We start from the raw sequence: 44,128 nt of genomic DNA, 5'->3' as shown, positions 1-44,128 counted from the left end.
GGCCGTCTGAAAATTTTCAGACGGCCTTTTATTATGTGTTTAGATGGGTTTAAGCCAACAATTCACGCCAGCGTTTAACTTGGAAACGGACTTGTTCAGGCGCAGTGCCGCCCAAGTGGTTGCGCGCGTTTAAGCTGCCTTCGGGTGTCAGTAGGCCGTAAACATCGTTGGCAATCAAACCGCTGAAACCTTGCAGGACTTCAAGCGGCAATTCGCTTAAATCAACGCCAGCTTCATCGGCATGGCGCACGGCTTGGGCAACGACTTCATGGCTGTCGCGGAAAGGCATGCCTTTTTTCACCAAGTAATCCGCCAAGTCGGTAGCCGTTGCAAAACCCTGCATTACGGCGGCGCGCATATTGTCGGGTTTGACGGTCACGCCGCGCATCATGTCGGCGTAAATGCGCAGGGTGTCGATAAGCGTGTCGGCAGTATCAAACAGAGGCTCTTTGTCTTCCTGATTGTCTTTGTTGTATGCCAAAGGTTGCGATTTCATCAGGGTAACCAGGCCGATCAGGTGGCCAATCACGCGACCGGATTTGCCGCGCACCAGTTCGGGTACGTCGGGATTTTTCTTTTGCGGCATGATGGACGAGCCGGTGCAGAAACGGTCGGCAATATCGATAAAGCCGAAACGCGGACTCATCCACAAAATCAATTCTTCGGAAAGACGGCTCAGGTGAACCATAATCAGGGAAGCGGCGGCTGTGAACTCAATGGCAAAATCGCGGTCAGACACGGCATCGAGCGAGTTTTGGCAGATTTGTTCAAAGCCCAATAGTTCGGCGGTGATTTCGCGCTGAATCGGGTAGGTGGTACCGGCCAGTGCGGCGGCGCCGAGCGGCATACGGTTGACGCGTTTGCGGCAGTCGGCCATGCGCTCGAAATCGCGGCCGAGCATTTCGACGTAGGCGAGCATGTGGTGTCCGAAGCTGACCGGCTGGGCAACTTGCAGGTGGGTAAAGCCGGGCATGACGGTTTCCACATTTTGCTCCGCCAAATCAACCAAGGCCGTCTGAAGGTTTTGAATCAGGCTTTGGATAACGGTAATTTGATCACGCAGCCACAGGCGGATGTCGGTAGCGACTTGGTCGTTGCGGCTGCGGCCGGTGTGCAGGCGTTTGCCGGCGTCGCCGATTTTGTCGGTGAGGCGGCGTTCGATGTTCATGTGGACATCTTCCAAATCCAGCGACCAGGAAATAGTTCCTTCCTTGATTTCTGCTATAATCTCGGCCATGCCTTGACGGATGACGGAGAGGTCGTCTTCGCTCAAAACGCCCGACTGTGTCAGCATTTGCGCGTGTGCCAGCGAGCCTTGGATGTCCCATTCTGCCAGTCGTTTGTCAAAATCAATCGAGCCGGTATATTTTTTGACCAGCTCGGAAACAGGTTCGTTAAAACGGCCTGACCAGGTTTTGTCCTTGCTCATATCAGCATCCTTAAAATATAAATAAAAAAACAGGGTCTACGTCTTCAATATAGCAGACCCGTCTATACATTATGAAAGAAAACGGTTGAAATCATGTCTATTATACGTCAAATAAACCAGAATTTCGCAGTGCCGGATTTGCGCAATTCCGCAACTTTGGTGCGCCTGCTCATTGTTTTGTTAATCAGTTTGTTTATCTTTCCGTTGATGACGGTATCGGGCGTGCCTTATCCGGAACAGATTTTCCAACATTTTTCATGGGCTTGCCCCGTCATCCTTTTAATTTTACTCAAGGTCTATTTCTTACAGGCATTTGCGCCGTCCCTGCTTCGCTCGCAGTACAGCGTCGTGGTTTCCTACGTCTCCAACCTGCTGATTTTCTTGTTTGTCGATCTAGTGATTTTGAAGACGGAAATTTGGCCGCTGATTCAACACTTCTTCTTGCTGACCTTTTTTTGTTTCAGTTTCATGTACATCGAAGCAGCCCGCCGCAACAGCCTTGCGCCTTCCATTTCCGAAGCCAGACTGAGCGCGTTGACAGCGCGTATCCGTCCGCATTTCTTGTTTAACAGCTTGAATGCCGCCATCAGCTTAATCCGTCTGCGTCCGTATGACGCGGAAACTTTGCTGGAAAATTTGGCCAACTTGTTCCGCGCACAACTGCGCGACGGTAGTCAAAACAGCACCTTAGGACAGGAAATCGAGTGGGCGCAGGAATATATTGCCATCGAGCAAATCCGCATGGGACATATGCGCGTACAGGTTATGTGGCAACACCATGCACCCGACGATGCAGAAACGCCGCATTTGCTGTTGCAACCGCTTTTGGAAAATGCTGTATTCCATGGTGTCGAATCTATCCACCGTCCAGGGATAATTACGGTATTAACAAAATTGGAGAAATCATCTATTTTCATCAGTATCGAAAATCCGTGCGGAACGGAACCTAACGAAAATACCAAGCCGCATAAAGGCAATTCTATGGCTCTGCGCAATCTGAAAGAGCGCCTGACTTTGATGTATGACACCGATGCGAAAATCAGAAGCATCCAATCAGACGGCCTGTTCCGCGTTGAAATCATATTGCCGTACCGTAAAAAATCAGCCGAAGTTTCCCGTCTGTTTGGCTAAAACGCTTAGAAGAGGGCGGCTTTGGATAGGTTGGACTATTAATACATTAAACAAAATAGTTTAAATTTATTACGTTCAGTAACATAACTGTTCCCATTTTTTGAAAACTGGTCTATGATACTTAAAAGGATTGTTTACAATCCTTAATTGCAAATCATTTGCAATTGTCCAGAAGAAAAAACAGAAAAAGGAACAAAGAGATGTTAGAAGCCTATCGTAAAGCCGCCGCCGAGCGCGCCACCCTTGGTATTCCCCCCCTTCCTCTGACTGCTCAGCAGACTGCTGATTTGGTTGAGCTGCTGAAAAATCCACCTGCCGGTGAAGGTGAGTTCTTGGTTGAGCTGTTGGCTCACCGCGTACCACCCGGTGTGGACGATGCCGCCAAAGTTAAAGCCTCATTTTTGGCAGCCGTTGCCGAAGGCAGCGCATCCAGTCCGCTGATTTCCCCTGAGTATGCTACCGAGCTGTTAGGTACCATGCTTGGCGGTTACAACATTCATGCACTCATCGAACTCTTGGACAACGACAAACTTGCACCTATCGCTGCAAATGGTCTGAAACATACTCTGTTGATGTTTGACTCTTTCCACGATGTTCAAGAAAAAGCCGAAAAAGGCAATAAATACGCGCAAGAAGTATTGCAATCTTGGGCAGATGCCGAATGGTTCACTTCTCGTGCCAAAGTTCCAGAAAAAATCACTGTTACCGTATTCAAAGTCGACGGTGAAACCAATACAGACGACCTCTCTCCTGCACCTGACGCATGGAGCCGTCCTGATATCCCTCTGCACGCGCTGGCGATGTTGAAAAACCCGCGCGACGGCATCAATCCTGACAAACCGGGCGAAGTCGGTCCGATTAAATTATTGGAAGAACTCAAAGCCAAAGGCCATCCGGTTGCTTACGTTGGCGACGTGGTCGGTACCGGTTCTTCACGTAAATCTGCTACCAACTCTGTGATTTGGCATACAGGCGAAGATATTCCGTTCGTACCGAACAAACGTTTCGGCGGCGTATGCCTGGGTGGCAAAATTGCTCCTATCTTCTTCAATACTCAAGAAGACTCCGGCGCACTGCCGATTGAAGTCGATGTTTCCGCGCTGAAAATGGGCGATGTCGTCGATATCCTGCCTTATGAAGGCAAGATCGTGAAAAATGGCGAAACCGTTGCCGAATTCAGCCTGAAATCACAAGTATTGCTGGATGAAGTACAAGCCGGTGGTCGTATCAACCTAATTATCGGTCGCGGTCTGACTGCCAAAGCGCGCGAAGCACTGAAATTGCCTGCTTCTACCGAGTTCCGTCTGCCTCAAGCACCAGCTGAAAGCAAAGCCGGTTTCACCTTGGCGCAAAAAATGGTTGGTCGTGCCTGCGGTTTGCCGGAAGGTAAAGGCGTGCGTCCGGGTACTTACTGCGAACCACGCATGACTACTGTCGGCTCGCAAGATACTACCGGCCCTATGACTCGCGACGAATTGAAAGACCTGGCTTGCTTGGGCTTCTCAGCAGATATGGTGATGCAGTCTTTCTGTCACACCGCCGCTTATCCAAAACCTGTCGATGTGAGAACCCATAAAGAATTGCCCGCCTTCATTTCTACCCGTGGCGGCGTATCCCTGCGTCCGGGCGACGGCGTGATTCACTCATGGCTCAACCGTCTGTTGTTGCCTGATACAGTCGGTACCGGCGGCGACAGCCACACCCGTTTCCCTATCGGTATTTCTTTCCCTGCCGGCTCCGGCTTGGTTGCTTTCGCAGCAGCTACTGGTGTAATGCCGCTCGATATGCCTGAGTCTGTATTGGTACGCTTCAGCGGCAAACTGCAACCGGGCGTAACCCTGCGCGATTTGGTGAACGCCATTCCGTTGTACGCGATTAAACAAGGCCTGCTTACTGTTGCTAAAGCCGGTAAGAAAAATATCTTCTCCGGCCGCATCCTCGAAATCGAAGGTCTGCCTGATTTGAAAGTGGAACAAGCCTTTGAATTGACTGACGCGTCTGCCGAACGTTCTGCTGCAGGCTGTACTGTGAAGCTCAACAAAGAGCCGATTATCGAGTACATGAAATCCAACATTGTGTTGATGAAAAACATGATTGCCGACGGCTATCAAGATTCGCGCACTTTGGAACGCCGTATCAAAGCCATGGAAGCATGGCTGGCGAACCCGGAGCTGCTCGAAGCGGATAAAGATGCCGAATACGCCGCCGTGATTGAAATCAACATGGACGACATCAAAGAGCCGATTATCGCCTGCCCGAACGATCCGGACGATGTATGCTTCATGTCCGAACGTTCCGGCACCAAAATCGACGAAGTGTTCATCGGTTCTTGTATGACCAACATCGGTCACTTCCGCGCTGCCTCCAAACTTTTGGAAGGTAAGTCCGACATCCCCGTCCGCCTGTGGATGGCGCCGCCGACCAAAATGGACGCGAAAGAGTTGTCCGACGAAGGTCACTACGGTGTACTCGGCCGTGCAGGCGCTCGTATGGAAATGCCGGGTTGCTCATTGTGTATGGGTAACCAAGCACAAGTACACGAAGGCGCGACTGTAATGTCCACTTCTACCCGTAACTTCCCGAACCGCTTGGGTAAAAACACCTTTGTTTACCTCGGCTCGGCTGAGTTGGCGGCAATCTGCTCCAAACTGGGTAAAATCCCGACTGTTGAAGAATACCAAGCCAATATCGGTATCATCAACGAGCAGGGCGACCAAATCTACCGCTACATGAACTTCAACGAAATCGACAGCTACAATGAAGTAGCCGAAACCGTGAATGTTTAATATAGCAAGGTAAACCGATTTTCAGACGGCCTTAAATAATAAAGTCCGTCTGAAACGGAAAAATAAAGGGCGTGTTCATCACGTCCTTTTTATTTTTAGTTTAATAAAAGGCCGTCTGAAAGATAAGTTTCAGACGGCCTTTGCTTAGGATAAATAATCAGAAAACCGATTAATCAGCGTTGTTTACTTTACGCCAAAACCAGGTTGGAGCAGGGCGCAAGTCTGACGCTCGTGACGGCTGCGGCGTGTTCTGCCGGCAATTTTGCCGCAGACAATACCCGGATCGTTTTTCTCTTCTGCTTTTTTCGAGTTTTTGTCTGACTTATTCGCGTATTCGTTGCGTTTGTTTCTATCATCGCGGCGGGAGCGGCTGTCGTTGTGCTGAACCGCTTCATCTTGATTGTCGTTGCCCCACCAATGCGGCTCAAAGCCTTCGATGCGTTCCACATTCAAATCGCTGCCGATCAGCTCTTTAATGGATTCAAACATTTTCTGTTCGGTTTTATCCATCAAGGAAATGGCAACGCCGTCAGCACCGGCCCGGCCGGTACGTCCGATGCGGTGGACGTAGTCTTCAGGTTGGGTCGGCAGCTCGTAGTTGATGACGAAAGGCAACTCGGCAATATCCAGGCCGCGTGCGGCAACGTCGGTGGCAACCAAAACGCGTAATGTACCTTCTTTAAAGGCATTGAGGGTTTCCAGTCGGCTTTGTTGGGATTTGTCACCGTGGATGGATTGGGCGGCAATGTTGCGGCGGACGAGGTCGCGGGTAACTTGATCGACGCTTTGTTTGGTTTTGCAGAATACAATGACTTGATTCATATGCAAATCAACAATCAGACGTTCGAGTAGGTTGCGTTTTTTAAGTGCATCAACGGCAATGATGTGTTGCTCGACATTGGCGTTGGTTGTGTTTTGTGCAGCCACTTCAACCATTTCCGGCGTGTGCATAAAATCTTGCGCAAGCTTGCGGATAGGAGGTGAGAAAGTGGCGGAGAAAAGCAGGGTTTGTCGCTGTTTGGGCAGCATCTGCATGATTTTGCGGATATCGTCGATGAAACCCATATCAAGCATACGGTCGGCTTCATCGAGTACGACGATTTCAACTTTATTTAAATTGATGTTTTTTTGTTTGACGTGGTCAAGTAGTCGGCCAACCGTAGCAACAACGATTTCGCAACCGGCGCGCAAGTCGGCAGTTTGTTTGTCCATATTGACGCCGCCGAAGAGGACAGTATGGCGCAAAGGAAGATTTTTAATATAGGCCTGCACGTTTTGATCGATTTGATCGGCCAGTTCGCGGGTAGGGGTCAATACCAACATGCGGACAGGGTGCATGGCTGGGGAGGTGCTGGATGTGGCGTAGCGTTTCAGGCGTTCGAGACTGGGCAGCATAAAGGCGGCGGTTTTACCTGTGCCGGTTTGTGCTGCGGCCAAAAGGTCGTGTCCTGCCAATGCTTTAGGAATCGCTGCGGCTTGGATAGGCGTCGGGTTTTCATAACCCTGATCGGTCAGGGCAGAGACTAATTCGCTGCCTAAACCGAGTGAAGAGAAAGGATTCATGATGGTGGCTTTCTGTTCAGACGGCCTTTTGAATAATGAGGCCGTCTGAAAAATCTGATTCTGAAATGGATAAACCGCAGTATGATGTTGATTCTGCGGTTTGAAAAAAGGGGTACGGAACTATCCGGTAAGTAGTCCATTATGCCATAAAAAGAGGGACTCCCCAAATGATGGTTGCGATTAGCAACAGCCACGTTTTGATATTTTTACAGTGAAAAAACAGAAAAAATGACTAGTCTGCAAGATTTTGAGTTTATTGGGGATTAAGCATTTGTCTTAACTTCAATAGAATTAATTTATCAAAAACTTACAGGTTGAAATGAAACTAAATTGCACTCATGTACTCAATATTGAGGTGCAGAGCTTGTTTTGTAGCCTGTATCTCCCGTTTAACGGTAAACCATAAAATCAAAATTTAGGAATATACAATTATGAAAACTTTATTAATCGCTCTTGCAACCGGTAGCCTGATGTTGGCAGCTTGTTCTTCTTCCAAACCTGAAGAAGCGGCAGTGCCACGCATCACTGTTGAAGAAGCAATGACTCAATGCCAACAAGCATCTGGTGAAAATGCTGACCGCGCTGTATTTGATGCTTGCATGAAAGGCAAAGGCTATCAACGTACAGCTGAATCAGTTGCTTCCGATCCTGCTGCGAGCCTGTAGCTGATTCTGAAACTGCTGTTCCTGCTAAAAAAGCTGTTAAAAAAGCAAAAAAATAAGTTTCATAAAATTCAAGGAAGTCACCATCATCAATACTCCGGATGAAGGCAGACTTAGAGCAACTTGAAAACAAAGGCCGTCTGAATATGTTTCAGACGGCCTTTGTTTTTTCATGTATAAGGCCATTATTCAAAGATATGCTTTTGGTTTTATTAAAAAATAAAAAAGACGTGTAACGGTTACACGTCTTTTTTAGAGAATGATCCTTATTGCTTATATTCGCTGCCGTCTTCACGGAAAAGTTTTGGCTGATCGCCTTTTTCCACGACCTCTTTATTGATGACGACTTTTGCTACGCCTTTCAAATCTGGCAGGGCGTACATGGTGTCCAAGAGGCAACGTTCGACGATAGAACGCAGACCGCGCGCACCGGTTTTGCGTTCCATTGCCAGTTTGGCGATGCTGCGCAAAGCGTCTTCTTCAAACTCAAGGCCGACATCTTCCATTTCAAACAAGGTTTGATATTGTTTGACCAAGGCATTTTTCGGTTCGGTCAAAATGTTGACCAAAGCATCTTCGTCCAATTCTGCCAATGTGGCAATCACGGGCAGACGGCCGATAAGCTCGGGAATCAAACCGAATTTAATCAAATCTTCAGGCTCGACTGTTTCAAACAGTGCTGAAATATCGGCGTTTTCATCTTTGCTGTGTACCGCTGCACCAAAGCCGATACCGCCTTTTTCAGTACGTTGTCGGATGACTTTTTCCAAGCCGGCAAATGCGCCACCGCAGATAAAGAGGATGTTGGTAGTATCAACGTTGATGAATTCTTGGTTTGGATGTTTGCGGCCGCCTTGAGGGGGAACGCTGGCTACCGTGCCTTCAATCAGTTTCAGCAAGGCTTGTTGCACGCCTTCGCCGGATACGTCGCGCGTGATGGACGGATTGTCGCTTTTGCGTGAAATTTTATCGATTTCATCGATATAAACGATGCCGCGCTGGGCTTTTTCAACGTCAAAATCACATTTGCCCAAAAGTTTGGTGATGATTTGTTCGACGTCTTCACCGACATAACCGGCTTCGGTCAAAGTTGTGGCATCCGCCATGACAAAAGGTACATCCAGTTTGCGCGCCAAAGATTGCGCCAACAGGGTTTTACCTGAGCCGGTAGGGCCGATGAGCAGGATATTGGATTTGGACAACTCGACTTTGCCCTCCGCTTTCGGGTGGCGCAGGCGTTTGTAGTGGTTGTAAACCGATACTGCCAACGCTTTTTTTGCGTGTTCCTGACCGATAACGTGGTCGTTGAGGTTGGCAACGATTTCGGCCGGGGTAGGCAGTTTTTTCTCGGCGTTTTCTTCTTTCGCTTTGACAAGCTCGTTTTCAATTTCGCCGAACTCGTTGTCTTGCAGCATTATGCCGCAAGTTTCTACACATTCGTTGCAGATGAAGGCGTGTTCGCCTTCGATCAGGTTTTTAACGTCGTTTTCGGACTTCCCGCAGAATGAACAGGTGCGTTTTTCTTCAGACATAATAATTTCTTCGTATGGTTGTATGGAGGCTGTGTTGTAAAGGGGGAACAGATATTTCGGGCGTATTGCCGGATTGAGGGAATGCCTCTGACAAAGGAGCCTAAGTATAATGACTATCTTGTGTTTTTTCAAATCAGAGCAGGCATTGCGCCGTATCGTCTAAGAAACAGATGCGGACGTTGGATTTGAATATCTCGCAAACAAACGCAAAGTTTTCTCAACTCGCTTTACAATTGTTGAAAAATTTAACAGAATGTTGAATTAAATGTATTTTTTTGAATTGGCAGATATGAAAATCTATAAAACTTTAGGAATGGTATGGACAGGTGTGGCATTGGCCTTTGCTTCTGCGCCTGCCGTTGCCAATGATATGGATGTATTGGGACAATTTTTGGAGCAAAATTTCCCAGTGCAAAATGACCCGCTGGAAGCTTTTGCATTGAGTCATGCCGACCAAGTCGAAGCTCAAGCCGCTTTGGCAGGTCCTCTGCTGTCTTCGCAATCTGCTTTGATTTTCAATAATAAAACCGGTGAAGTGCTGTATCAGAAAAACCCTGATCGTGTCATGCCGATTGCCTCTATTTCTAAATTGATGAGTGCGATGGTGGTGTTGGATGCGCATCTCGATATGAACGAGCCGATTACGATTACCGAGGCTGAAATCGACCGCCTGAAAGGTACAGGCAGCCGTTTGAGCATCGGCACGACGCTGACACGCGGCGAACTGTTGCACCTGAGCCTGATGAGCAGTGAAAACCGTGCTACTCATGCATTGGGCCGTACTTATCCGGGCGGTATGAGCGCATTTGTTGCGGCTATGAATGCCAAAGCGCAAAGCCTGGGCATGAGCAGCAGCCGTTTCTATGAGCCTACCGGTTTGAATTTCCAAAACGTTTCCACTGCACGCGATTTGAACCGCATGGTTGCGGCAGCCAGTAAGTATCCGCTGATCCGTAAAAATTCGACTTCAAATTACGGCTCGGTTTGGACGGCAAATGGTCGTCAAAACTACAAAAACTCCAATGCCTTGGTGCGTGAGGGCAGCTGGAATATCGAATTGCAGAAAACCGGCTATATTCGTGAAGCAGGACGTTCTATGGTGGTTAAGGCCAATGTACAGAATCAGCCGATTACCATTGTATTGCTCAACTCTCCGTCTTCCACAACCCGCGTGAACGATGCGCGTAAGATTGAGTCTTGGATGCTGCAGCGCCGTTCTTAAATATTACGCTTAAAGGCCGTCTGAAACCGTTCAGACGGCCTTTTGTGTAAAGGGTATTAAATTTGGGTACAATGTCGTTACATTAATTTTAAAACACAGAGAGAAAACATGTTGAAAAAATGGAATAAAAAATATTGGGCCGGTATGGGTGTGATTTTGGCGTTGACCGGCTGTACTTCTGTAGCGGATATGGTTGGCTATGATACTGCGACTTTGAATGAAGATGCTGCCAAAAGTTACTCACAAGTCATTCAAAACGCGCGTGGTCAAAAAGCTTTGGATGTTTCATCTCCAACTGCTCAACGCGTTCAACGCGTGTTTGCACGTCTGCGTCCTCATGCTGAGCGCGCCAACAAAACCGGCGTGCCTTTCAACTGGCAGATGAACGTTATCCGCAGTGATGAAATGAACGCATGGGCAATGCCAGGCGGTAAAATGGCCGTGTACACCGGTATAGTAGAGAAATTGAAGCTGACTGATGATGAAATTGCCGCCGTTGTCGGCCATGAAATGACCCATGCTCTGTTGGAACACAGTAAAAAAGCCTTGGGCGGACAAGTATTGACCGGCTTGGGCGGTTCGATTTTGGCCAGCTCAACCGGTGTGGATGGTGATTTGGTCGGCTTGGGTGCAGATTTGTTGGCAACCAAACCGTTCTCACGCCATCAGGAAAGCGAAGCGGATGCCGGCGGTGTGCGTTTGATGGCTGAAGCAGGCTACAACCCTGAGGCTGCGGTAAGCGTGTGGGAAAAAATGAACAAAGTACAGGGCGGCAGCTCATTGTCTATTTTGTCGACCCACCCGACCAATCAGGCGCGTATCAATGCAATCCGTAAAATGTTGCCTGAAGTAATGCCGATTTATCAGAAAAACAAGCGTTAATTCGATGTATTGATGATTTTGCCGGTTTGAACAGATGATTCAAACCGGCAAAGTTTTATGGTTTCAGCCTGACAGTTTGGCAAATTTATCCCAATTTGCCTGAACGTAGGCTGCCGCAGTTTCCAAGTCTTCGTCGGCAACGTCATAATAATCGCCGTCAAGCTCTTCAAAATCGGGAAAAGCTTTGCGGATTTCGTCGAAATCCTTTTGCTCGTCTGCCATTTTTTCAATGGCTTCGCCGTGTTTTTCGTACAAGGCTTTGGCTTTGTCTAAGATTTTCGGTATCGGTTTGATGCGCCAGCGGCGCAGGCTGTCGGCAACCGGGTTGCCAAAGATGTATTCTCCGTATCCTGAAGCGATAAGCTGTACGAAGCCGCCTTCTTGAACTTGGCTGTCGAGGTAGCAAAGGGCGGTCAATGTATGCTGTTCGTCGTTGAGGCCGGACATTTCCTCGTCGCCTGCCTGTTCGGTGTGGTCCAAATAGGCTGCGCTGAGTGTATAAAGAAATGAGGCGGAATCGGAAGTATCGAAATCTTGAAGGCGGAGCAGGGTAGTCATCATCATCAAAGGCCGTCTGAAAAAAGTGATTATATAATGTTTTCAGTCTGAACCTAGCAGCCGTTTTGCTTTACAATATCGGAAGATAAGAAAACATAGTGAGGAACCAAACCATGAGTACACAGTCTGAAAAAAACGTTGTAGTCATCAAACCGCAGGATTTGCCGCTGCATTGCTCCGGCCCTAATCATGAAACATGGAACGGCCATCCGCGCGTGTTCTTGCCGATTCAGTCCAATAGTGAGATTGAATGCCCGTATTGCGGCACTTATTACCGTCTTGATGGCGAGATTCCGCATCATCATTACTAATCTATGTCTATGTCGAACAAAATCATCTGCGCTTTGTGCGTGAGTTTGTGCGCTGCGTGCGGCTCGTATAAGGCCGTGCGCCCTGACGCGCCGTTACCGGTCATTGCACAGGCGCAGACGTATTCTGTCCGTTATCAATCCGCACAAGGTCGGACGATTACTGCAATTTATATCAACAGCCACAGCCCGATGATGGTTGAGCTGCGTGAAGGCAATACGGTTGAGAAACTGGTGCAAGTCCGCTTGCGGAGTCAGGGCGTCGAGTACGCCAATCCAAGCTCGCGTTGGCAGATTGGCGACGGGTTTGCCGTACTGATTCGCGGCGGAAAAGAAGTTGTATTTAAAGAGATTGTGGAATAGGGCGGTTTAGCCTTTAGTCAAATATTTGATTAAAGGTTTGGGCAAACCATAATCCGCCAAATGTTCCAATGATACCCAAAGGCCGTCTGAAAGATGTTCAGACGGCCTTTGTTGCGTCTGAAAAGGGGTAATCATCAATAAACGGTGGGTTAGGCGGTGGGTAAACGTGGTTTGTTCTTCAAGGCCGTCTGAAATAATGCCGAAGCGTTCGGCGTAAGCATACAAATCGTCTAATTTTTCAAAACAGGGTACGCAATACAGACCGCCCCAAATGCCTTTGGCAGGGCGTTTTTCAAGCAATAATGCGCCGTCAGTGTTATGGATAATCAGCCAGTAAAGCGGTAGGGTTTGCACTTCGGGAGCAGTTTTTTTGCGGGGAAGCTCGTCAATGCGGTTTTGTTTTTTTGCTTCGCAGATGTCTGCCATAGGGCATTGATGACACAAAGGTTTTGTCCGTTTGCAGACGGTTGCGCCTAAATCCATCAGCCCTTGTGTATAGGCAGGCATATCGGCGTTTTCAGACGGCAGCAGGCTTTCGGCAAGTGTCCAAAGCGAATTTTCAAATTTTTTATCTTGCGGATTGCCGTCTTGGGCAAAGACACGGCAGAGAACGCGTTTGACGTTGCCGTCCAAGATGGTTTCTCGTCGGTTGAAAGCAAAGGCAGAAATGGCGGCAGCGGTACTTCTGCCTACGCCGCAGAGCGACTCCAAGTCCTTGCGTTCGGATGGAAAGATACCGCCGAATTGTCCGATGACTTGTTGCGCGGCTTTGTGCAGGTTGCGTGCGCGGCTGTAATAGCCCAAGCCTGCCCACAAGGATAAAACCTCGTCTTGCGGCGCAGCGGCAAGCGATTGCACGGTTGGGAATTTGGCTAAGAAACGCGGATAGTAGTCCAATACGGTAGCAACCTGTGTTTGTTGGAGCATGATTTCTGAAAGCCAGACGGAATAAGGGTCTTTGACCTGCCAAGGCAAGTTGTGACGGCCATGCAGCCGTTGCCAATCGATGAGTCGTCGCGCGAAGGATGTGGGTGTGTTCATTAATATTTACTTTTTAATTATTCATTTTTAAAACATAGTGTTACACTATAACATACGAAATAATAGTCAGGATTGACTTATCTGGTGGAGGGGTATATAAATATAGTTAACGTGGATTTACGCTGTATTGTTAAAGTTTATTAACCGATCAAGGAGATTCACATGAAAGCAATGGTTTATCATGGCGCAAACGACATCCGTTTCGAAGAAAAACCTCGTCCTCAAATTATCGATCCGACCGATGCAGTCGTCAAAATCGTTAAAACCACGATTTGCGGTACTGACTTGGGTATTTGGAAGGGTAAAAACCCTGAAGTTGCCGACGGTCGTATTCTCGGTCATGAGGGCATCGGTATTGTAGAAGAAGTCGGCGACGCTGTAAAAAACATCAAAGTTGGTGATAAAGTCATTATTTCATGTGTCAGCAAATGCTGTACTTGCGACAACTGTAAAATCCAACTTTATTCACACTGCCGCAACGGCGGTTGGATCTTGGGCTATATGATCGACGGTACGCAAGCCGAATACGTCCGTACGCCTTATGCCGACAACAGCTTGGTTCCGCTGCCTGACAACGTCAACGAAGAAGTTGCCCTGCTGTTGAGCGATGCCTTGCCTACCGCCCACGAAATCGGCGTGCAATATGGCGATGTGAAACCTGGCGATACCGTATTCATCGCCGGTGCCGGCCCTGTCGGTATGTCTGCGTTGCTGACTGCGCAACTGTATAGCCCTGCCGCCATCATCGTTTGCGATATGGATGAAAACCGCTTGAAACTGGCGAAAGAATTGGGCGCGACCCATACCATCAACCCTGCTTCCGGTGATGTGAGCAAGCAAGTTACCGCTATCGTCGGCGAAGACGGCGTAGATTGCGCCATTGAAGCGGTCGGTATCCCTGCGACTTGGAATATGTGTCAAGACATCGTGAAACCCGGCGGTCATATCGCAGTGGTCGGTGTACATGGTCAATCCGTTGATTTCAAACTGGAAAAACTGTGGATTAAAAACCTTGCCATTACTACCGGCCTGGTTAACGCCAATACCACCGAAATGCTGATGAAAGCCATTTCCAGCAGCTCAGTAGATTACACCAAAATGATGACCCACCATTTCAAATTCAGCGAATTGGAAAAAGCTTACGATGTATTCAAACACGCTGCTGAAAACCAAGCCATGAAAGTAGTTTTGGAAGCGGATTGATTTGAAAATCGCTTAATATGCCGTTAATTAAAGGCCGTCTGAACATTCAGACGGCCTTTTTGTATGGTTTTATTTTTTCTTCTTCAACCAAACGCCGCTTTCGATATGGTGGGTAAATGGGAATTGGTCGAACAGGGCGGCGCGTTCAATGGTATGGGTTTGACAGAGCGTGTCGAGATTGGCGCGCAGGGTCTCAGGGTTGCAGGAAATATAGAGGACGTTGTCGAATCGGGCCACCAATTTGAGCGTCTCATCATCAACACCGGCGCGTGGAGGATCGACAAAAATAGTTGAAAAGTCATAGTTTTTCAAGTCGATGCCTTGTTCTTGCAGGCGGCGGAATTCACGGTTTTGCGTGTAGGCCTCGGTAAACTCTTCCGCAGACAGGCGGGCGATTTTAAGATTGGTAATTTGGTTGGCTTCAATATTCCATTGGGCGGCGTTGACGGAAGTTTTGGAAACTTCGGTTGCCAGCACCTGATTGAAATGTTGTGAAAGCGGCAGGGTAAAATTGCCGTTGCCGCAGTACAGCTCAAGCAGGTCTTTGCCTAAGTTTTGTGCTGCATTACACGCCCACGTCAGCATTTTTTGGCACACTTGGGCATTGGGTTGGGTAAAGCTGCCCTCGATTTGACGATAGCAGAAGGTTTTGCCGTTGACTTCCAATGCTTCGGTCACAAAATCTTGGCTCAATACGATTTTTTGTCCGCGGCTGCGGCCGATGATGTGGATGCCCAAATTGTGCGCCAGCTCTTGCGTGGCTTGTTGCCATGCTTCGTTCAGCTTCTTGTGGTAAATCATGGTTACCAGCATTTCGCCGCTTAAAGTGGACAAAAATTCGACGGCGTACCAGCGGTTTTTCAGCTCGGGATGATTGGATGCGGCTTCAATCAGTTTCGGCATCAAGGCATTGATGGATTCGGATGCGGCAGGAAATTGGTCGCAACGAATCAGGCTTGCCCCGCTTGCCTTTTGCCCGCGCTCAAACATGGCGTAAAACATTTCGCCGCCCTCATGCCAGATGCGGAACTCGGCACGCATTCTGTAATGCTGTTCCGGAGATTCAAAGACTTCGATTTCAGGGAAATCCAGTCCTTGGAAAAGTTGCTGAAGATATTGCTTTTTATCGGCTAGTTGTTGCTGGTAGGCAGTCATCAGGGCAGTCTTTCAGAAAATAATGGCGAATTATAATATAGTTGGTGCAAAGATACGAAAGGCCGTCTGAAACATTGGTTTCAGACGGCCTTTGATTTCAAAGCATCAGCTTGTCAATCAGCCTTGCATTTGTTTGGCTTGAACGGCAGTCAGGGCGATGGTGAAGACGATGTCTTCAATCAATGCGCCGCGGGACAAGTCGTTAACCGGTTTGCGCAAACCTTGCAATAACGGACCTACGCTCAGGACGTTGGCGCTGCGTTGTACGGCTTTGTAAGTACAGTTGCCGGTATTGAGGTCTGGGAAAACCAAAACGGTTGCTTGACCGGCAACAGCGCTGCCCGGAGCTTTGGATTTGCCGATGGATGGAACGGTAGCCGCATCGTATTGCAGCGGGCCTTCGATGGCCAAATCAGGGCGTTTTTCTTTCGCCAGTTTGGTTGCTTCGATCACTGCATCGACATCAGGGCCGCTGCCTGAGTTGATGGTGGAGTAGGAAATCATGGCCACTTTGGGATCGATACCGAAGGCTTTGGCACTGTCGGCAGATTGAATGGCGATGTCGGCCAGTTGTTCAGGCGTTGGGTTCGGGTTAACCGCGCAGTCGCCGAAAGCCAAAACTTGGTTAGGCAGCAACATGAAGAATACGCTGGATACGAGGCTTGCACCCGGAGCGGTTTTAATCAGTTGCAGGGCAGGACGGATGGTGTTGGCAGTAGTGTGGACTGCGCCGGAAACCAAACCGTCAACGTCGTTTTGAGCCATCATCATGGTACCGAGTACGACGGTGTCTTGCAGCTGTTTGCGTGCATCTTCAGGAGTCAGGCCTTTGGATTTACGCAATTCGCACATCGGCTCAACGTATTGTTCAACCAAAGTAGCAGGATCAATGATTTCCAAAGAATCAGGCAGGGAAATGCTGCGTTCTTTAGCAACGGCCTCAACTTCTTCGCGGGTCGCCAACAGTACGCAACGGGCGATGCCTTTTTCGTGACAGATAGCGGCGGCGGCGACGGTGCGTGGTTCTGCGCCTTCAGGCAGGACGATGCGCATATCGGCTTTGCGTGCGAAATCGATCAGGTTGTAACGGAATTGGGCTGGAGACAGGCGTTTAGCTTCGCGTTTGGCCAAAGCGGATACGTCTTGCAGTTTGTCGCTGGAGCCGAAGAAAGTCAGGCCGGTTTGCTCGGCAACTTGTGCGCCTAAAGCAGCGGCTGCGCCGTCAATGATAAAGCCTTCCAATAAGCCTGGGGAGTTAGTGTAGAGCTGTTTGGCGAGGTTTAATTGTTGGGCGATGGCGGCCGCGTCGGTATTGTCGGATTTCAGCGCCAATACAACGCCAGCGTCTAAAGACAGCGCCAATTCGACGTTTTTGCCTGCCAAGAACAATTTGTCTGCATCAGGAGTGATGCCTTCGATAACGAGATTGTCTGCATTCAATGCTGCAACTTTACCGACAAGCGCGTCAAACCAGTCGTCGCTCTTGCCTTGAGCCAACAGGGTTTCTGTAGTGGAGTCAACGGCTTGGAAAACTTGCGCATTCAATGCCGCTGCAAATGCTTTTGCCGCTGCATCGGCGCTCAGGCCGGTAGATACCGGTGCGATCAGGATTTTTGCCATTTTGTGTCCTCTCTTTCGGTGATTGTAGAAGGGTGTTGCTGTTGTGCAGCTGGTGCTGCATTTTATCACTTTGGGATAACATATACACGGTCATATTGACATATGTCATCAGGCCGTCTGAAAAAGTATAAACGCAATGGACCAAATCCATCAATCCCCCATTGCCGCCAAAAGCTCGGCTTGATGCTCGGCAATCAGGGCATTGGTGATTTCTTCCAAATCGCCGTCCATCACAAAATCCAGTTTGTGCAGGGTAAGGTTGATGCGGTGGTCGGTCACACGGCCTTGAGGGTAGTTGTAGGTGCGGATGCGTTCGCTGCGGTCGCCGCTTCCGATCAGGGATTTGCGTTCGGCGGCTTCTTTGGCTTGGGCTTCGCGTTTTTGCGCATCGTTTAAGCGGGCGGCGAGGACTTTCATCGCCTGCGCTTTGTTGGCGTGTTGGCTGCGGCCGTCTTGGCATTCGACCACCATGCCTGTCGGCAAGTGGGTAATACGGACGGCGGAGTCGGTTTTGTTGATGTGCTGACCGCCGGCACCGGATGCGCGGAAGGTGTCGATGCGCAGATCGGCGGGGTTCAACTCGATGTCTTCGAGTTCGTCTGCTTCGGGCATGACGGCAACGGTACAGGCTGAAGTGTGGATACGGCCTTGGCTTTCGGTGGCAGGAACGCGTTGCACGCGGTGGCCGCCGGATTCAAATTTCAGACGGCTGTATGCACCCAAGCCGATAATGCGGGCGATGACTTCTTTATAGCCGCCTAATTCGCTTTCGTTGGCGGAAACGATTTCAACCTGCCAGCGGTTGCGCTCGGCGTAGCGGCTGTACATACGCAGCAAATCGCCTGCAAACAGCGCGGCTTCGTCGCCGCCGGTACCAGCGCGCACTTCGATAAAGATGTTTTTGTCGTCATCGGCATCTTTTGGCAGCAGCAGTTTTTGCAATTCGGTATCGAGTTCGTCGATTTTGGCTTTGGCCGCTTCGATTTCTTCGGCGGCAAAGTCTTTCATTTCAGGGTCGGACAGCATTTCTTCGGCATCCGCCAAGTCGCTTTGCGCCAGCTGATAGTTTTGGAACACTTCGACCACGGGGGTCAGTTCGGCGTGTTCGCGCGTGAGTTTGCGGTAGTTGTCCATGTCGGACGTGGCTTCAGGCTGTCCGAGCAGATGCGTGACTTCTTCCAGTCGGTCGCTGAGTTGTTGTAGTTTTTCTAAGATAGACGGCTTCATAAATTTTCCAAAATACGGATGCCGTCGAGTGGTCTGCAACGGCGAAATAAGGAGTCATTATAATGGGTTTGAATGAAAATTCAAAAAGATATGATGGATTGGAAAGGCCGTCTGAAACCTGTTTTTAAGTTTCAGACGGCCTTTTTTATATGGGCTTATTTAGGCGCAGCCAAGATGCCTGTTTGGTTCAGTAGGAACAAAACGGTAAAGCCGGTCAAATAAATCAAACCGATAATGGCGAGGAAGTTCATGCCCATGGTCAGTTTGTGGCGTTTGTCGCCTTTCACGAGGCGGTAGTTCAACCAAGCGAACACAGGGGCGGCAACGAAAGCAGTAATCATAGCGAATTTGAGCAGCTCGGCCATCGCGCTGTTGAACCAGAAAATCACGGCCAAGCCTGAGCCTGCAACCCAGACGTTCCAAGCAAACAGTTCGACGTTGCCGGTTTTGTCTTTACCGCGCAGCAGGCGTACCGGTTCGGCAATCGCGCGCGCGTAGCCGTCTACTACGGTAATGGTGGTGCCGTACATACAGGCAAAGGCGATAAATGCCACTAGTGGACGCGACCAGTCGCCGATGGTAACGGCGTACATATTAATCAGTTGGCCAACATATTTGCCGCCCGCCATTTGTACTTCCTCGCCGTTGCCGTATTGTACATATGCACCCAAGGCGAGGAAAACGACCGCCAAAATCGCGCTGGTGATGTAGCCGACGTTGAAGTCGAAAATACCGTCGCGGTAGCTGGAAGGGTTGATGCGTTGTTTTTCGGTAACCCACAAAGAGTTGATGGCGGAAATTTCAATCGGCGCAGGCATCCAGCCCATCAATGCGATGAGGAAGCCCAAGCCTGCCAGTGTCCACGGGGTAGGCTCGATAAAGTCGGGTTTCATCTGCATGCCGCGAGACATGGCCACGGCGGCTGCGGCGACGGTGGCGATGGTCAGGCTGACGATGATGATTTTGGAAACGTTGTCCAATGCTTTATAGCGGCCGCTTGCCAAAATCAGCAGGCAGGAAACCATAATCATGACGGATACCATGCCGGTATCGAAAGTCAGCGACGGGATTGCCATTTTGACGATGGCGGCGGTAACGATGGCGACCGCACCGGCATTAATCGTTGCCGATGCAATACATAAAATCAAAAATACCCACAAATAAACGCGGCTTTTCTCGGCATAGCCCTCAATCAGACTTTTGCCCGTGTCCAGCGTGTAATGTGCGCTGAAGCGGAAAAACGGGTATTTGAACAGGTTGGTCAGAATAATAATCAGCGCAAGCTGCCAGCCGTAAAGTGCGCCTGCCTGCGTGGAGGCAATCAGGTGCGAGCCGCCGACTGCCGCCGAAGCCATCATGATACCCGGGCCGAGGGCATTGATTTTGCTCTTCCAGGTGGAAGCGTGTGTATGTTGTTCAGTCATAATTAGTTTCCGCCTTTTTCAGACGGCCTTATTATCAAAAAAAAGCATATTTTAACGTAAATAAAAAGTTTGCCCAATAATATGCGTAATACTTTTTATCAATCAAAGGGAAAATACGGTGTTAAAAAGCCGAGACGACGGAGTGAACGATATTTTGTGCCAAAAACATTTTTTCAGACGGCCTTGTATCGCTTTTTATTCATGAACATGGGGTAGGGAGGGCTGAGTGTGTCCGTTTGGAAACGGAACGGCCGGGCGAGGCTTTTTGATGCCTTGAGGTCGGCATATTAAGGGGAAGTATGGAGCAGGGAATCCACGTTTTGCTCGGTTATCTCGGCCAGTTGTGCCAGCGGTACGCCGCGCAGTTCGGCGGCAATTTCGGCGATACGGCGGATGTTGGCTGGTGTATTGGTTTCGTGGCCGAGCATAAAGGGGCTGTCGGTTTCGAGAACAAAATCCGTGTCGTCTAAGGCTTGTAAGGCGGCACGGACTTTTTTGGCATTGGGATTAAGCAGCAGCGAGCCTATGCCGATTTTGAAGTTGAGTTTTACCAAAATCCGCGCTTCTTCTACGCTGCCGGAGAAGGCGTGGACGATACCGCCTTGCGTGAAACCGGCGGTTTTGACGGCGGCGGCAATGGCGGCGGTGGCTTTCAGATTATGGATGATGATGCGGCGGTTGAGGTGTTGGGCGAGGATGAGTTGGCGGATAAAAACGTCGGTTTGCGTGTCGCGTTGCGCTTGGGTTTGCTCTTTGCCATAAAAATCTAAACCGATTTCGCCAACCCATGCTTGCGAATGCCGGATTAATTCTTTCTCTAACTCTTGGAATGCCGTTTCGTTGAGGCCGTCTGAAAACCATGGATGAATGCCCAAAGCAATATGGATGTTTTCAGACGGCCTTTCCAACTGCGCAACAGAGTGCCAATCTTTTGGGGACGTAGCCGGTACAATAAAACGCGCCACGCCGACGGCTTGCGCTTCGGCAAGCACAGCAGGCAGCGTGTCGGCAAGTTTAGGATCGGCAAGATGGCAGTGGGTATCGGTGAAAGTCATATTAAATGGCGGTTTACAGCAGATTTAATTGTTGCAATTCTTGTTGCACCTTATCCGCATTCCAGTCATGAGATACGGCAAGGGTCATCAGCGCGGTAGCCGTTTCAAGATTGCATTTGCCGCCGTTGATGATGCCTGCCTGACGCAAAGCATTGCCTTGGGCATAGACGGCGGCGGCGCAACCTTGCGGCACTTGGCTGATGTTGAGCAGCAACTTGCCTTGTTGCGTAAAGGCTTGGACGGCTCGTACAAACGCATCATTACTCGGCGCATTGCCGTGTCCGTAGCTTTGTAGTATTAGGGCTTGGGCGCAAAGGTGGGGCAGGCCGTCTGAAAGTTCTTGCGCGGCATAACCGGGAATCAGCGTGCGGACGGAAACTTTGGCTTCAGGATTGGGAAGACGCGGTTTGAGGCCGTCTGAATGTTGGGTCGAGGCGGTACGGATATTATGCCAACCTTTATTTTTATCCCATTCGGCGAGTGCGCCAAAATGCAGGTTGTCGAAACCTGCGGCAGTCTCGGTGCTGACCTTGCTGCTGCCGACGGCGGGGAAGAGCTTGCCGTCAAAGGCAATCGCCACTTGTTTGAGCTTGAGCGAGAAAGCGGAAACGGCAGTGGCCAGGTTGCGTGGCGCATCGCTGTTGGCGGCATCGTAAGGCCATTGCGATCCGGTCAGGATAACGGGTTTGTCCAAACCTTGCAGCGAGAGGGCGAAGAGGTTGGCGGTGTATGCCATGGTATCCGTGCCGTGCAACACCAAAATGCCGTCATAGTCAGGCAGCTTGGCGATAATAAGCTCCAACCAGTCGCGTTGGTTTTGCAGCGTTACCGCGGAAGAATCGATGAGCGGCTGACAAACGTGCCATTCGAAATCAAGGCCGTCTGAAAAGGGGGCAAGGGCTTTATCGACGAGTGCAGTATCGGGACGCAGGCCGGCGCTGCTTTGGGTCATGCCGATGGTGCCGCCGGTGTAGAGGACGAAGATTTTTTGTTTCATGGTGTTTCTGATGAATGATTGAGGCCGTCTGAAAGAGGGGAAGTGTTTCAGACGGCCTGGAATGATTTATTGATTGGTTTGTTTTTTGGCTTTTGCGGCGCGTTTTTCGTGCAGTTTTTCACGGAAGAAGGTATGGCGGCGGTGTTTTCTCCACCAAATCCAGCCGACAATGACTGCGCCGATGCCCAGTACGATAAAGATACCTGATTGCAGGCTGTGCATTTTTTTCATCAGCCAGTCGGTATTGCGTGCGCCGTATTCGCCCAAATAAATCCAAACCGGAACGGAAATCAGCGCGGCCAAACCGTCCATCAGGATGAAGCGCAGGTAGGAAACCTTGCGGCTGATGCCTGCGGTCACGAAAACGGCGGTACGCAGGCCGGGCAGGAAACGGGCGACGAATAAAACCCAGTTGCCGTATTTGTCGAATTTTTCCTGTACTTGGGCATAGCGTTTGGGCGTCATCACGCGCGCAATCGGTTTGAATTTAAGGATTTTTTGCCCCCAAATCCGGCCGGCAGCAAACATAAAGCCGTCGCCTACCAATACGCCGAGCATACCGACGGCAAACATAATATGCGAGTTGGTATAACCCAGGCCGGAAATCACGCCGCCGGTTACCAGCGTCAAATCTTCAGGAATCGGCACGCCGAAGCCGCAAATAACCAAAACGAAAAACACGGCCGCATAGCCGTATTCAACGAAAAAAGATTCTAAAAATGCAAACATGGCCGCCGTCCCACGATAGATATTGATTGATGACTGGATTAAGTTGGAATTCTACCAAAGATAAGGCAGTCTGAAAGCAATCACAAGCAGATATTGTTTAAATTTGACGGTAGTTTGCAAAAAATATGGAAATTCGGATGCGGAAAGTTGGGATATGGACGGATTTGGCAGGTACAATAGCCACTGGTTTATCTTTCAAACCCGAAATGGCGGTCTGCTTTCAGACGGCCTGTTCAGGAAAATGAAATCATGAAATACAGAGATTTGCGAGAATTTATCGCCGGATTGGAAGCCGATGGCAAACTCAAGCGCATTCAGCATCCGGTGTCGCCGCATTTGGAAATGACCGAAATCGCCGACCGCGTGCTGCGCGCCGAAGGGCCGGCGTTGCTGTTTGAAAACCCGATTAAGCCCGACGGCACGCGCTACGATTATCCCGTGTTGGCGAACCTGTTCGGCACGCCCGAACGCGTGGCGCTGGGCATGGGGGCGGACAGTGTGTCCAAGCTGCGCGAAATCGGGCAGACGCTGGCGTATTTGAAAGAACCCGAACCGCCCAAAGGCATTAAAGACGCGATTTCCAAACTGCCGTTACTGAAAGATATTTGGAGCATGGCGCCGAACGTGGTGAAAAACGCGCCGTGTCAGGAAATTGTATGGGAAGGCGAAGACGTTGATTTGTATAAACTTCCGATTCAGCATTGCTGGCCGGAAGACGTTGCGCCGCTGGTAACGTGGGGCTTGACCGTCACGCGCGGTCCACACAAAAAACGCCAAAATCTCGGTATTTACCGCCAACAATTAATCGGCAAAAACAAGCTGATTATGCGCTGGCTGTCGCATCGCGGCGGCGCGTTGGATTATCAGGAGTTCCGTAAACTCAATCCCGATACGCCGTATCCTGTCGCCGTCGTACTCGGTTGCGACCCTGCCACTATTCTCGGAGCGGTAACGCCTGTACCCGATACCTTGAGCGAATACCAATTTGCCGGACTGTTGCGTGGTTCGCGGACGGAGCTGGTAAAATGTATCGGCAATGATTTGCAAGTGCCTGCCCGTGCAGAAATCGTATTGGAAGGCGTGATTCATCCAAACGAAACCGCGTTGGAAGGCCCATACGGCGACCACACCGGCTATTACAACGAGCAGGATCATTTCCCTGTGTTTACGGTTGAGCGCATTACCATGCGTGAAAACCCGATTTACCACTCCACCTACACAGGCAAACCGCCCGATGAACCCGCCGTTTTGGGCGTGGCGTTGAACGAAGTGTTCGTCCCGCTTTTGCAAAAGCAGTTCCCCGAAATCACCGATTTCTATCTGCCGCCCGAAGGCTGCTCCTACCGCATGGCGGTGGTCAGCATGAAAAAACAGTACGCCGGACACGCCAAGCGCGTGATGATGGGCTGCTGGTCGTTCCTTCGCCAGTTTATGTACACCAAATTCATCATCGTAGTTGATGACGATGTGGATGTGCGCGACTGGAAAGAAGTCATCTGGGCGGTAACCACGCGCATGGATCCCGTACGCGATACTGTTTTGATGGAAAACACACCTATCGACTACCTCGACTTCGCCAGCCCCGTCAGCGGACTTGGCGGCAAAATGGGTTTGGATGCGACCAACAAATGGCCGGGCGAAACCGACCGCGAATGGGGACGAGTAATCAAAAAAGACCCTGCCGTTACGGCCAAAATCGATGAGATTTGGGAGAGTTTGGGCTTGTAGATGTCATTTCTATTGGAATTTATACTTCAAATCGTGATGGAAATGATTGGGGCGATGTTTAAGGGTACGATAGAAATATTGAGGCTCGATTGGAGAAAAAGAAAACTCTCCAAAAAAGGCTTGATAATGTTGGCCATATGGTTTGTCATCATTGTTGCACTGATTGCGTATATAGTCATTTCTAAGTAAACATCTTATTCTGACAATGTATCTGTTAAAAGGCCGTCTGAAACTTTTTGGATTTCAGACGGCCTTTGATTTGAAAACCTAGCGTGGTTTGAGCCACTTCCATTGTTCTTGTATGGTTTCTTGCAGGACTTTTTGTTTTTCTGCCGGTGTGTTCATGCCATTGGTCAAGCGGCTGTAATCAAGGGTAATGGAAGGGTTTTGCACGGTTCCGCCGATTTTGAGAGGAATCGGTTTGTTTTTTGGCTGCAGTACATTGCTGATAAGCAGGTTTTCGGACAGCTTTTGGGTATTCAAATCGGTATAGCCGCTGCTGACAACGTGCAGGCTGTCGGAAAACAGTTCGGTGTTGATATGATGGCTGATGCCTTTCTCAATTTCGCTATTGAGGGTGAAATGATGGAAAGGGGTTTTGAGGTTGCTGTTGTCGATTTTTTCCGAAGAGATGCCGTTTTTCAGAATGCTGTCCATATCGATGCCGTGCCATGCGCCGTTGGTAATATCGAGGAGCAGGCTGCCGTTTAGGGCTTGTATCATTTGGGCACGGTCGTTGCCGGTGGTTTTAATGTCGATAACGGCATCGCCGCTGCCGCTAAAGCTGTGGAAACCGAACAGGTCTTGCAACAGCGGCTGAATTTGTATGCCTTTTGCGTTTTGCTGAAGGTGGTAGGAAGCAGGTTGGGTCGCCGCAATACTCAGGCCTCCCTCAGTTTTGCCGCCATAAAGCCCGGCTTTGAAACGGTGCAGGGCGATATGTTCTTTATCGGCGGTGAGCAGGGATTCGACGTTTTCTAATTGCAGGCCGGCAGTTTGAATGCTGCCGATTTGGAGGTTGGCCTCAATGTCGGGCAACCAGGATTTGGCCAGCAGGGAAGGAAGATTCAGTGATGGCTGGGTTTTCAGATCTTCCAAGTAAGGGGTCAGATTGAGTTTTTGTAAGGCAATACCGGCGTCAAGGTGCGGACGCGGTTGGGCATCGCGTTGGTATTTAAAGGCTAAGGCAAGGGCTTGTCTGTCAAATGCGCCTTTCAGACGGCCTTCCCATGTATTGAGGCTGAAATTGGCCTGTCCTTCGAGTGTACTGATGAATCTGGGGCGGGGAAGGCGGTTGATGGTGTCTTGCAGGGTGCTGAGGTGCAGTTTGGGCGCATCAATGCCTTTGCCTTTTTGCCAAACCAATGGACTGGAAAAGGTAAAGTTGGTTTGGAGGCGGTCGTTTTTATGGCTGCCTTTGAGTTCAAAATTAGCGGCGGTCAAAACGGTTGGATAGAGGTTGGTTTTGTCCAGTTTGAATGAACCATCCCATTGGTTGTTTTCACTGCCGGCAGTCAATGCGCCGTTGAGTGTGTTTAGGTGTAAATAGCCGTTTTTGAATTGCAAGAGGGGAGAGCGTGCGTTGATATGCAAGTTTTGGTAGCCGCTTTCGGCTTGCAGATTGAAGTCGCGGAAAAGGGCGGTTTGGTTTTGCCAATTAAGGCTGCCTGCGATTTGGGCATCCAGCTTATTTTTGAATAATACGGTTTGCAGGTTTAATTTGAGGGCGGGGACGCTCCAGCCGACATCATCTTGTACAAGATGGCCGACGCCTTGCCAACTGATGGGGTTGCCGATGTTTTGCAGTGTGCCGCTGATATCGAATGGACGGCCGTCTGAATCGGCTCTGCGCAGGGAAAATTGCAGATCGTTTAAGGCAATATCTTGCTCTTTATTGTGATAGCGGATGCTGCCGCTATTGATGATAATGCGGTTGAGCTGGAAGCTTTCTTTTGACGATGGGTCTTGTTGCAGGCAGGTGGGCAGATGGTGTTTTGAGTCCAGTGTCAGTGTCGGGTTTAAAAGAATCCATTTCTCAAGTATGGGCGCATCCGACCATAGGCTGCTCCAACCAAAGCCCATTTTGGACTCGGCGATGTTCAGCGTCGGCGTATCAGGTTCGGAAGAGGAAAGGCTGAGGTCTTTTAAAATTAGCGTGGGGCGCGGCAGCCATTTTCTGCCGATAGTGGCGTTGTATTTGATTTGGCAGCCATGGGCGGAAAAGTTTTTTTGTATAAATGCGTCGATGTTTTCTGTGTTGAATATGCGGAACATTAAGGCACTCAATACCGCCGCGAGGCATAAAAGCACGGCAATGCTGAAAACCAGGGTTTTCAGCCAAAATTTTCCTGAGTGCAACATGGAATGAACAGACAATTCAGATTCTCGCTTTGATGGGAGCTTTTAGGAGTAATTGGAAGTTTAAGCCTTGCTGCTTAAGCGTGTGGAAGTATAACACAGAGCGTGGGCCTGTGTTTCAGACGGCATCGGTATATGAATAAAAACACCGCCCGAAGGCGGTGTTGATTTAAGCATAAATTATTTACGCAGACCCAGGCGGGTAATCAGTGTACGGTAAGTATCAGGCTGAGTACGACGCAGGTAAGACAACAGGCGACGACGTTGGCTAACCATTTTCAACAGGCCGCGACGGCTGTGGTGGTCTTTAGGGTTGGCTTTGAAGTGAGGAGTCAGGTCGTTGATGCGGAAAGTCAACAGAGCGACTTGTACTTCAGAAGAGCCGGTATCGCCTTCTTTGCGTTGGAAATCTTTAACAATTTGTGCTTTTTGTTCTACGGTCAATGCCATGATGGATAACTCCGAAAATAAAAGAACCTTTTCAGGTTCGGACAAGTTTGCCAAGCCGAACGACCTAAGCAAACTCCTAAGTGCCTTTTTATAAAGACGGGCGGATTATGCCACAATTTGTCTTGATATGCCACATCTTTTCAGACGGCCAAAAAAAGCGGCGATACCTTTCAGTACCGCCAAAGCTGCTTTGGTGATAAAAAACTAAACTTTATTTGCTCGCACAGCGGAAGCCCAAGTTATTTAAAACATATTTGGACTGCAGGCTGGTGCGGATGCCGTAGCGTAAGAATGCCGCATAGTTGGACGGATCGCTTGAACCCACGGATGCGCCGCTACAGAACATTTGTGTGTTGGACGAGCCGGCAGAGAGTTGGCTGCTGTTGAAGTCTTCAGTCCATTCCCAAATCAGGCCGTGCATATCGTATACGCCCCAGTAGTTGGGTTTGTTTTTACCGATGTCGTGCAGGCCGTTGCGGCCGCCATCTGCATACCAATCCAAGATGGTGCGGTTGTAGCCAGGCTCGGCAGAGCCGTCTTTTTGAGTGGCAGAAGCCAAGCCTGCAAATTCCCACTCGTCAATAGTTGGCAGACGTTTGCCTTTGGAGACGCAGTAAGCATTTGCGGCAAACCACGAAACATTGGTTACCGGATGTTTGAGTTCGCTGGCTTTAGGCGCAAAACTGTTGCTGCCATTTTTTACCCAATGTTTCAGGTAAGCTTTTTCAGCATGTTTGGAATTGATTTTTCCTTTTTGCCATTGCGGATGTGTGTTCACAAATTCGGCAAACTCAGCATTAGTCACCGGATATTTGTCAAGCTGGAAGGGTTTGACTTTAATAAGGGAAGTTTCTTTTTTGAGATAGAGAGGACGGTAGCTGCCGCCTTCAACTTTTGCCATTTCGGCCGCCGCTGCACTGCCGCTTGCGACAAGGGTAAATAGGGCGATGAGTGGTATGAGTTTCATAACGGGCTTTCTAATCTGAATACGGGGATTATTAGGCTTTGATTATATAGCGGAACCGGATAAAAATCATGAAAAGCCTTCTGATTATTGTGCTTTTGGCTTGTCGGGTTCGTGAATGCTTGAAACCGGTTTTTCAGACGACCTTCGATGCTTCAGAGGTCGTCTGAAAAACCAATCTTTCGATTGGTCGTGGAAGAAAGCCACTGTTGTCCTTGCATCAGCCGGAACAGCAGTGGCTTTTTTCTGTTTCTATGCCGAGATGACTGGATTAGTAGCCGCCTTTATCTGCAGATGCTGCGGAAGCAGGCGCTGCTGCGGAAGCAGCTGCTGGAGCAGAAGCGGCAGCACCGGCAGGTTGGTAAACGGTGTCGCTCAGTTTTTTGGTCATGATTTCAGGGTTTTCATCACCTTCAACTTTCAATTGACCCAAAGCACCTTTGTTGAACGCACGGAAGATAGAGTGGTCAACCAAAGTGTAGCTGCCTGGAATGTCGACTTTGAATTCAACGATAGCGGCACCACCGGCAGGAACAATTGTACTTTGTACGTTTTCGTTAATCAGTTTACCACCTTCAACATATACTTTGTCGAAGATTTCGCCGATAACGTGGAAAGAAGATACCAAGTTAGGACCACCGTTACCGACGTACATACGAACAGTTTCACCAGCTTTAGCTTTCAGAGCGTTGTCGCCTGCGATAGAGCCTACGTGACCGTTGAATACAACGTATTCAGGTTGTTCAGCAATCGCTTTATCCATATCGAAAGGTTGCAGGCCTTGAGCACCTTTTTTACCTTTAGTATAGAAGTCACCTTGTACGATGTAGAACTCTTTGTCCACTTTAGGCAGACCTTCTTTAGGTTCAACCAAGATCAAACCGTACATACCGTTGGCGATGTGCATACCTACAGGAGCAACGGCACAGTGGTAGATGTACAAACCAGCTTGCAGTGCTTTGAAGCTGAAGGTAGAAGTGTGGCCAGGAGCAGTAAAGGTAGCTTCTGCACCACCACCTTGACCGGTAGCAGCGTGGAAGTCAACGTTATGAGGAACGGTAGAAGAAGGATTGTTAGAGAATTCTACTTCTACGGTATCGCCTTCGCGTACACGGATCATTTGACCCGGAACGTCGCCGTTGAATGTCCAGTAGTGGTACTCAACGCCGTCTTCCATGGTCATGGTTTTTTCGACGGTTTCCATTTTAACGCGTACTTTAGCCGGATGATCGCGATCAGTTGGAGGTGGAACTTCCGGAGCGTGAGTTACGATAGCATCGATTACAGGCAGTTCTGAAGAGGGAGTCTCTGCAGCAGCTTGTGAGTTGGAAGCGGCAGGAGCTTCAGCAGAAGCGGTAGCAGCTGGAGTTTCAGCAGGTTTAGCAGCTTGCTCGCCGCATGCGGCCAGTGCAAATACAGAAGCGATAAGTGCGGCTAAGGTTTGGCGTTTCATGTTTAAAGTTTCCTTATAGTAAGAAAAGTTAAGAATCCTGATAGGATGGTTTGAAGTTTTGTATGATTATGTAGGCGCTTGTTTGGTCATATTTTGATGTAAATCAAATTGTTCAGGGAATATGAATCTTTTAATCCCTAAATACTCCTTTAGAAGTATAAAAAAATACATCGAAAAGTTTAATTTTGTGTGAAAATGTTAGCGAGAACTTAACACAAAATACGATAAAGGAGGGTCTGTATAGGCAAATGGGAATCAATATCATATAAGTTAATGGTTTTAAAGGAATATTATTGACAAAATATTTCTTTACTTATTAAACCGTGATACAATCTTTAACATTCATATTTGATGAATTAATACCCAACCACTTTTTACCAAAATCAAGGAGTACTTAAAATGGGACAGTACAAGAAGCTTTGGTACTTGCTGTTTGCCGTGCTGGCAGTATGCTTTACCATTCTTGGTTATATGGGTAGCGAAGTCTATAAAAAGGCTCCGCCATACCCTGAACAAGTCGTTTCTGCATCCGGCAAAGTCCTGATGACCAAAGACGATATTTTGGCAGGTCAATCTGCATGGCAAACTACCGGCGGTATGGAAGTCGGCTCTGTATTGGGTCACGGTGCATACCAAGCTCCGGACTGGACTGCCGACTGGCTGCACCGCGAGCTGGTTGCATGGTTGGATCTGACTGCGCAAGAAACTTACGGCAAAAAATTTGACGAAGTTTCTCCTGAAGAACAAGCTGTTCTGAAAACCCGTTTGGCTGACGAATACCGCAACCAAAGCCGTGTTAAGGAAGATGGTTCTGTCGTTGTCAGCGAAACCCGCGTGAAAGCGATCGAAAGCATCCTGCCTTACTACCACGGTGTATACAGCGACGATCCTAAGTTCCAAACCACTCGCGAACACTTTGCAATGAAAAACAATACATTGCCAAGCCAAGAAGCGCGTGAAAAACTGTTCAACTTCTTCTTCTGGACTTCTTGGTCTGCTTCGGCCAACCGTCCTGACGAGAACTTCACTTACACCAACAACTGGCCGCACGAGCCTTTGATCAACAACGTACCGACTACTGAAAACTACATGTGGTCTTTCACCAGCGTGGTATTGTTGCTGATGGGTATCGGCTTGCTGATGTGGGGTTACTCTTTCTTGACCAAACATGAAGAGGTTGAAGTACCTACTGAAGATCCTATTTCTAAAGTACAACTGACTCCTTCTCAAAAAGCGTTGGGCAAATATGTATTCCTGACTGTTGCGTTGTTTGTCGTACAAGTACTGTTGGGTGGTTTGACCGCTCACTATACTGTCGAAGGTCAAGGCTTCTACGGTATCGATACCGCACTGGGCTTTGAAATGGCCGACTGGTTCCCATATGCGCTGACCCGTACTTGGCACATCCAATCCGCTATTTTCTGGATTGCAACCGGCTTCCTGACAGCAGGTCTGTTCTTGGCTCCGATTGTGAACGGCGGTAAAGATCCTAAATTCCAACGTGCCGGTGTGAACTTCCTGTACATCGCCCTGTTCATCGTAGTCGGCGGTTCTTACGCAGGTAACTTCTTTGCTTTGACTCACATCATTCCACCTGAGCTGAACTTCTGGTTCGGTCACCAAGGTTACGAATACTTGGATTTGGGTCGTTTCTGGCAACTTCTGTTGATGGTTGGCTTGCTGTTGTGGCTGTTCCTGATGCTGCGTTGCACCATCTCTGCCTTTAAAGAAAAAGGTACAGACAAAAACCTGTTGGCTATCTTCGTAGCTTCTATGGTCGGTGTGGGTGTGTTCTACGCTCCTGGTCTGTTCTACGGTGAGAAATCTCCAATCGCTGTGATGGAATACTGGCGTTGGTGGGTGGTTCACTTGTGGGTAGAAGGTTTCTTCGAAGTGTTCGCTACTGCCGCTTTCGCATTCATCTTCTACAACATGGGCTTTGTCCGCCGTAGTACTGCCACAGCTTCTACTTTGGCTGCTGCTGCCATCTTCATGTTGGGCGGTATTCCAGGTACATTGCACCACTTGTACTTCTCCGGCTCTACCTCTGCCTCTATGGCAATCGGTGCATGTTTCTCCGCTTTGGAAGTTGTACCTTTGATTCTGCTGGGCCGTGAAGCTTACGAACACTGGTCTTACCAACACCTGTCCGACTGGGCGAAACGTCTGCGTTGGCCTTTGATGTGCTTCGTAGCAGTTGCCTTCTGGAACATGATCGGTGCTGGCGTATTCGGCTTCCTGATTAACCCGCCGATTTCCCTGTTCTACATCCAAGGTCTGAACACTACTGCAGTTCACGCTCACGCGGCTCTGTTCGGTGTGTATGGTTTCTTGGCTCTGGGCTTCGTATTGCTGGTTGCACGCTACCTGAAACCTAATGTTCAATTTGACGACAAACTGATGACTTGGGGCTTCTGGCTGCTGAACGGCGGTCTGGTCGGTATGATTGCCATCAGCCTGTTGCCGGTCGGCGTGATTCAAGCTTACGCTTCTATCACTCATGGTCTGTGGTATGCACGTAGCGAAGAATTCTTGCAAATGGAAATCTTGGATACCCTGCGTTGGGTTCGTACCGCTGCTGACTTGATCTTTATCGGTGGTGCTGTCTGCGTTGCTATCCAAGCTACCAAAATCGTATTCAGCCGCGATAAATAATCTTAAGCTGAATTAAATCGAAGGCCGTCTGAAAAGTTTTCAGACGGCCTTTCTGTTATAATTTCAACATTCTTAAATTGACAAGACAAAACATTATGTTCAACCAAGCTGCTCAAGAGCTGACTACTGTTCGCGATTTATTGCGTTTTGCCGTCAGCCGTTTTAATGATGCCGGACTGTTTTTCGGACATGGAAGTGATAATGCCCATGACGAGGCAGCCTATCTGATTTTGCATACTTTGAACCTGCCGTTGGATACGTTGGAGCCTTATTTGGATGCTAAATTGTTGCAAAGTGAGAAGGAAGAGGTATTGTCCATTCTCGAACGTCGCGCAGTTGAGCATATTCCTGCCGCGTATCTGACGCATCAGGCATGGCAGGGTGAGTTTGATTTTTATGTCGATGAGCGTGTTATCGTGCCTCGTTCTTTCATTTACGAATTGCTGGGCGACGGTATCCGTCCTTGGATTGAACATGATGAGTTGGTACATCGAGCTTTGGATTTGTGTACCGGTAGCGGTTGTTTAGCCATTCAAATGGCGCACCACTATCCCGATGCACAAATCGATGCCGTTGATTTGAGCTTGGATGCGCTGGAAGTGGCCGCCATCAATATCGAAGATTATGGCTTGGAAGACCGCATCAGCTTGGTGCATACCGATTTGTTTGAAGGTCTGGATGAAACCTACGACTTGATTGTTTCCAATCCGCCTTATGTCGATGCGGAATCTGTGGAAGCGTTGCCTGATGAATACCTGTACGAGCCGGAATTGGCTTTGGGTAGTGGTGAAGATGGTTTGGACGCTACACGTCAAATTATTCTGCAAGCGGCGAAATATTTGAATCCAAAAGGTGTATTGTTGGTTGAAATCGGTCACAACCGTGAGGTATTGGAAGCGGCTTATCCCGAATTACCGTTTACTTGGTTGGAAACCAGCGGTGGCGACGGGTTTGTATTCTTATTGACCCGTGAGCAATTGTTGGGTGAAGAATAAATTGTTTTAATGTAATTGAAACAGAGGCCGTCTGAAAAAAAATTCAGACGGCCTCTATTTTGTAATGTCTTTAATGTTTTAAGAAAATACAAATGCCTATGATATGTCGGCTGTGAAATCCAAGCAGGCTTTGAAACTATGGCTTATAATATTTGTCATAGTTTCTAATGTCAGTGGATTTTTATTACTGACTTTTTGTAGAACATATACTGCCAAACTCCATATTATGAATAATTATTTAAAATCAGGCCTGTTGGCTGCTGCCTTGTTCAGTATGCCCGTTGCCGCCTTTGCCCAGCAACATACCGTTTATTTCAATCAAAACGGTAAACTGACGGCGACCATGCCTTCGGTTGCTTATGTCCGCCAATACAAGATTGAGGCAGGTAAGGCGCAGGTGCAGGATTTTTACTATCCATCGATGAAAAAATATTCTGATCCTTATGAAGTACCTGCCGGTCAGATTAAGGTTTTTGTGCCGGCTCTGGACAATGGCACACTGACCCTGTGGCATTTTAACGGGCAGAAAAAGATGGTTGGCAGCTATCGCAACGGCAAGCCGCACGGTGAGTGGATTAACTGGTATCCAAACGGCAAAAAATCTGCAGTCATGCCTTATCAAAACGGCTTGAGTGAGGGCGTAGGCTCTCGTTATTACCGCAACGGCGTCAAAGAAAGTGAAATCCAATTCAAGAACGATAAGGCCAACGGTCATTGGAAACAATGGTATTCAGACGGCAGTCCAAAAACCGAAATGATGATGAGCAATGATAAACCGACGGAGATTATCAGTTGGGATGAAAATGGCCGCATTGTGTCTGAATTAAGTATTCGCAACGGCAAACGCAGCGGCATTATTTTGGATTGGTATGATGATGGTGCGAAGAAATCCGAGTTGGTTTATAAAGACGACCAGTTGGTGAAAAAAACCTTTTGGGATACAGACGGATACGTTCTCGAATAGTTTTGATAATAAAAAACCGCAGGCTGATTGGCTTGCGGTTTTTTATTACATACAGCCTTTGTTTTGGCACAGGGTAAATAATGGCGCGCCGCTTTCACGGATTTTTTTGCCGCCATCCAAGTCGGTAAATTCCAAAATGGCAGCCGCTTCGATTACTTCACCACCCAGTTTGCGGATAAGCTCGACACCTGCCAGCATTGTGCCGCCGGTTGCCACTAAATCATCTACCAACAAAACGCGTGCGCCCGGCTTGATGGCGTCGGTATGGATTTCTACCGTTGCTTCGCCATATTCCAAAGCGTAACTTTGAGAAACCGTATCAAACGGTAGTTTGCCTTTTTTACGGATGGGAACAAAGCCGACGTTCAGTTGATAGGCCAAAGCTGCACCAATGATGAAGCCGCGCGCATCCAAGCCCGCAACAACATCAACTTTTTGCCCCATATAGCGGTAAACCAGTAAATCGACCAGCAGGCGGAAATATTCTGCGCTTTGCAAAACGGGAGTAATGTCATGAAACAAAATCCCTTTTTGAGGCCAGTTTTCAATTTTACGGATTTTGTCCGCCAAAGCCTCTACGCCCATTACTTCAGGATGAATCAACATCTCGACATTCCGAAATCAAAAAGTTTTTAACACGATATTGTAGCGGTCATATGCGGACTTGCCAAATTAATCGATACAATAGCCAAATTTTGCAACATGCCGTCTGAAATTCCGAGAAACATTGTGTTGTGTTATAATTTACAGATACATACCATCGGCTGAACCACCATGCAAAATCATAAAAAAGGCAATATTTACATCATTTCTGCCGCTTCCGGCACAGGTAAAACGACCTTGGTGTCACGCCTGTTGAAAAATCATGACGACATCCGTGTTTCCATTTCTCATACCACGCGCCAGCCACGTGAGGGTGAAACACATGGCGTGCATTACCACTTTGTTCTCAAAGAAGAATTTGAATCACTGATTGATCAAAGAGCCTTTTTGGAACACGCCAATGTGTTCGGTAATTATTACGGCACCAGCATTGCCGGCGTGAATTCGCTGAGTGAAGAGGGCTATGACGTAATTTTGGAAATTGATGTGCAAGGTGCGGCGCAAGTGCGTAAATCGTTGCCTGAAGCCAGCAGCATTTTCATCCTGCCGCCTTCCTTTGAAGTTTTGGCGCAACGTTTGATCGGCCGTGGTACAGACAGCGAAGAAGTTATTCAAACACGCCTGTCTAAAGCCCGTCATGAGATTGAACAATCCGTTTTGTTCGATTACGTCGTCGTGAATGACGATTTGGATCGTGCCGAAGCCGATTTGTTCCACATTATTAAAGCAGGCCGTCTGAAAAAATCCGCCCAGCAGGGATTTATCTCAAACCTGTTGGAAAATTCGTAAAAAACAGCGAAAATAACCGTTTATTTGAAACATAGAAAGAAAGCAAGCAAACATGGCACGTATTACTACTGAAGACTGCACAGGTAAAATCCCTAACCACTTCGACCTTACCCTCGTTGCCGCCCGTCGCGCACGCCAGCTCGAAAACGGCAACACGCCTTTGGTTGACGACATTCGCAACAACAAACCAACCGTAACCGCCCTGCGCGAAATCGCAGCCGGACAAATCGGAACCGAGTTGCTGACCCGCAACAAATAAACCAACCGGCAAACCGATAAAACCGCCGCGCGGACTGTATCGGTGCGATATCACAACCGATACAGTCTGACGGCTTAAAAAATAGCCATAAAAGGCCGTCTGAAAATGCCAGCCCCACTGCCTACCGCCCCCTATGACCCGCTGACAGCAGAAGCGCGCGAGCTTCTGTTTCGCACCGCATCCTATCTCAATACCAATGAGCAGGCCGAGCTTGAAAGAGCCGTTGCCTACGCTTTCCACGCCCATGACGGACAAACCCGTAAAAGCGGCGAACCTTACATCACCCATCCCCTTGCCGTTGCCACGCAGCTTGCGATTTGGCACATGGATGTTCAAGGCCTCTGTGCAGGCGTTATGCACGATGTATTGGAAGATACGGGCGTAACCAAAGTCGAAATGGCGGCAGAATTCGGCGATACCATTGCCGAAATGGTAGACGGCCTCTCCAAACTGGAAAAGCTCAAATTCGAAGATCATGCCGAGCATCAGGCGGAAAGTTTCCGCAAGCTTATCCTCGCCATGACTAAAGACGTGCGCGTCATCGTCGTCAAACTTGCCGACCGATTGCACAATATGCGCACCCTTGGCTCTATGCGTCCGGAAAAACGCCGCCGCATCGCCAAAGAAACCCTCGAAATCTATGCTCAAATTGCCAACCGCATTGGCCTGAACAATGCGTATCAAGAGCTTCAAGACTTATCGTTCCAAAACCTCCACCCAAGACGCTACGAAACCCTGAAAAAAGCCATGGACAACAGCCGCAAAAATCGCCGCGATGTTGTCGGCAAAGTGTTGCGTGCATTCAGTCAGCGTTTGGTCGGTATCAATATTGAAGCCAAAATCAAAGGCCGCGAGAAAAACTTGTACAGCATCCATCAAAAAATGCTGGCTAAAAAGCTGCGTTTTGCCGAAGTGATGGATATTTACGGCTTTAGGGTCATTGTAAACAGCATTCCTGCCTGTTATGCCGCGTTGGGTGCATTGCATAATTTATACCACCCCAAGCCCGGCCGTTTTAAAGACTATATCGCCATTCCGAAAAGCAACGGTTATCAAAGCTTGCACACAACCTTGGTCGGCCCTTACGGTTTGCCGATCGAAGTGCAAATCCGTACGCGTGAAATGGACGCTGTGGCTGAGGGCGGTATTGCCGGCCATTGGATTTACAAATCCGGTGAAAACACTCCGGACCAAGCCGTCCTCCATATGAACCGATGGATGAAAAATATTCTTGACCTGCAAGCCAGCAGCTCAAATGCCATCGAGTTTCTGGAGCATGTCAAAGTCGATTTATTCCCCAACGAAGTCTATATCGTTACCCCGAAAGGCGATATCCTTACCTTGCCGAAAGGTGCAACGCCGATTGACTTTGCCTATGCCGTTCACACCAATATCGGTCATAAAACCGTTGCCGCGCGTATCAATAACGTCATGATGCCGTTGCGCACCAAGCTGAAAACCGGCGATACGGTAGAAATCATTACTTCCGAGCATGCCAAGCCTAATGTAGCATGGCTGAACTTTACCGTTTCCAGCCGTGCGCGCAGCGCCATCCGCCAATACATTAAAAATCTGAATCGTCACGATGCCGTTGTTTTGGGTGAGAACCTGCTGCAAAAAGCTTTATCCAGCCTGTTGCCTAAAGATATCCTGCTTTCAGACGACCTCAAAGAAAAATACCTTGCCGATTTGAATACCAAACAAACCTCGTTTGAAGAGGTTCTCTACAATGTCGGTATGGGGCATACTTTGCCGGTACACGTTGCCATGCACATTGCCGAGTTGGCAGGCCAACATTTTGGCAGCGCGGTCAAACTCAGCCCGATCAAAGTCAACGATCAAGAAACCGGCCGGATTCATTTTGCCGAATGTTGCCATCCGATTCCAGGCGATGCGATCCGCGCCTTATTGGTCAAAGACAAGGGTATGATTATCCACCGTGATACCTGCCAAACTCTGGTCAAAGCCGATCCGGAAGAGCAACTGGATGCGGGTTGGGACAGTTTACGCAATCAAACGTACCGCACCATACTCAATGTCAAATCCGAAGATGCGCATGGTTTGTTGGCCTCAATGGCGCAAGCGATTTCCAATTCCGGTGCGGACATCGAATCTGTCGATACGCCAACCAAAGCGCAAGCAGGAACGGAAGGTTTTGTAGAATTTAAATTCACAATTAAAGTCAAAGACTTGGATCAGGTTAATCAGATTATTCATGCAATGCATGCCAATCCGAATATCCGTAAAGTAATCCGAGGATAATCTGTGATTAGCATGATTAGAAAAGGCCGTCTGAAAGTGTGTTCAGACGGCCTTTTGAGTATGTACAAACAAACTCTGTTAGTTTGTTTTGAAGAAAAATAATGCTTCAGGTTGGATTTAACTTAACCAAAAACGGAAAACCAAGAAGAAAACCAAGGCCAAAACGCCGGCCCAAACCAGCAACATGAATCCGGCTACTGCCTGACCCAAGCGGTAAACAGGATTTTTGCGTTCGTCTTCGAGTAGGGGATTAGGTGTATCGTGCGGTTTGTCGGACATAATGAAGCTCTGATTGAATTATTGAATAAAAGCGTAAGAGTACGCCGATAGAAGCAAAGATTCAAGTGGGAATGATTATTGATAGAAGTCTTCGTCTTCATTCCACGCGGTTTTTAAGGCCGTCTGAATGGTGTCGGCACCAAAGCCGCGATAGGCAAGGAAACGCGCCTGTTTTTGTTTTTCTTTCAAATCTTGAGCTTCTTGCTTGAATTTTTTACGCAAGACGGAAATAGCGGTTTGCAGCTCGTCCTCTCTGTCGGGTAGGAACTCCCGACAGTCATCTGCATCAATACCTTGTTGAGCCAAGGCTTGTTTGAGGCGGAGCGTGCCGTAACGGTTGCTCTTGCTGTGAATATAGGCTTCTGCGTAACGTTGGTCGGATTGCCAATTTCGTTCGGCGAATTCGTCCAAAACCTTTTCCAATTCTTCTTCGCTTTCAGCGTGTGGGGCCAGTTTACGTTTCAAGCCGACACGGCTGACTTCCTGACGGGAAAGAATATCCAAGGCGTGGGCACGTAAGGTTTTAGGGGGTCTCATGGGATATGGTGGAGGTGAAGTGACTACATTGAATTACATTTTCAGACGGCCTGATTGGAAAAATAGCCGAAAAGGCCGTCTGAAAATAAAGCCGAATTATTCTTCGTCTTTATTTTTTTGCGGTTGTAGATTTTCGTAGATTTCAGGCAGGGCTCGAATCAACAAATCAGGTTTGGTCGCTTTGTCTTGAGAGAGCAAGGTCATGTCGCCGTAGCCGAATGTTACGCCGACGCTGAAGCAACCGGCCGCTTTAGCAGCAATAATGTCATTTTTGGAGTCGCCTACCATCAGCATATTGGCAACGTCGATGCCCAGAACTTCGGCCGCATGTTGAAGCGGCAATGGGCTGGGTTTTTTCTCAGTCAGGCTGTCTCCGCCGAGAACCAGGCTGAAATAGTCGTCGAGATTGAGCTGTTTCAGCAGCTCGGCTGCCAGAATTTCATTTTTGTTGGTAATGACAACCAATGGAATACCCAAAGACTTGAGCAGGCCGAGACCGGCTTCGGTTTCAGGGTAGGGGCGGGTAAAGTCGCTCAAGTGTTCGCGATAATATTTCATAAAGAACACAAAACCTTTTTCCCAGATTTCAGGATCGGCTTCTTTTTCACGATCATTGGTAATGACGCGATGAACCAACTTGCTGATGCCGTCGCCGACATAACTTTCAACCGTTTGGGTAGGCAAAACAGGTAAACCCAAGTGCGAACACATGGCTTGGGCTGCTGCGGCCAAATCGGGAACGGAATCACATAAGGTACCGTCCAAATCAAAGGCAACGGCTTGAACGTGTTCTAAAGCAGCAGTGGTCATTGAGTAGCTTTCCGTCATATTATTTAAGCGGTTATTTTAACATTGTTTGCCTGATTTGCCGATGTTTTGCTGATTCTTTAAAGGGATATTTGTTTAAATTGTTAACAATTTTTGTTGGTGTAAGTCTGTCCGTCTGTTGGTAATATGGAAGGGATTTTGTCAACAAAAAGGGTGGTTTGGTAGGCATTAAAAAACAAAGGGTTTGTGTGTTTTTTTGAATGGTTTGATGAGCATTTATACTAGATCGTCTGAAAATTTTTTGGTCGGCATACCGATATTTTCAGACGGCCTCAAACTAAATTTATATATAAATGAATGGATTTGCTTTTTATCGACTACATGCTATTACATTTTTTCCTGTTTTTGTATATAGTAACAAGTATGGCTCTCGTCTAATCATGTGTATGAAAAGGAAAAATACATGTCCGCATCTGCTGTTAAAGAAACACTGAATCCGTTTGAAATTGCACAAAAACAAGTAAAAATTGCCTGTGATCGCCTGAATGCCGACCCGGCAGTATTTGAAATCTTGAAAAAGCCGCAACGTGTTTTGGAAGTCAACTTTCCTGTAAAACTCGACAACGGTACAGTAGAAAACTTCACCGGCTACCGTTCACAACACAATAATGCCGTCGGCCCTTACAAAGGCGGCGTGCGCTTCCATCCCAATGTGAATCTGGACGAAGTCAAAGCCCTGTCAATTTGGATGACCATCAAATGCTGCGTAGCCGGTATTCCTTACGGCGGCGGTAAAGGCGGTATCACTTTGGATCCGCGCAATTATTCCGAAGCGGAGTTGGAACGCATTGCCCGCGCTTATTCTGAAGCCATTTCTCCGCTGATTGGCGAGAAAATCGATATTCCTGCACCTGATGTGAACACCAACGGCAAAATCATGTCTTGGATGGTTGATGCCTATGAAAACGTGGTAAAACATTCCGCACCGGGCGTATTTACCGGCAAACCGGTTGAGTTCGGCGGCTCTTTGGCGCGCACCGAAGCCACTGGTTACGGCGTAAACTTCGCCGCTGTCCAAGCTTTGGAAAAACTGGGCAAAGACGTGAAGGGTGCCACTTACGCCATTCAAGGTTTCGGTAATGTGGGCTACCACACCGGTTATTATGCACACAAAGCCGGTGCGAAAATCGTTGCCGTTTCTACCGTTGACGTTGCCATTTACAACGAAAACGGCTTGGATATGGAAGCAATCATCAAAGAATTCCAAGAAAAAGGCTTCATCACCAACGAAGCCGGCTACGGCAAAGAAATCAGCAATGCCGAACTTTTGGCTCTGGAAGTGGACGTACTCGCCCCTTGCGCGCTGGAAAACCAACTGACTTCTGAAAACGCTGGTAAAGTCCGCGCGAAAATCGTGGTTGAAGGCGCAAACGGCCCGACTACTCCTGAAGCCGACGTTATCCTGCGTCAAAACGGCGTATTGGTTGTTCCTGATATTTTGGCAAACTGCGGCGGCGTGGTGGTATCCTATTTTGAATGGGTACAAAACCTGCAAGGCTACTACTGGGAGTTTGACGAAGTTCAAGAAAAAGAAACCGTTGTCCTGCGCCGTGCGTTCCGCGATATTTGGAACTTGGCTCAAGAATACGATGTCGACCTGCGTACCGCTTCTTACATGATGAGTATCCGTCGTGTTGAAAAAGCAATGAAACTGCGCGGCTGGTATTAATTGTTTGAGCGATAGCATAAGAGTAGGCCGTCTGAAACCTGTTTTCAGACGGCCTTAATGTTTTTGATAAGAGCCTTTACAAATTTTAATCCACCTTGATTCCATTTCAATCAAACTCAGCTATAATCCCCTTTTTTGACCTTTCCGGAAAAGACATAATCATGAACAAAACTTTCAAATTCAGCGCATTGGCTTTGTCTGCTTTGTTGGCACTGACTGCTTGCAACCAAAAAGACACTGCCGCTAAAGACGCTCCTGCTGCTTCCGCAGCTTCAAATGCGACTGCAGATGCTTCTGCCATCGGTTCTACTGCCCAACAAGCCAGCTACGCAATGGGTGTGGACATCGGCCGTTCATTGAAACAAATGAAAGACCAAGGTACGGAAATCGATTTGAAAGTCTTCACCGAAGCCATGGAAGCCATGTTTGAAGGCAAAGAAGTCAAAATGACTGAAGCCCAAGCTCAGGAAGTGATGATGAAATTCTTGCAAGAGCAACAAGAAAAAGCTACTGCCAAACGTGCTGAAGATGCCAAAGTAAACTTGGAAAAAGGCGAGGCGTTCTTGAAAGAAAACGCGACTAAAGAAGGCGTGAAAACCAGCGCTTCCGGTCTGCAATACAAAATTACCAAAGAAGGCGAAGGCAAAAAACCGACTAAAGACGACATCGTTACCGTTGAGTACGAAGGCCGTCTGATTGATGGTACCGTATTTGACAGCAGCAAAAACAGCGGCGAACCTGTAAGCTTCCCTGTAAGCCAAGTAATCCCAGGTTGGACTGAAGGTATCCAACTCTTGAAAGAAGGCGGCGAAGCAACATTCTACATCCCGGCCAAACTGGCTTACCGTGAAGTTGGCGCCGGCGATAAAATCGGCCCGAACGCTACTTTGGTATTCGACGTGAAACTGGTTAAAGTCGGCGCGCCTGATGCCGCTGCACAACAACCTGTACAAGTTGACGTACAAAAAGTTCAATAATCCGAATCAAGGCTTACGCCCTTAAACAACGGATAAAAGGCCGTCTGAAAAATTCCGTTTCAGACGGCCTTTGTTCCAAACAAACAAGGAATTGTGATGAAAAATATCGTCATCCTTATTTCCGGACGCGGCAGCAATATGCAGGCGATTGTGAATGCCGATATTCCCGATGCCAACATTGCAGCCGTATTGAGTAACAGCGAGACCGCAGCCGGATTGGCATGGGCGGCAGAGCGCGGTATAGCCACCGACAGTTTGAACCATAAAAACTTCGACTCGCGTCTGGCATTTGATCAGGCTATGATGGAAAAAATCGATGCCTATCAGCCGGATTTGGTTGTATTGGCGGGCTTTATGCGCATTTTGACTCCGGAATTCTGCGCCCATTATGAAAACCGCCTGATCAATATCCATCCGTCCATCCTGCCTTCTTTCACCGGTCTGCATACCCACGAACGCGCATTGGAAGCAGGTTGCCGAGTGGCAGGCTGCACCATCCATTTCGTGACCCCCGAGCTGGATTGCGGTCCGATTATTTCTCAAGGCATTGTTCCTATTTTGGACAGCGATACCGCTGACGACGTTGCTGCACGCGTGCTGACGGTTGAACATCAGCTTTTCCCGCAAGCCGTTGCCGACTTTGTTGCAGGCCGTCTGAAAATCGAAGGCAATCGCGTTTTGAATGCTCAACGCAATGCCGCCGGTCAAAGCCTGTTGGCTTAATTAAAACACCATACACACAAGGAAAACATCATGAATACGATTAAAACAACCCTGCTGACACTTTCCCTGCTCACTGCCTCCATCGGCGCGCAAGCCGCTGAATTGCCACAATCTGCTGTTTTGCAATACTCAGGCAGCTACGGTATTCCTGCGACCATGACCTTCACACGCAGCGGCAGCCAATACAAAATCGTCTCTACCATCAAAGTACCGCTTTACAATATCCGCTTTGAATCAGGCGGCAGCATCAACGGCACGACCTTGCATCCGTCTTACTACAAAGATGTACGCGGCGGTAAATTGTATGCCGAGGCCAAATTCTCCGGCGGCAACATCACTTACGGCAAAGCAGGTGATTTGAAAACCGAAAAATCCGGCCCGGCTATGGACTTGTTCACTTTGGCATGGCAACTGGCCGCCAATGACGTGCGCCTGCCGTCAGGTTTGAAAATTACCAACGGTAAAAAACTGTACACCGTCGGCAGCATGAACAAAATCGGCAGCGAAAGCTATAAACTGAACGGCGGTACAACGCCTGTGAGCAAATATCGCGTCCGCCGTGGCGACGATACCGTGACTTACTCGTTTGCTTCCGATATCGACAATATCCCTGCGCAAATCAGTTATACCGATGACGGCAAAACCTACAACTTGAAACTGACTTCCGTCAAAATCAACGGTAAAGTAGTGAAACCGTAATCTTTATTTGCTCAAACAAGAAGGCCGTCTGAAAAGTTTTCAGACGGCC

General features: G+C 48.5%; 39 protein-coding genes. 19 read left to right on the top strand and 20 right to left on the bottom strand.

Annotated elements, in window-relative coordinates; translation table 11 throughout:
• Window positions 1-49: 49 nt before the first annotated feature.
• On the bottom strand, window positions 50-1,429 hold the full coding sequence (argH, locus tag HMPREF3047_RS07935; protein ID WP_070713164.1) for an argininosuccinate lyase: 1,380 nt from the start codon (window positions 1,427-1,429) through the stop codon (window positions 50-52).
• A gap of 93 nt (window positions 1,430-1,522) precedes the next feature.
• Between argH and HMPREF3047_RS07930 the strand changes: the two genes are divergently transcribed.
• Window positions 1,523-2,560, top strand: a complete 1,038-nt coding sequence (locus HMPREF3047_RS07930) for a sensor histidine kinase (RefSeq protein ID WP_070583547.1) — start codon at window positions 1,523-1,525, stop codon at window positions 2,558-2,560.
• A 200-nt stretch (window positions 2,561-2,760) separates the two neighbouring features.
• A complete protein-coding gene (acnB, locus tag HMPREF3047_RS07925; protein ID WP_070713160.1) occupies window positions 2,761-5,346 on the top strand; it encodes a bifunctional aconitate hydratase 2/2-methylisocitrate dehydratase in 2,586 nt (861 codons plus the stop codon).
• 183 nt (window positions 5,347-5,529) lie between these two features.
• On the opposite strand, the gene HMPREF3047_RS07920 is transcribed toward acnB, so the two are convergent.
• Window positions 5,530-6,912 carry a DEAD/DEAH box helicase gene (locus HMPREF3047_RS07920; protein ID WP_141756565.1) on the bottom strand — a complete coding sequence of 461 codons (1,383 nt, stop codon included), beginning with the start codon at window positions 6,910-6,912 and terminating at the stop codon, window positions 5,530-5,532.
• Between the two features lie 428 nt (window positions 6,913-7,340).
• Between HMPREF3047_RS07920 and HMPREF3047_RS07915 the strand changes: the two genes are divergently transcribed.
• Window positions 7,341-7,574: a hypothetical protein gene (locus tag HMPREF3047_RS07915; RefSeq protein WP_070713154.1), complete on the top strand. Its 234-nt coding sequence runs from the start codon at window positions 7,341-7,343 to the stop codon at window positions 7,572-7,574.
• Between the two features lie 263 nt (window positions 7,575-7,837).
• Here HMPREF3047_RS07915 and clpX read toward each other — a convergent pair whose 3' ends face one another.
• The gene (clpX, locus tag HMPREF3047_RS07910) at window positions 7,838-9,103 is read right to left on the bottom strand and encodes an ATP-dependent Clp protease ATP-binding subunit ClpX (protein WP_070713150.1); all 1,266 of its coding nucleotides are present in this window, start codon (window positions 9,101-9,103) and stop codon (window positions 7,838-7,840) included.
• Between the two features lie 289 nt (window positions 9,104-9,392).
• Between clpX and HMPREF3047_RS07905 the strand changes: the two genes are divergently transcribed.
• Both HMPREF3047_RS07905 and HMPREF3047_RS07900 read left to right on the top strand, forming a co-directional pair.
• Window positions 9,393-10,325 carry a serine hydrolase gene (locus HMPREF3047_RS07905; RefSeq protein WP_172884817.1) on the top strand — a complete coding sequence of 311 codons (933 nt, stop codon included), beginning with the start codon at window positions 9,393-9,395 and terminating at the stop codon, window positions 10,323-10,325.
• A gap of 108 nt (window positions 10,326-10,433) precedes the next feature.
• On the top strand, window positions 10,434-11,207 hold the full coding sequence (locus tag HMPREF3047_RS07900; RefSeq protein ID WP_003745777.1) for a M48 family metallopeptidase: 774 nt from the start codon (window positions 10,434-10,436) through the stop codon (window positions 11,205-11,207).
• Window positions 11,208-11,270: 63 nt separating this feature from the next.
• On the opposite strand, the gene HMPREF3047_RS07895 is transcribed toward HMPREF3047_RS07900, so the two are convergent.
• Window positions 11,271-11,765: a DMP19 family protein gene (locus HMPREF3047_RS07895; RefSeq protein ID WP_036493773.1), complete on the bottom strand. Its 495-nt coding sequence runs from the start codon at window positions 11,763-11,765 to the stop codon at window positions 11,271-11,273.
• A 113-nt stretch (window positions 11,766-11,878) separates the two neighbouring features.
• On the opposite strand from HMPREF3047_RS07895, the gene HMPREF3047_RS07890 reads away from it, so the two are divergent.
• The gene (locus HMPREF3047_RS07890) at window positions 11,879-12,076 is read left to right on the top strand and encodes a zinc-finger domain-containing protein (protein ID WP_003745781.1); all 198 of its coding nucleotides are present in this window, start codon (window positions 11,879-11,881) and stop codon (window positions 12,074-12,076) included.
• 3 nt (window positions 12,077-12,079) lie between these two features.
• Window positions 12,080-12,436: a hypothetical protein gene (locus tag HMPREF3047_RS07885; RefSeq protein WP_003745784.1), complete on the top strand. Its 357-nt coding sequence runs from the start codon at window positions 12,080-12,082 to the stop codon at window positions 12,434-12,436.
• 6 nt (window positions 12,437-12,442) lie between these two features.
• Here the strand turns inward: HMPREF3047_RS07885 and mutY are convergent, their stop codons facing one another.
• Window positions 12,443-13,477 carry an A/G-specific adenine glycosylase gene (gene mutY, locus HMPREF3047_RS07880; RefSeq protein WP_003745785.1) on the bottom strand — a complete coding sequence of 345 codons (1,035 nt, stop codon included), beginning with the start codon at window positions 13,475-13,477 and terminating at the stop codon, window positions 12,443-12,445.
• 162 nt (window positions 13,478-13,639) lie between these two features.
• Here mutY and HMPREF3047_RS07875 point away from each other — a divergent pair, with 162 nt between their 5' ends.
• Entirely contained in the window at window positions 13,640-14,680 is a 1,041-nt protein-coding gene (locus HMPREF3047_RS07875; RefSeq protein ID WP_003745786.1) for a zinc-dependent alcohol dehydrogenase family protein, read from the top strand.
• A gap of 69 nt (window positions 14,681-14,749) precedes the next feature.
• Here HMPREF3047_RS07875 and trmA read toward each other — a convergent pair whose 3' ends face one another.
• The 7 genes from trmA to HMPREF3047_RS07840 all read right to left on the bottom strand — a co-directional run bounded on the left by trmA (window position 14,750) and on the right by HMPREF3047_RS07840 (window position 22,887).
• A complete protein-coding gene (trmA, locus tag HMPREF3047_RS07870) occupies window positions 14,750-15,835 on the bottom strand; it encodes a tRNA (uridine(54)-C5)-methyltransferase TrmA (protein ID WP_003745788.1) in 1,086 nt (361 codons plus the stop codon).
• A gap of 117 nt (window positions 15,836-15,952) precedes the next feature.
• Window positions 15,953-17,455: a phosphate acetyltransferase gene (gene pta, locus HMPREF3047_RS07865; protein WP_070713145.1), complete on the bottom strand. Its 1,503-nt coding sequence runs from the start codon at window positions 17,453-17,455 to the stop codon at window positions 15,953-15,955.
• A gap of 150 nt (window positions 17,456-17,605) precedes the next feature.
• On the bottom strand, window positions 17,606-18,682 hold the full coding sequence (gene prfA, locus HMPREF3047_RS07860; protein WP_049329850.1) for a peptide chain release factor 1: 1,077 nt from the start codon (window positions 18,680-18,682) through the stop codon (window positions 17,606-17,608).
• A gap of 155 nt (window positions 18,683-18,837) precedes the next feature.
• Complete coding sequence (locus HMPREF3047_RS07855; RefSeq protein ID WP_003745799.1) at window positions 18,838-20,106, bottom strand: Nramp family divalent metal transporter; 1,269 nt, start codon at window positions 20,104-20,106, stop codon at window positions 18,838-18,840.
• Window positions 20,107-20,393: 287 nt separating this feature from the next.
• The gene (locus HMPREF3047_RS07850; RefSeq protein ID WP_070713142.1) at window positions 20,394-21,161 is read right to left on the bottom strand and encodes a TatD family hydrolase; all 768 of its coding nucleotides are present in this window, start codon (window positions 21,159-21,161) and stop codon (window positions 20,394-20,396) included.
• Window positions 21,162-21,174: 13 nt separating this feature from the next.
• Window positions 21,175-22,158 carry an asparaginase gene (locus HMPREF3047_RS07845; RefSeq protein ID WP_070713139.1) on the bottom strand — a complete coding sequence of 328 codons (984 nt, stop codon included), beginning with the start codon at window positions 22,156-22,158 and terminating at the stop codon, window positions 21,175-21,177.
• Window positions 22,159-22,224: 66 nt separating this feature from the next.
• Window positions 22,225-22,887, bottom strand: coding sequence for a DedA family protein (locus HMPREF3047_RS07840; RefSeq protein WP_070713137.1), 663 nt, complete (start codon window positions 22,885-22,887; stop codon window positions 22,225-22,227).
• Window positions 22,888-23,136: 249 nt separating this feature from the next.
• Between HMPREF3047_RS07840 and ubiD the strand changes: the two genes are divergently transcribed.
• Window positions 23,137-24,615, top strand: coding sequence for a 4-hydroxy-3-polyprenylbenzoate decarboxylase (gene ubiD / locus HMPREF3047_RS07835; RefSeq protein WP_070713134.1), 1,479 nt, complete (start codon window positions 23,137-23,139; stop codon window positions 24,613-24,615).
• 267 nt (window positions 24,616-24,882) lie between these two features.
• On the opposite strand, the gene HMPREF3047_RS07825 is transcribed toward ubiD, so the two are convergent.
• From HMPREF3047_RS07825 to nirK, 4 genes are all read right to left on the bottom strand, one after another.
• A complete protein-coding gene (locus HMPREF3047_RS07825) occupies window positions 24,883-26,976 on the bottom strand; it encodes an AsmA family protein (protein ID WP_070713127.1) in 2,094 nt (697 codons plus the stop codon).
• A gap of 177 nt (window positions 26,977-27,153) precedes the next feature.
• Window positions 27,154-27,423 (bottom strand): 30S ribosomal protein S15, encoded by a 270-nt coding sequence (gene rpsO / locus HMPREF3047_RS07820; RefSeq protein ID WP_003679932.1) that lies wholly within the window; start codon window positions 27,421-27,423, stop codon window positions 27,154-27,156.
• Window positions 27,424-27,634: 211 nt separating this feature from the next.
• Complete coding sequence (locus HMPREF3047_RS07815; protein WP_049329858.1) at window positions 27,635-28,390, bottom strand: formylglycine-generating enzyme family protein; 756 nt, start codon at window positions 28,388-28,390, stop codon at window positions 27,635-27,637.
• 268 nt (window positions 28,391-28,658) lie between these two features.
• Window positions 28,659-29,840 (bottom strand): copper-containing nitrite reductase, encoded by a 1,182-nt coding sequence (nirK, locus tag HMPREF3047_RS07810; protein ID WP_070713123.1) that lies wholly within the window; start codon window positions 29,838-29,840, stop codon window positions 28,659-28,661.
• A gap of 399 nt (window positions 29,841-30,239) precedes the next feature.
• Between nirK and HMPREF3047_RS07805 the strand changes: the two genes are divergently transcribed.
• The 3 genes from HMPREF3047_RS07805 to HMPREF3047_RS07795 all read left to right on the top strand — a co-directional run bounded on the left by HMPREF3047_RS07805 (window position 30,240) and on the right by HMPREF3047_RS07795 (window position 34,454).
• A complete protein-coding gene (locus HMPREF3047_RS07805; RefSeq protein ID WP_070713121.1) occupies window positions 30,240-32,495 on the top strand; it encodes a nitric-oxide reductase large subunit in 2,256 nt (751 codons plus the stop codon).
• Between the two features lie 95 nt (window positions 32,496-32,590).
• On the top strand, window positions 32,591-33,490 hold the full coding sequence (gene prmB / locus HMPREF3047_RS07800) for a 50S ribosomal protein L3 N(5)-glutamine methyltransferase (protein WP_049348929.1): 900 nt from the start codon (window positions 32,591-32,593) through the stop codon (window positions 33,488-33,490).
• Between the two features lie 274 nt (window positions 33,491-33,764).
• The gene (locus HMPREF3047_RS07795; protein WP_283122347.1) at window positions 33,765-34,454 is read left to right on the top strand and encodes a toxin-antitoxin system YwqK family antitoxin; all 690 of its coding nucleotides are present in this window, start codon (window positions 33,765-33,767) and stop codon (window positions 34,452-34,454) included.
• Window positions 34,455-34,499: 45 nt separating this feature from the next.
• Here HMPREF3047_RS07795 and HMPREF3047_RS07790 read toward each other — a convergent pair whose 3' ends face one another.
• On the bottom strand, window positions 34,500-35,060 hold the full coding sequence (locus HMPREF3047_RS07790; protein WP_003682296.1) for an adenine phosphoribosyltransferase: 561 nt from the start codon (window positions 35,058-35,060) through the stop codon (window positions 34,500-34,502).
• Window positions 35,061-35,228: 168 nt separating this feature from the next.
• On the opposite strand from HMPREF3047_RS07790, the gene gmk reads away from it, so the two are divergent.
• The 3 genes from gmk (at window position 35,229) to HMPREF3047_RS07775 (ending at window position 38,367) form a co-directional block, all read left to right on the top strand.
• The gene (gene gmk, locus HMPREF3047_RS07785) at window positions 35,229-35,846 is read left to right on the top strand and encodes a guanylate kinase (protein ID WP_070584275.1); all 618 of its coding nucleotides are present in this window, start codon (window positions 35,229-35,231) and stop codon (window positions 35,844-35,846) included.
• A gap of 52 nt (window positions 35,847-35,898) precedes the next feature.
• Window positions 35,899-36,105 carry a DNA-directed RNA polymerase subunit omega gene (gene rpoZ, locus HMPREF3047_RS07780; RefSeq protein WP_003682294.1) on the top strand — a complete coding sequence of 69 codons (207 nt, stop codon included), beginning with the start codon at window positions 35,899-35,901 and terminating at the stop codon, window positions 36,103-36,105.
• A 105-nt stretch (window positions 36,106-36,210) separates the two neighbouring features.
• Window positions 36,211-38,367 carry a RelA/SpoT family protein gene (locus tag HMPREF3047_RS07775; RefSeq protein WP_070713115.1) on the top strand — a complete coding sequence of 719 codons (2,157 nt, stop codon included), beginning with the start codon at window positions 36,211-36,213 and terminating at the stop codon, window positions 38,365-38,367.
• A gap of 117 nt (window positions 38,368-38,484) precedes the next feature.
• Here HMPREF3047_RS07775 and HMPREF3047_RS11320 read toward each other — a convergent pair whose 3' ends face one another.
• From HMPREF3047_RS11320 to HMPREF3047_RS07765, 3 genes are all read right to left on the bottom strand, one after another.
• Window positions 38,485-38,646 (bottom strand): hypothetical protein, encoded by a 162-nt coding sequence (locus HMPREF3047_RS11320; protein ID WP_039861975.1) that lies wholly within the window; start codon window positions 38,644-38,646, stop codon window positions 38,485-38,487.
• Window positions 38,647-38,721: 75 nt separating this feature from the next.
• On the bottom strand, window positions 38,722-39,183 hold the full coding sequence (gene recX, locus HMPREF3047_RS07770; RefSeq protein ID WP_070713113.1) for a recombination regulator RecX: 462 nt from the start codon (window positions 39,181-39,183) through the stop codon (window positions 38,722-38,724).
• 96 nt (window positions 39,184-39,279) lie between these two features.
• Window positions 39,280-39,993 (bottom strand): phosphoglycolate phosphatase, encoded by a 714-nt coding sequence (locus HMPREF3047_RS07765; RefSeq protein ID WP_070713108.1) that lies wholly within the window; start codon window positions 39,991-39,993, stop codon window positions 39,280-39,282.
• A gap of 421 nt (window positions 39,994-40,414) precedes the next feature.
• On the opposite strand from HMPREF3047_RS07765, the gene HMPREF3047_RS07760 reads away from it, so the two are divergent.
• From HMPREF3047_RS07760 to HMPREF3047_RS07745, 4 genes are all read left to right on the top strand, one after another.
• Window positions 40,415-41,680, top strand: coding sequence for a Glu/Leu/Phe/Val family dehydrogenase (locus tag HMPREF3047_RS07760; protein ID WP_070713104.1), 1,266 nt, complete (start codon window positions 40,415-40,417; stop codon window positions 41,678-41,680).
• A 161-nt stretch (window positions 41,681-41,841) separates the two neighbouring features.
• Complete coding sequence (locus HMPREF3047_RS07755) at window positions 41,842-42,657, top strand: FKBP-type peptidyl-prolyl cis-trans isomerase (RefSeq protein ID WP_070584285.1); 816 nt, start codon at window positions 41,842-41,844, stop codon at window positions 42,655-42,657.
• 96 nt (window positions 42,658-42,753) lie between these two features.
• The gene (gene purN / locus HMPREF3047_RS07750; protein ID WP_070713101.1) at window positions 42,754-43,380 is read left to right on the top strand and encodes a phosphoribosylglycinamide formyltransferase; all 627 of its coding nucleotides are present in this window, start codon (window positions 42,754-42,756) and stop codon (window positions 43,378-43,380) included.
• Between the two features lie 30 nt (window positions 43,381-43,410).
• Complete coding sequence (locus HMPREF3047_RS07745; RefSeq protein ID WP_070713098.1) at window positions 43,411-44,079, top strand: DUF3108 domain-containing protein; 669 nt, start codon at window positions 43,411-43,413, stop codon at window positions 44,077-44,079.
• Window positions 44,080-44,128 lie beyond the last annotated feature (49 nt).

Source organism: Neisseria sp. HMSC075C10, from assembly GCF_001815615.1.
In the GTDB taxonomy this organism is placed as follows: domain Bacteria; phylum Pseudomonadota; class Gammaproteobacteria; order Burkholderiales; family Neisseriaceae; genus Neisseria; species Neisseria subflava_A.
The sequence above is the reverse complement of the archived record's forward strand: the minus strand, read 5'-3'. Positions and strand labels throughout refer to the sequence as shown.

Bases quoted from the DNA above. Each gene is read 5' to 3' on its own strand.
- argH (WP_070713164.1), bottom strand. From the start codon at position 1,429: ATGAGCAAGGACAAAACCTGGTCAGGCCGTTTTAACGAACCTGTTTCC.
- HMPREF3047_RS07930 (WP_070583547.1), top strand. From the start codon at position 1,523: ATGTCTATTATACGTCAAATAAACCAGAATTTCGCAGTGCCGGATTTG.
- acnB (WP_070713160.1), top strand. From the start codon at position 2,761: ATGTTAGAAGCCTATCGTAAAGCCGCCGCCGAGCGCGCCACCCTTGGT.
- HMPREF3047_RS07915 (WP_070713154.1), top strand. From the start codon at position 7,341: ATGAAAACTTTATTAATCGCTCTTGCAACCGGTAGCCTGATGTTGGCA.
- clpX (WP_070713150.1), bottom strand. From the start codon at position 9,103: ATGTCTGAAGAAAAACGCACCTGTTCATTCTGCGGGAAGTCCGAAAAC.
- HMPREF3047_RS07905 (WP_172884817.1), top strand. From the start codon at position 9,393: ATGAAAATCTATAAAACTTTAGGAATGGTATGGACAGGTGTGGCATTG.
- HMPREF3047_RS07900 (WP_003745777.1), top strand. From the start codon at position 10,434: ATGTTGAAAAAATGGAATAAAAAATATTGGGCCGGTATGGGTGTGATT.
- HMPREF3047_RS07895 (WP_036493773.1), bottom strand. From the start codon at position 11,765: ATGACTACCCTGCTCCGCCTTCAAGATTTCGATACTTCCGATTCCGCC.
- HMPREF3047_RS07890 (WP_003745781.1), top strand. From the start codon at position 11,879: ATGAGTACACAGTCTGAAAAAAACGTTGTAGTCATCAAACCGCAGGAT.
- HMPREF3047_RS07885 (WP_003745784.1), top strand. From the start codon at position 12,080: ATGTCTATGTCGAACAAAATCATCTGCGCTTTGTGCGTGAGTTTGTGC.
- mutY (WP_003745785.1), bottom strand. From the start codon at position 13,477: ATGAACACACCCACATCCTTCGCGCGACGACTCATCGATTGGCAACGG.
- HMPREF3047_RS07875 (WP_003745786.1), top strand. From the start codon at position 13,640: ATGAAAGCAATGGTTTATCATGGCGCAAACGACATCCGTTTCGAAGAA.
- trmA (WP_003745788.1), bottom strand. From the start codon at position 15,835: ATGACTGCCTACCAGCAACAACTAGCCGATAAAAAGCAATATCTTCAG.
- pta (WP_070713145.1), bottom strand. From the start codon at position 17,455: ATGGCAAAAATCCTGATCGCACCGGTATCTACCGGCCTGAGCGCCGAT.
- prfA (WP_049329850.1), bottom strand. From the start codon at position 18,682: ATGAAGCCGTCTATCTTAGAAAAACTACAACAACTCAGCGACCGACTG.
- HMPREF3047_RS07855 (WP_003745799.1), bottom strand. From the start codon at position 20,106: ATGACTGAACAACATACACACGCTTCCACCTGGAAGAGCAAAATCAAT.
- HMPREF3047_RS07850 (WP_070713142.1), bottom strand. From the start codon at position 21,161: ATGACTTTCACCGATACCCACTGCCATCTTGCCGATCCTAAACTTGCC.
- HMPREF3047_RS07845 (WP_070713139.1), bottom strand. From the start codon at position 22,158: ATGAAACAAAAAATCTTCGTCCTCTACACCGGCGGCACCATCGGCATG.
- HMPREF3047_RS07840 (WP_070713137.1), bottom strand. From the start codon at position 22,887: ATGTTTGCATTTTTAGAATCTTTTTTCGTTGAATACGGCTATGCGGCC.
- ubiD (WP_070713134.1), top strand. From the start codon at position 23,137: ATGAAATACAGAGATTTGCGAGAATTTATCGCCGGATTGGAAGCCGAT.
- HMPREF3047_RS07825 (WP_070713127.1), bottom strand. From the start codon at position 26,976: ATGTTGCACTCAGGAAAATTTTGGCTGAAAACCCTGGTTTTCAGCATT.
- rpsO (WP_003679932.1), bottom strand. From the start codon at position 27,423: ATGGCATTGACCGTAGAACAAAAAGCACAAATTGTTAAAGATTTCCAA.
- HMPREF3047_RS07815 (WP_049329858.1), bottom strand. From the start codon at position 28,390: ATGAAACTCATACCACTCATCGCCCTATTTACCCTTGTCGCAAGCGGC.
- nirK (WP_070713123.1), bottom strand. From the start codon at position 29,840: ATGAAACGCCAAACCTTAGCCGCACTTATCGCTTCTGTATTTGCACTG.
- HMPREF3047_RS07805 (WP_070713121.1), top strand. From the start codon at position 30,240: ATGGGACAGTACAAGAAGCTTTGGTACTTGCTGTTTGCCGTGCTGGCA.
- prmB (WP_049348929.1), top strand. From the start codon at position 32,591: ATGTTCAACCAAGCTGCTCAAGAGCTGACTACTGTTCGCGATTTATTG.
- HMPREF3047_RS07795 (WP_283122347.1), top strand. From the start codon at position 33,765: ATGCCCGTTGCCGCCTTTGCCCAGCAACATACCGTTTATTTCAATCAA.
- HMPREF3047_RS07790 (WP_003682296.1), bottom strand. From the start codon at position 35,060: ATGTTGATTCATCCTGAAGTAATGGGCGTAGAGGCTTTGGCGGACAAA.
- gmk (WP_070584275.1), top strand. From the start codon at position 35,229: ATGCAAAATCATAAAAAAGGCAATATTTACATCATTTCTGCCGCTTCC.
- rpoZ (WP_003682294.1), top strand. From the start codon at position 35,899: ATGGCACGTATTACTACTGAAGACTGCACAGGTAAAATCCCTAACCAC.
- HMPREF3047_RS07775 (WP_070713115.1), top strand. From the start codon at position 36,211: ATGCCAGCCCCACTGCCTACCGCCCCCTATGACCCGCTGACAGCAGAA.
- HMPREF3047_RS11320 (WP_039861975.1), bottom strand. From the start codon at position 38,646: ATGTCCGACAAACCGCACGATACACCTAATCCCCTACTCGAAGACGAA.
- recX (WP_070713113.1), bottom strand. From the start codon at position 39,183: ATGAGACCCCCTAAAACCTTACGTGCCCACGCCTTGGATATTCTTTCC.
- HMPREF3047_RS07765 (WP_070713108.1), bottom strand. From the start codon at position 39,993: ATGACCACTGCTGCTTTAGAACACGTTCAAGCCGTTGCCTTTGATTTG.
- HMPREF3047_RS07760 (WP_070713104.1), top strand. From the start codon at position 40,415: ATGTCCGCATCTGCTGTTAAAGAAACACTGAATCCGTTTGAAATTGCA.
- HMPREF3047_RS07755 (WP_070584285.1), top strand. From the start codon at position 41,842: ATGAACAAAACTTTCAAATTCAGCGCATTGGCTTTGTCTGCTTTGTTG.
- purN (WP_070713101.1), top strand. From the start codon at position 42,754: ATGAAAAATATCGTCATCCTTATTTCCGGACGCGGCAGCAATATGCAG.
- HMPREF3047_RS07745 (WP_070713098.1), top strand. From the start codon at position 43,411: ATGAATACGATTAAAACAACCCTGCTGACACTTTCCCTGCTCACTGCC.